Annotated in this window: 44 protein-coding genes (1 of these 44 running past the window's edge); 31 read left to right on the top strand and 13 right to left on the bottom strand. The window is 44.8% G+C overall.

The window, feature by feature from the left end:
• A protein-coding gene (locus L1278_RS18615) for a riboflavin synthase (protein WP_253406533.1) crosses the window boundary here: on the top strand, nucleotides 1-487 show its 3' portion. Its footprint begins 101 nt before the window's first position; the window shows 487 of its 588 coding nt (coding positions 102-588); its start codon lies off the left edge, out of view; the stop codon is at nucleotides 485-487.
• 3 nt (nucleotides 488-490) lie between these two features.
• On the opposite strand, the gene L1278_RS18610 is transcribed toward L1278_RS18615, so the two are convergent.
• The 4 genes from L1278_RS18610 to hemF all read right to left on the bottom strand — a co-directional run bounded on the left by L1278_RS18610 (nucleotide 491) and on the right by hemF (nucleotide 5445).
• Nucleotides 491-1423, bottom strand: coding sequence for a DUF4249 family protein (locus L1278_RS18610; protein ID WP_253406532.1), 933 nt, complete (start codon nucleotides 1421-1423; stop codon nucleotides 491-493).
• Between the two features lie 4 nt (nucleotides 1424-1427).
• A complete protein-coding gene (locus L1278_RS18605) occupies nucleotides 1428-3800 on the bottom strand; it encodes a TonB-dependent receptor (RefSeq protein WP_253406531.1) in 2373 nt (790 codons plus the stop codon).
• A gap of 43 nt (nucleotides 3801-3843) precedes the next feature.
• On the bottom strand, nucleotides 3844-4431 hold the full coding sequence (locus tag L1278_RS18600; protein ID WP_253406530.1) for a phosphatase PAP2 family protein: 588 nt from the start codon (nucleotides 4429-4431) through the stop codon (nucleotides 3844-3846).
• Nucleotides 4432-4545: 114 nt separating this feature from the next.
• A complete protein-coding gene (hemF, locus tag L1278_RS18595; RefSeq protein WP_253406529.1) occupies nucleotides 4546-5445 on the bottom strand; it encodes an oxygen-dependent coproporphyrinogen oxidase in 900 nt (299 codons plus the stop codon).
• A gap of 194 nt (nucleotides 5446-5639) precedes the next feature.
• Between hemF and L1278_RS18590 the strand changes: the two genes are divergently transcribed.
• Nucleotides 5640-7718 carry a thiamine pyrophosphate-dependent enzyme gene (locus L1278_RS18590; RefSeq protein ID WP_253406528.1) on the top strand — a complete coding sequence of 693 codons (2079 nt, stop codon included), beginning with the start codon at nucleotides 5640-5642 and terminating at the stop codon, nucleotides 7716-7718.
• 65 nt (nucleotides 7719-7783) lie between these two features.
• Here the strand turns inward: L1278_RS18590 and L1278_RS18585 are convergent, their stop codons facing one another.
• Nucleotides 7784-10153, bottom strand: coding sequence for a BamA/TamA family outer membrane protein (locus tag L1278_RS18585; protein ID WP_253406527.1), 2370 nt, complete (start codon nucleotides 10151-10153; stop codon nucleotides 7784-7786).
• Nucleotides 10154-10228: 75 nt separating this feature from the next.
• Here L1278_RS18585 and L1278_RS18580 point away from each other — a divergent pair, with 75 nt between their 5' ends.
• Nucleotides 10229-10981, top strand: coding sequence for an RNA methyltransferase (locus L1278_RS18580; protein WP_253406526.1), 753 nt, complete (start codon nucleotides 10229-10231; stop codon nucleotides 10979-10981).
• A 63-nt stretch (nucleotides 10982-11044) separates the two neighbouring features.
• Here the strand turns inward: L1278_RS18580 and L1278_RS18575 are convergent, their stop codons facing one another.
• The 7 genes from L1278_RS18575 to L1278_RS19695 all read right to left on the bottom strand — a co-directional run bounded on the left by L1278_RS18575 (nucleotide 11045) and on the right by L1278_RS19695 (nucleotide 16995).
• Entirely contained in the window at nucleotides 11045-12172 is a 1128-nt protein-coding gene (locus tag L1278_RS18575) for an outer membrane beta-barrel protein (protein ID WP_253406525.1), read from the bottom strand.
• Nucleotides 12173-12184: 12 nt separating this feature from the next.
• Nucleotides 12185-13069 carry a hypothetical protein gene (locus tag L1278_RS18570; protein WP_253406524.1) on the bottom strand — a complete coding sequence of 295 codons (885 nt, stop codon included), beginning with the start codon at nucleotides 13067-13069 and terminating at the stop codon, nucleotides 12185-12187.
• Nucleotides 13070-13087: 18 nt separating this feature from the next.
• The gene (locus L1278_RS18565) at nucleotides 13088-13621 is read right to left on the bottom strand and encodes a sigma-70 family RNA polymerase sigma factor (protein ID WP_253406523.1); all 534 of its coding nucleotides are present in this window, start codon (nucleotides 13619-13621) and stop codon (nucleotides 13088-13090) included.
• Between the two features lie 330 nt (nucleotides 13622-13951).
• Nucleotides 13952-15343 (bottom strand): undecaprenyl-phosphate glucose phosphotransferase, encoded by a 1392-nt coding sequence (locus L1278_RS18560; RefSeq protein WP_256488730.1) that lies wholly within the window; start codon nucleotides 15341-15343, stop codon nucleotides 13952-13954.
• A 387-nt stretch (nucleotides 15344-15730) separates the two neighbouring features.
• On the bottom strand, nucleotides 15731-16204 hold the full coding sequence (locus L1278_RS19700) for an XrtX-associated membrane protein (RefSeq protein WP_371927373.1): 474 nt from the start codon (nucleotides 16202-16204) through the stop codon (nucleotides 15731-15733).
• Entirely contained in the window at nucleotides 16167-16697 is a 531-nt protein-coding gene (gene xrtX / locus L1278_RS18555) for an exosortase X (protein ID WP_253406521.1), read from the bottom strand. The genes L1278_RS19700 and xrtX overlap by 38 nt, the downstream gene beginning before the upstream one ends.
• Nucleotides 16698-16740: 43 nt before the next feature.
• Nucleotides 16741-16995 carry a PID-CTERM protein-sorting domain-containing protein gene (locus L1278_RS19695; protein ID WP_371927372.1) on the bottom strand — a complete coding sequence of 85 codons (255 nt, stop codon included), beginning with the start codon at nucleotides 16993-16995 and terminating at the stop codon, nucleotides 16741-16743.
• A 381-nt stretch (nucleotides 16996-17376) separates the two neighbouring features.
• Here L1278_RS19695 and L1278_RS18550 point away from each other — a divergent pair, with 381 nt between their 5' ends.
• The 27 genes from L1278_RS18550 (at nucleotide 17377) to L1278_RS18415 (ending at nucleotide 50283) form a co-directional block, all read left to right on the top strand.
• A complete protein-coding gene (locus L1278_RS18550; RefSeq protein ID WP_253406520.1) occupies nucleotides 17377-18711 on the top strand; it encodes a hypothetical protein in 1335 nt (444 codons plus the stop codon).
• A gap of 345 nt (nucleotides 18712-19056) precedes the next feature.
• On the top strand, nucleotides 19057-20760 hold the full coding sequence (locus tag L1278_RS18545; protein WP_253406519.1) for a glycosyltransferase family 39 protein: 1704 nt from the start codon (nucleotides 19057-19059) through the stop codon (nucleotides 20758-20760).
• A gap of 89 nt (nucleotides 20761-20849) precedes the next feature.
• The gene (locus L1278_RS18540; RefSeq protein WP_253406518.1) at nucleotides 20850-21902 is read left to right on the top strand and encodes a Gfo/Idh/MocA family protein; all 1053 of its coding nucleotides are present in this window, start codon (nucleotides 20850-20852) and stop codon (nucleotides 21900-21902) included.
• Between the two features lie 6 nt (nucleotides 21903-21908).
• Nucleotides 21909-22412 carry an acyltransferase gene (locus L1278_RS19590; RefSeq protein ID WP_256488729.1) on the top strand — a complete coding sequence of 168 codons (504 nt, stop codon included), beginning with the start codon at nucleotides 21909-21911 and terminating at the stop codon, nucleotides 22410-22412.
• A 1-nt stretch (nucleotide 22413) separates the two neighbouring features.
• Nucleotides 22414-23538, top strand: a complete 1125-nt coding sequence (locus tag L1278_RS18525) for a DegT/DnrJ/EryC1/StrS aminotransferase family protein (RefSeq protein ID WP_253406517.1) — start codon at nucleotides 22414-22416, stop codon at nucleotides 23536-23538.
• The gene (locus L1278_RS18520) at nucleotides 23531-24175 is read left to right on the top strand and encodes a DapH/DapD/GlmU-related protein (RefSeq protein ID WP_253406516.1); all 645 of its coding nucleotides are present in this window, start codon (nucleotides 23531-23533) and stop codon (nucleotides 24173-24175) included. Before L1278_RS18525 ends, L1278_RS18520 begins: the two co-directional genes overlap by 8 nt.
• An 11-nt stretch (nucleotides 24176-24186) precedes the next feature.
• Nucleotides 24187-25161, top strand: coding sequence for a glycosyltransferase (locus L1278_RS18515; protein ID WP_253406515.1), 975 nt, complete (start codon nucleotides 24187-24189; stop codon nucleotides 25159-25161).
• Entirely contained in the window at nucleotides 25162-25530 is a 369-nt protein-coding gene (locus tag L1278_RS18510; RefSeq protein ID WP_253406514.1) for a hypothetical protein, read from the top strand.
• The gene (locus L1278_RS18505) at nucleotides 25523-26506 is read left to right on the top strand and encodes an NAD-dependent epimerase/dehydratase family protein (protein ID WP_253406513.1); all 984 of its coding nucleotides are present in this window, start codon (nucleotides 25523-25525) and stop codon (nucleotides 26504-26506) included. The genes L1278_RS18510 and L1278_RS18505 overlap by 8 nt, the downstream gene beginning before the upstream one ends.
• Entirely contained in the window at nucleotides 26503-27660 is a 1158-nt protein-coding gene (locus L1278_RS18500; protein ID WP_253406512.1) for a DegT/DnrJ/EryC1/StrS aminotransferase family protein, read from the top strand. The genes L1278_RS18505 and L1278_RS18500 overlap by 4 nt, the downstream gene beginning before the upstream one ends.
• Before the next feature lie 379 nt (nucleotides 27661-28039).
• The gene (locus L1278_RS18495) at nucleotides 28040-28738 is read left to right on the top strand and encodes a polysaccharide biosynthesis/export family protein (RefSeq protein WP_253406511.1); all 699 of its coding nucleotides are present in this window, start codon (nucleotides 28040-28042) and stop codon (nucleotides 28736-28738) included.
• Nucleotides 28739-28750: 12 nt separating this feature from the next.
• Nucleotides 28751-31096: a tyrosine-protein kinase gene (locus tag L1278_RS18490; protein ID WP_253406510.1), complete on the top strand. Its 2346-nt coding sequence runs from the start codon at nucleotides 28751-28753 to the stop codon at nucleotides 31094-31096.
• A gap of 46 nt (nucleotides 31097-31142) precedes the next feature.
• Nucleotides 31143-32624 (top strand): oligosaccharide flippase family protein, encoded by a 1482-nt coding sequence (locus tag L1278_RS18485; protein WP_253406509.1) that lies wholly within the window; start codon nucleotides 31143-31145, stop codon nucleotides 32622-32624.
• Between the two features lie 210 nt (nucleotides 32625-32834).
• The gene (locus L1278_RS18480) at nucleotides 32835-35285 is read left to right on the top strand and encodes a glycosyltransferase (protein ID WP_253406508.1); all 2451 of its coding nucleotides are present in this window, start codon (nucleotides 32835-32837) and stop codon (nucleotides 35283-35285) included.
• A gap of 127 nt (nucleotides 35286-35412) precedes the next feature.
• Nucleotides 35413-36264 (top strand): glycosyltransferase family 2 protein, encoded by an 852-nt coding sequence (locus L1278_RS18475; RefSeq protein ID WP_256488728.1) that lies wholly within the window; start codon nucleotides 35413-35415, stop codon nucleotides 36262-36264.
• 88 nt (nucleotides 36265-36352) lie between these two features.
• Complete coding sequence (locus L1278_RS18470) at nucleotides 36353-37501, top strand: hypothetical protein (RefSeq protein WP_253406506.1); 1149 nt, start codon at nucleotides 36353-36355, stop codon at nucleotides 37499-37501.
• 230 nt (nucleotides 37502-37731) lie between these two features.
• Nucleotides 37732-38880, top strand: a complete 1149-nt coding sequence (locus L1278_RS18465; protein WP_253406505.1) for a glycosyltransferase family 4 protein — start codon at nucleotides 37732-37734, stop codon at nucleotides 38878-38880.
• 95 nt (nucleotides 38881-38975) lie between these two features.
• Nucleotides 38976-40223 (top strand): glycosyltransferase family 4 protein, encoded by a 1248-nt coding sequence (locus L1278_RS18460; RefSeq protein WP_253406504.1) that lies wholly within the window; start codon nucleotides 38976-38978, stop codon nucleotides 40221-40223.
• Between the two features lie 32 nt (nucleotides 40224-40255).
• The gene (locus L1278_RS18455) at nucleotides 40256-41608 is read left to right on the top strand and encodes a hypothetical protein (RefSeq protein WP_253406503.1); all 1353 of its coding nucleotides are present in this window, start codon (nucleotides 40256-40258) and stop codon (nucleotides 41606-41608) included.
• Between the two features lie 33 nt (nucleotides 41609-41641).
• Nucleotides 41642-42535: a glycosyltransferase gene (locus L1278_RS18450; RefSeq protein WP_253406502.1), complete on the top strand. Its 894-nt coding sequence runs from the start codon at nucleotides 41642-41644 to the stop codon at nucleotides 42533-42535.
• Between the two features lie 67 nt (nucleotides 42536-42602).
• Nucleotides 42603-43805 carry a glycosyltransferase gene (locus L1278_RS18445; protein ID WP_253406501.1) on the top strand — a complete coding sequence of 401 codons (1203 nt, stop codon included), beginning with the start codon at nucleotides 42603-42605 and terminating at the stop codon, nucleotides 43803-43805.
• A 451-nt stretch (nucleotides 43806-44256) separates the two neighbouring features.
• Nucleotides 44257-45513, top strand: coding sequence for a glycosyltransferase (locus tag L1278_RS18440; RefSeq protein WP_253406500.1), 1257 nt, complete (start codon nucleotides 44257-44259; stop codon nucleotides 45511-45513).
• A gap of 49 nt (nucleotides 45514-45562) precedes the next feature.
• Nucleotides 45563-46135: a WcaF family extracellular polysaccharide biosynthesis acetyltransferase gene (locus L1278_RS18435; RefSeq protein WP_253406499.1), complete on the top strand. Its 573-nt coding sequence runs from the start codon at nucleotides 45563-45565 to the stop codon at nucleotides 46133-46135.
• A 10-nt stretch (nucleotides 46136-46145) separates the two neighbouring features.
• Nucleotides 46146-46991, top strand: coding sequence for a glycosyltransferase family 2 protein (locus L1278_RS18430; RefSeq protein ID WP_253406498.1), 846 nt, complete (start codon nucleotides 46146-46148; stop codon nucleotides 46989-46991).
• A 226-nt stretch (nucleotides 46992-47217) separates the two neighbouring features.
• The gene (locus tag L1278_RS18425; protein ID WP_253406497.1) at nucleotides 47218-48504 is read left to right on the top strand and encodes a WcaI family glycosyltransferase; all 1287 of its coding nucleotides are present in this window, start codon (nucleotides 47218-47220) and stop codon (nucleotides 48502-48504) included.
• A 93-nt stretch (nucleotides 48505-48597) separates the two neighbouring features.
• Entirely contained in the window at nucleotides 48598-49533 is a 936-nt protein-coding gene (locus L1278_RS18420) for a GDP-L-fucose synthase (RefSeq protein ID WP_253406496.1), read from the top strand.
• Nucleotides 49534-49593: 60 nt separating this feature from the next.
• Nucleotides 49594-50283, top strand: a complete 690-nt coding sequence (locus tag L1278_RS18415; RefSeq protein WP_253406495.1) for a porin family protein — start codon at nucleotides 49594-49596, stop codon at nucleotides 50281-50283.
• Nucleotides 50284-50965: 682 nt separating this feature from the next.
• Here the strand turns inward: L1278_RS18415 and L1278_RS18410 are convergent.
• A complete protein-coding gene (locus tag L1278_RS18410) occupies nucleotides 50966-51211 on the bottom strand; it encodes a hypothetical protein (RefSeq protein WP_253406494.1) in 246 nt (81 codons plus the stop codon).
• Nucleotides 51212-51656: 445 nt separating this feature from the next.
• On the opposite strand from L1278_RS18410, the gene L1278_RS18405 reads away from it, so the two are divergent.
• On the top strand, nucleotides 51657-57671 hold a 6015-nt coding region (locus L1278_RS18405), incomplete at its 3' end, for an Ig-like domain-containing protein (protein ID WP_253406493.1).

Here is a 57671-nt window from a genome sequence, read left to right as displayed (position 1 = left end):
GCAGATAGACCAGAGTGTGGCCCACAACGGCATTTGCCTGACGGTCGTGAATATTTCAGAGACTGACTATACGGTAACGGCCATCAACGAAACGTTGCAAAAAACTAACCTGAACAGCCTGAAAGTGGGTGACAAAGTGAACCTGGAGCGTTGCATGAGTGCCAACGGCCGCTTCGACGGACACATCGTACAGGGCCACGTGGACCAGGTGGCAGTTTGTGAGTCCGTGGAAGACCAGAATGGCAGCTGGGTTTTTACGTTTCGCTACGACCCGACATTGGGCAATGTGACTGTGGAGAAGGGTTCTGTTACGGTGAACGGCATCAGTCTGACGGTAGTCAATTCGCAGGAGGACCATTTTTCTGTGGCGATCATCCCTTATACATACGAACATACCAATCTGCACCAGGTAAAGCCGGGCTCCACCGTTAATTTGGAGTTCGATATTATCGGGAAGTATGTGGCGAGGTTGCTGGGGAAAGCTTAAACCTTACTCCACCACAATCTGATGATACGTTACCCCGTAGCCACCCCACACGCCCAGTCCACCATTAATATTTGACCGCGTGGTATTAGGAGAGCCGATGGGGCTGCCATTGTTGTTTCGCTCGTTCTCCAGAGTATACCAGAAGCGGTAATGTTCAATATCAATCGCTGCCCAGCGCACCACAATCGTGTCGCCTTTGCCGAAGTAGCTGAAAGTGTCGAGGTCCACATCTTGACCACGTGGCTCGCCACGGTCTAGTGGGAAACTCAGACTCTGTACGCCGTTTATCAGCTCGTCATTAAAAACAGAAGCGAAATGGCCCGGGTAGAAAGGCTCGCTGTTGCGCTTTGTAAAGTAACGAATGTTGTTTCCGAGTGAGTCGGGATCCTGGTAGCGGTAAAACAACGTGAACAAGCTGTCCTGACTCGGGTCGGGATGGGGTTGCAGAAAAAGCTCCTGCAGCGGGTTCAGGTTGGGGATGGTAGTAGAAGCAGTCAGTACCCGCCCTTCATGACTAATCCGCAACTGGTAGCTTTTGCCTACTTCACCCAGCAACTCCTCCGAGGTATAGACATAGAAAATAAAATTGCTGTTGGCAGTCAGCTGCTCTTCAGGTATAGCAAACTGCTCCGAAACCACGCGCCGCAGCTCAGGCCAGAAGGCAGCGGCTGGCACTTCTTTTAAGGTATAGCTTTTCCCGCCACTCAACACCACCACCTGCGCACCGTGCACGAAACTGTCTTGGATATCGGCAGGAGAGAAGCCCGCAAAAACCGGCCTGCTGCGCGTGAGTACCACCACCGGGGGCGTCCCCTGTTCAATATGTCCCTCCACCACCAATTGCTCCTGCCCGGCAGGTATGTCAATGGTCAGGTTCTCTTCGCAAGCGGTGAGAAAAGTAAGGAACAGCAAAAGCAGAGTATATCTTAATCGCATCGTTTTACCATTTAAAATTCCAGGTGACGGATGGCAACGGGAAAGGGATCAGCGACACCTTTTTGGCCTGCACTTTTGTATCAGTGCCGTAAGGCGCTCCTTCGCTGTCGATGTAGTATAGAAACGGATTGCGGCGGCCATACACGTTATAGATCGCAAACGTCCAGCTCGACTGCAGCCTGCGCTGCGCTTTCCCCTCCAATGTGGCCGATAAATCCAGTCGGTGAAAGGGCTCCATCCGGAAGCTGTTGCGGTCGCCGTACTGGTAATTGACCGTGCCTTCAATCAGGTAGCGACGCTCGGGCATAGTGGTCGCCTGTCCGGTTCCGTAGACGAAGCTGCCGCCAAAGGTCCAGCGCGGATTATAGGTATAGGTGGCTACCAGCGACACATCGTGCCGGCGGTCGAAGCGGGCGGGGAAGGTACGGCCTTGGTTGATGTCGGGGAATGTGCGGTCGGTACGCGACAAGGTATAGCCGATCCAACCCTGGAGGTCGCCATAATTCTTGCGCAGGAAAAACTCAGCCCCATAGGACTCGCCGCTGCCCCGCACAAATTCATACTCCAGATCGCGATTGCTCGGACCGGCTACAAAACCTTCGCGGTACTCGAGCTGGTTTTCCATACTCTTATAATAAAGCTCCACAGAACCTTCGTACATGTTCTGGCTGAAGCTCTGAAAATACCCGACAGCATATTGGGTCGCCTGTTGCGGCTCCACAATGGCTGAGCTTGGCACCCACACATCCAGCGGCAAAGTGGTATATGCATTGGAAACCAAATGCAGGTACTGCGCCGAGCGGGTATAGCTGGCTTTTATGGAAGAGTTTGCACTCAAGGTATAGCGTGCCGATACCCGCGGCTCCAGTGCATGAAAAACCTTCACCCGTTCTCCATCGCCATATGCTACTGAATCGACGGTCCGTTGATTCTGGTCGAATTCATAAAAAGTAAAAGGCCCCATCTGCGCAAAATAACTGCCGCGTATACCCAGGCTCAGCAAAAGACGGTCCGTCACGTTCCAGTCATCAGAAAGGTAGATCGCTGCCTGATGGGCAGTTTTTGAGAGTATCTGATCCGTAGTGAAGACATCACCCTCCGCGGTTTCGGCGCTGCCCGTGCGGGGGCGCAGGGTATGGTGCGTGTACTGTAGCCCATATTCCAAATGATGCTGCGCTGATGGAGTGTAGACAAAATCTGCCTTGGCGGTATAATCCCTGATTCCGGTTTCCACTGAAGTGGTAATGTCGCCGAAATCCCAGGTGAAATCAAAAGCGTAATTGCTCAGTATACCTGAAACATCCACGGAGTGCCTGTCCGAAAACTGGTGATTCCAGCGAGCCGTGGCTGAGGCATTCCCCCACTGGAAGTCAGCCTCAAAGCGTCCCGAAGATAAGGTAAGGGTACCCACATCCTTGCCATAGTAACCGCTCAGGTATAGCTTATCTTTGGGCGACAAGGTATAGGAGACTTTCCCATTGAAATCATAGAAGTAATAAGGCACACCGCCTTGTTCGGTGTGCCGCAGAAAAGGGCCGAAAAGAACATCCACATAGGTCCGGCGGGCCGAGAAGATTAAGGCAGCTTTGTCTTTTACAAGCGGCCCCTGCACCGTCAGGCGGGAGGCGATCAGTCCGATGCCGCCTTCAGCCTGCAGACTGTCCGCGCTGCCTTCGCGTAGTTCCACATCCAAAACTGACGAGAGGCGTCCGCCATACCTGGCCGGCATGTTGCCTTTGATCATCGTGGCATTGCTAATGGCGTCGCTGTTGAAGACCGAGAAGAAATTGAGCAGGTGTCCCGGATTATAAACCACCGCCTGATCGAGCAGAATCAGGTTCTGATCGGACCCTCCGCCGCGTACATAAAAGCCCGTATTGCCTTCCCCACCAGATTGAATTCCCGGCATCAGCTGTACCGTTTTCATGATGTCCGTCTCGCCAAACAGCACCGGCAGCGTCTTCACCGACTGCATCGGAATATCAATTTCGCCCATCGTGGCGGTTTGGGTAATGGGTTTGATTCGTGTGCCGATGATTTCCACCTCCCGCGTGCTGTAGGAGGCCGGGGTTAACTTAAGGTCGAGCGTCTCGTTTCGGAAAAGTTGTAGCGGTGTTTCCTGGTTTTCGTAACCGATGTAGCGGATAACCAGGGTATAGCTTCCGGCCGGCGCACGCAGGCTATACCTGCCGTCGGGCTCCGAGACGGTGCCGATAGAGGGGCGTTCTTTCAAACTGATCGAAGCACCTGCCAGCGGTTCTGCTGTGTTTACGTCTAACACTTGGCCGCGCAGTACAAAGCTGTCCTGTGCCCAGGCGGGTAGCAAAGGCAGGAGTAATAGCGGCAGAATCAGGTATAAGAAGCGTCGTAGTTGCAAGTCCGGAAATCAGCTGTTCTAACAATACGACAGAAACAGCGGATTATGCCAAAGGTTTATGCTGAAAGCGGGTATATTTTCGCAACCACAACCGGTTGCCCACCACAGCCAGCATCGCCGTACCAGTACCGACCAAAGCGCCCCCAATAATATCACCAGGATAATGTACGCCCAGGTAAATACGACTATAAGACACAAGCACCGCCCAGATCACCAGCACAATCTTGAAAATCAGGTAACGGTCGGAGAGGATCAGGTTAAAGAAGACGGCCAGCGCAAAACCCGTGGAGGCGTGGGAGGAAAGGAATCCGAATTTACCACCGCAGCCCTGCACCAGGTTCACCATCGCTGAAAGCTCCGGATCGTGGCAAGGACGCAGACGGGCAAAATACGGCTTAAAGATGCCAGAAGCCACATAATCAGCCAATCCTATACCTGCCACGGCCATCAGCAGCATCGGGATGCTCTGCATTTTATAGCGCCAGATGATATAGCCGATCAGCATTAGGTAAAAAGGAATCCAGAAATACTTATTGGAAACCGTGACCATGACGGTGTCCCAGAACGGACTCTGCTGTTCGTTCAGGTATAGGAACAGTTCCTGGTCCAGCTTCTCCAGTTGATCGAGCATGTGAGCGCTACGCTTAATTAAAAATTAGAAATTCTAAATTAGAAATAATGGTTAGAGATCTGCCTTTCATTTATCAGAAAATAACCATGATCTAACATTTCCTGCAATGCAGCACTAAACTATATTTATCCAGTCAATTTCCTTCTTGAGGTAACCCAACGTTCTCTCTTCTGGACCACCCGCTTCCGGTTTGTGGTTGTATACCCAGGAGGCATGCAGTGGCAGACTCATCAAAATCGACTCGATTCGTCCGTTTGTAGCCAGTCCGAACTTGGTGCCGCGATCGTACACGAGGTTGAACTCCACGTAACGTCCACGGCGGATCAGTTGCCACTGTTTTTCGCGCTCCCCAAAAGGCAAATGGCGGTTTTCGTTGATGATCTTGGTATAGAAAGGCGCAAAAGCATAAGCTACATCACGCACAAAGGCAAATCGTTCTTGCATGCTGATCTCGTCCGTGGCCATCAGTCGGTCAAAGAAGATGCCGCCCACACCGCGTGTTTCCTGGCGATGTTCATTATAGAAATAGTCATCCGCCCACTTCTTGAACTCCGGATAATAGGAGGGATGGTGCTTGTCGCATACGGCTTTCATGGCCTCGTGGAACTCCCGCGCCTGTTTCAAATCAACATAAATAGGTGTCAGGTCGATGCCGCCGCCGAACCAGGCCGTACCGTCGCCTGCCTCAAAGTAGCGTACGTTCATGTGTGTGATCGGCACCATCGGGCTGTGCGGGTGCATCACCACCGAAACACCCGTGGCAAAAAACTTCGGGTCAGGCATCTGCAGCATTTTCAGGAATTGGGGAGAAAGCTCGCCCTGAACGGCAGAGAAGTTGACGCCGCCTTTTTCTAGCACGTTTCCATTCTCAATGATGCGGGAAATGCCGCCACCGCCCTGCCCATGCTGCCACTCGTCTTTCTGGAAAGTAGCACCGGCATCGCAGTTTTCAAGGTCGCGCACCAGATCCAGCTGGAACTGGCGCATAAAAGCTTCAACTTCTTCTCTGAACATTTTATAGATGTTAGTTGTAAGACAATAGTCATCAAATTTTGGACGACAGCTATACCTGAAAACCAGCGTAAAGCACTACATACCCAAAATCCGAACACAAAATTACCAAAATAACGCCGCTCTACCGAACATTCGTAAGGATTTCAGAAAAAGGGCTTTTTTGCTTAACTTCGGGCATAAACTAAGCGCAACCTATGTCAAAAGAACTGATGGAGGCTTTTAAGATTGACACTGCTATCCTTAAAAGGGCCTACCGCCTGATGATAACTGCCAAAACCATGGCAGACACCTACGAAGAAAATAAAACGATTTGCAGCAAGTATGTGCACAGCACATCGCGTGGACACGAAGCCATCCAACTGGCCACTGCCTTTCAGCTGAAGCCCTACGACTACGCTGCGCTTTACTACCGCGACGACTCCATGCTGCTAGGTATAGGCATGCAGCCGTACGAACTGATGCTGCAGCTGATGGCCAAGGCAGACGATCCGTTCTCAGGTGGCCGTACCTACTACGGACACCCGTCACTGCGTCGCGAAGGTTTCCCGACTATTCCGCACCAAAGTTCTGCGACCGGCATGCAGGCTATACCTGCTACAGGTATGGCACATGCTATATCTTATTTCGAATCGCAGGGCCTGGCCAATGGCGAGGAAAAGCCTGTTGTGCTTTGCTCACTCGGCGACGGTTCTGTAACCGAAGGCGAAGTAGCCGAGGCTTTCCAGATGGCGGTTCTCAAGAATCTGCCCATCGTATACCTGGTGCAGGACAACGACTGGGGTATTTCGGCCACCGGCAAGGAAATGCGCGCTATGGACGCCTACGAATATGCGGCTGGCTTTAAGGGGATGGAACGCCTGCGCGTGAACGGCTCTGATTTTACCGAGTCTTACGAGGGTATGCGGGTAGCTTTTGAGTATGTGCGGGAGGTACGCAAACCGATCCTGGTGCATGCCAGAGTACCTTTGCTGGGCCACCATACCTCCGGTGTGCGCCGTGAGTGGTACCGCGGAGACAACCTGCAGGAGCACAGCGTGAATGACCCGATTCCGAAACTGCGTCAGGCGCTTCTAGAGTCTGATGTGACAACAGAAGAAATACAATGGCTGGAACAGGAGGCTCAGAAAACAGTAGCAGCCGACTACCAGCGTGCTTTGGATGCTCCTGTACCTGATCCCGTTACATTCGACCAACACGAGTTTGCCCCGACACCCGTAACTGAGGAAAAAGGCGAGCGTAGCCCATCCGGTGCAGAAAAAACTATCATGGTGGATGCCGCCCTGCATGCTGTAGACGATATCTTGCGCACCTATCCGGAGGCACTATTTTATGGTCAGGACGTAGGAGGGGAACTAGGGGGTGTATTCCGTGAAGCTGCTTTGCTGGCCAAAAAATATGGTGACAACCGCGTCTTCAACACCCCGATCCAGGAGGCTTACATTGTCGGCTCTACAGCAGGTATGTCCGCTGTAGGAGCAAAGGCGATTGTAGAAATCCAGTTTGCCGACTATATCTGGCCGGGTATGAACCAGTTGGTGGAAGAACTTTCAAAAAGCTGCTACTTATCGATGGGCAAGTTTCCGGTGCAATCGCTGATCCGCGTGCCGATTGGGGCCTATGGTGGTGGCGGTCCATACCACTCAGGCAGCATCGAATCTACTTTGCTGACCATACGCGGCATTAAAGTAGTATACCCAAGCAATGCTGCTGATATGAAGGGTCTGATGAAGGCTGCTTTCCTGGACCCAAACCCGGTGATCATGCTCGAGCACAAAGGCCTGTACTGGTCGAAAGTAGCTGGCACAGAAGACGCCAAAACCGTAGAACCGGATGAGGACTACATCCTGCCACTTGGAAAAGCCAATGTAGTGCAGCATGCAAGCGATGAGGAAATGAGTATGGGTAACTCCATGACCGTAATTACCTACGGCATGGGCGTGTACTGGGCCAAAACAGCATCGAAGCAATTTAAAGGCAGTGTAGAGATCCTGGATCTGCGTACCCTTAACCCATTAGATTTCGAAGCGGTCGTAGCATCGGTTCGCCGCCATAGCAAAGCCCTGGTGCTGACCGAGGAGCCACTGATGAATTCATTTGCAGAGTCACTGGCCGGTCGTATTTCGAAAGAGTGTTTCCAGCAACTGGATGCGCCAGTCTATACCTTGGGTGCCGCCAACCTGCCGGCTATACCTTTGAATGTTGAACTCGAGAAAATGATGCTGCCGAACCCCGATAAAGTGGCAGCTGCTATAGAAGAGTTGCTGAATTACTAATCTTAGGTATAGGATAATTGAAAAGCCCCGCCAGAACATGGTGGGGCTTTTTTGTGCATCAGGAATTAGAAAGGATAACCAATGCCGATGTTGAGATTTGTCCGTCGCTCAACAGGGTCCGTTTGACGGAAAAAGTCCGAGAAGCGGAAATCGCGGATCACGAATTTGTTGCCATTTACATCCCCAGCCGGATCGTATACCTGTGTAGCAAAGTCAAATCGCAAAATCACGACTGAGAAGTTGAGACGCAGACCAAAGCCGGTACCAACTGCCAGTTCTTTGTAGAAGCGGTTGAACTTAAAATTGGAGCCAGGCCGGTTATCAGGTTTAAGCATCCACACGTTGCCGGCATCCACAAACAGTGCCCCGTTCAGGAAGCCGACCATATTAAAGCGGTACTCGGCGCTGGCTTCCAGTAGTACCTCTCCCGGTTGCTCTGGCACTACTGTCTTTTCTTCTACATCAGAGCGAAGTGTAGCGTAGGAACCTGGTCCCAAACGACGGGCTGTCCAGGCGCGAACGCTCGAAGCGCCACCGGCAAAGAAATACTTATCATAAGGCAGAGCGGATGAACCAAAGAGCGGAGCACCCACCCCCGCATTGACTCTGTAAACGAAATAGCGCTGCCCGCCCAAAGGGATGTAACGGCGATAGTCCGGGTTGATCCTGGCGTATTGAAATTGGCGCAAATTGCCCGTCTCAGGCATAATACCGAGCTTAGAAGTAAGTCCACCCACCTCGGTCAGCACGCGCATGTACCGTGCATTGCGGGACTGTATGAAATCGTTGGTGTTGTAGATGAGGCTAAAGCTGACAAATGAAATAAAACCACTCCTGAAACTTTCGCTGAAAGACCGGATACTTGGGTTCTGTAAGAAGGTACTGTCAAAATCAGGGTTGATTCGGCCCACCTGAATAACGTTCACATTGACAGGAGAAAATATATATTGCACCGTCGGTGTCAGCAATGGACGAGGGTACTTGAACCAGATGTAGTCAAGTGAGGCTTCGTAAATGGAACGGGAGAATTCGGAACGATTTACATTGGTGTAACCAGTATAAATCCTTGTTCTGGGATTATAGTCCTCCAAAATGTTCCTGCCGCCAAAAGGCAGCACAAAGGTTGGGAAAGTGAGAGCTGCATCACCGCCAAACTCCCGGATCATGACTGTCTCATTGGGATCCGAAATATTTATCTGCCCTTCCAAGCCACCACGTATTCCAAAATCCAGGTTCTCTGCACCGCCAAAAACATTGCGCACCTTTAACCTGACACTTGAAAAAGGGCCGGGGCGTCGCTCTGTAAAGTTCATGCCCAGTTCGGTCGTTTCCTGAAACTTTTTCGAAGGAACGGCATTGATGAAGGCATTGAGCTGATTGCCGGCCAGTGAATCCGTCAGGTCCGTGATTTTGCTGTAGCTGACGTTGTTGAACTGAAACACGTCTATTTCGGAGAGGCGCCTTTGCGTAAGTGAAGTCCTGAACTGGCTGTAGCGCTGGCCAGGGTAAATGGATACCTTTTTGTCCAGTATGTGGGGAGAAAATTTCTGGTCATAGGCCAGGTATTGCACATTGCTATACTCCAGCGTGTCTCGTACCAGGCCAAAGCGGTCTGCGTCTGTTTTAAAGTATACATTCCGGAGGGTATAGGCCTTATGAGCCTCCTGATCTTCAGGGTTCTGGATAATGGTGTTTACCCTGACCGTATTACCCCCAAAGCTGGTGTCCACGTCGAACTCGATATAAGCGCGGACAAAGTCAAAATACCCGTTGTGGCGAACCATCTCATATAAGCGGTCACGCTCGTCACTGATCAGCTGCTCGTCGTACACGTCGCCGACTTTCAGCAAAGACCGGTCTTCATACCGCTTCACAACCTGCAACAGGGAATCGTCTGGAATGGTATAGCTGAACTCACTATAGCGGTAGGGTTCGTTTTCTTCAATGTTGAGCGTGATGTATACCTTCTTGCCCTTGTCCTGCTTCTCATAGCTTAGCTCGTGGTTAAAGAAGCCTTTGGTGTTCATGTAGATCTCCACCTGGTCCATGGTGCGCTCCATCAGCAGGGAGTCATAAATGGCGGGCGGCTCGCCGATCTGCATCAGCAAGTTGCCCTCTTCCTTACGATCACGCTGTCGGGCAATGCGGCGGTCAAACCGATCTTGTATGCGACGGGATTTAGTGGAGTCGCCGGCTTCGGCTATTTTGCTAGCTCGCTTCGTCCGTAGTTCCTCAATCCGCTCGTCAATGCGCGAAGGACTGTAAAACTTTTTCCCGAAATTATAAATGGCCAGATAAGGGGTAGAGCCAAGGAAAGTGCGGTTTGGCTGCTGCTGGTAAACCGCCTCAATATCAGTCTGGCTCACATGGTTGATCCCTTTGGGCTCTATACCTAGCAGGAGTTGCTCGTTCTCGCCCAGATTTTTGGTGGGCACACAGGCAGCTAAACTAATAATTGTAATTACCAGCCCGAATATGTAACATCGTGTTCTCAAACGATTCTCTGCTCTATGTTGTCGAAAGCAATTGTAAAGTATGTTAATGCCCTGCAAGTAAAAAAATACCGCAACCAACACCAAGCCTTTGTGGTGGAGGGAGCCAAAAGTGTACTCGAGCTGCTACACTCAGACTTTGAGCTGCAGCACCTGTTCATAACCGAAGAATTCCTGCAGGAGCATGGCAACAGACTAAGCAAAGGTACACCATACGAACTTGTTACGGAACAGGATTTGACAAAGGCAGGTACTTTTTCAAGTAATAATGCAGGATTGGCCGTAGCCCACATGCGGCAGCTTCCCAATTTAGCGTTCAAATCCGGCAATTTTACAATAGCGCTGGACGATATACGCGATCCGGGCAACCTGGGCACCATCATCCGCATCGCGGACTGGTATGGTATCCAGAACATCATATGCTCCGAGACTTGTGCTGATTTTTATAATCCCAAAACCATTTCAGCCACCATGGGATCGTTTACCCGGGTCAAAGCCTATTATCTCAATCTGGGGGAATGGTTGCGCGAACTTCCGGTGGGCATTCCTATATACGGAGCATCGCTGGAGGGCGAGAACCTGCACCAGATGCAGTTGCAACCCAACGGCGTTGTGGTGATGGGAAATGAAGCCAATGGCATACGCCCGGAAGTCGCCAGTGAAGTGAACCACCTCATAAAGATCCCGGCTTTCGGCAAGGCAGAGTCGCTGAATGTAGCCACGGCCACCGCCATCATCATCGATAATTTTATGCGTCATACAGGCATTTAAAACAGAAAATCCTCCTAATGGAGGCTTTTCTGCAAACAATATACTCACCTAATTTACAGCTTATTAATTGAGCAGCCTTAAACCAAAGCTGATCACATTGGCATCCGGTCCACGATTGTCTTTGAACAGGTCATTCATGTTGTATTTCACGAACAGGTCCAGGTTTCCGTAGCCTACCACACCGGTCAGGCCATACTGGAAGTCGCTCAGGTTATAGCTACTGCGTATCTTTTCCTTCTGTGTCTTGCCGCCGTCTTCAAACTTGAACTTAGAGTGGGCACCCAGGCGGTAGCCTGCAAACGGTCCAACCCCAATCTTAAATCCTTCCTTACCATTCTGACGCTTGAACTTCAGCATCGGCATCAGCGGTACGTTTACAGACGAATGCGTTAGTTTAGACTTGTCGTAGTCGATCTCCATTTCGCGTCTGAAGTAAGTCACGTCGTTCACATCCTCTTCGATTACGAAGTTGCGGTCGAACATGTAGTTGTTGAATGCGAACTCCAGACCGGACATCAGGTAAAACGGGCTCTTGCGACCACCAATCTGAGAGTTCAAGTGCCAGTTAAGGCTCACATAGCGGGATCCAAGCGGTTTCAGGTCAGGAACCTGCTGATTGTCCGTATTCAGAAAAGTGTTCAAGCCCAGGTCCAGGTCAAAATTATAACGGGTGGCTTTGTACTTTTTCTCTTCATTGTGGGTGCGGATGCTGTCACGTTCGGCCCGGTTCGGCACGTTCACGTCGACTTTGGTGTTGCCGTCATTTTCTTCTATCTCTACATCTATCTTGATGTTCTTGTTGATGCGGATCTCGTGCTTTTCTTTCGTCACCTTGCCATTCTGATCCGTTTCCTGCACGGTAATGGTTACTGTTTCAGGGTTCTTGTCATCCTTGCCAAACACCACCGTCGTTTCCTGTGACTTCAGTTCCTTATTGGCGCCGTCCATGCGGTCCACCTGGTCTACATATTTGTTCAGCACACGCATCAAAGAGTCCAAGCTGTAGTTTTCGAACGCTTTGAGTTGCTCCATGTTCTGCAGGTATAGCACCATTTTTGCGCCATTGGCCATTTTCACAACGATCGTGTCCTGCTGGCCGAGTCGCTCGCCTATGGTTTGACCGCCTTTGGCAAACGCACCGGTGGCTGCAGCCATGATGATGGCTGTTACGAGAAGTAGTATCTTTTTCATGGTTTTAAAAGATTAGAGTTGAATGACTTTTGATATTTTCTGTTTTCCTATTTGCGTTTCCAGTGCAATTCTGTCGGCGTTGATGCCGAGCTCCGACAGCTCCACCCGTTCCCCGTTCGAGAGGTTACGTACCTGTCTAAAGATATTTTTGGCCAGTTTCTGCTTCTTTTCAAAGCCGCTTAGCTCTTCATCAGTTTCCACCTCCTGCACCGCAACAGCACGCTTTATTATAATTTCAACGGGTTGCGCGTTCATGTCTACCGTGTTAGCAGCTAAAACAACCGGGGTGATTTCTCCTGTGTTATCGAAGTTTGCTCGCTCAAGTGTTTCAGGTATAGCGGGCTTCTCAACCTGCGCTGCCAACTGTTGAGCAAACGCCGTATTGTTTGTACTGTTTTTCGGGATTGTCTTTCTCACATCCGCCTTTGGTTCTGCTTTCGCGATCACTTGCTTCGTAACCGTTTCTGCTGGCTGGTTTGCCTGGGCAGTGGTTCTGGTCGGTGTTACAGGCTCAACCAATACTTCATCTGATGAAGAGGTAGTGGCCGGCTCCTCAGTTACATGTGCTAGGTGCTCAGTGGTCCTGGCAGGTTCATTGATAATGAGGGGCTGCTCAGGTTTCAGACCGTTCACATCGGCCAGGCTGTCTCTGTCAACTGGTACGGTGCCGTTCTGCACATTGTAGAACACGATGCCCACAAAGAGCAGCAGTGTAATGGCGGCCGCGATAGAGTAGGAGAGCCACATAAACCCGCGCGGTTTTGCTTCGCCTTTGCCAGCGGCAGGCATCTCGGTTTCTATCCGGTCTTGCAGTCTGTTCCAAAGGTCGGCAGGGGGCGTGGGCGACGTGTGGCCCAAACGATCCTTGAATAGTTTGTCTATATCTTCTGGTTTCATGATTGAACCTCCTTATTATTAGCTTGCGACTGCCTCCTGGCCGGTTAGTCTTCGTTGCAGCATAGCGCGTGCTTTGCTCAGTTGCGATTTCGAAGTGCCTTCCGTGATGTTCAGCATGTCGGCTATTTCTTTGTGAGAATATCCCTCAATTGCATACAGGTTAAAAACTGCCCTGTAGCCGGCAGGTAAAGTGCGCAACAACTCCAGCAATTCGCTTTCCGCCAGATCTTGGTCGGCTCCCATGCCGCCCGCCACTTGTACGTGGTCGTCTTCTATCGACAGGTATAGCGACTCTTTTTTTCTCAAAAATCCCAGCGCTTCATTCACCATGATGCGTCTTACCCAGCCTTCGAAGCTACCTTTGCCCTCAAACTTATCTATATTCTGGTATACCTTCATAAATCCGTTCAGCAAAGCATCTTCCGCGTCCATTTGGTTTTTGAGGTAACGCAGGCACACACCGTACATCGGCGAGGCAATGCGCTCGTAAAGGCATTTCTGCGCTTTACTTTCGGCCTTTTGGCAACCTGCTATTAACTCCTGTTCCGTCACGCTGGGTAAAATTTTATCAAATAATGTCGCTTGTCTGGCCTTTTTCTGAGCTATATTGCTACTCTTTACCTCTTAGATGTGGATACTCGCCCGGAGGTTGCCTAAGCAAAAATAAATTTCTCATATTTTTTTTGAATAGCGCTACCGTTGGCTATAAAATACTGGCTGTCAGCTAAAATCTCAAAAAAGAAAGGTTGCTCTTGACCCAAACGTCATATAGACAATTGAGCAAGAACAGCCTCTAACAGTTTTGTTTAAGGAATGGAATCAGTTAACTACAAGTTTATATCAAGGAATATAACTTGTATATCCTATACGCATGCAAAATCCTTAGTAGGCTTTGTCATTATCTCTAAAGCCTTGCCAGATTGTAAGGAAAATGATTTTCAAATCAAGAAGAATTGACCAATGTTCCAAGTACCACAAATCAGCTTTTACACGATTTAGCATGGATACATTTTCTTTGGTTTCACCTCTATAGCCATTTACCTGAGCCCAACCGGTTATACCAGGAGTAAGGAAGTGCCTGACCATATAATTGTTGATAACCCTTGAATAATCTTGGGTATGTTTGAGCATATGTGGGCGAGGGCCTACGACAGACATATCACCCATTAAAACATTAATAAACTGGGGCAACTCATCAATACTAGTCTTTCGAATAAACTTCCCTACTCGGGTAACTCTGCGATCTCCTCTGCAAGCTTGCACACTATCGCAACCAGTATTTATTTTCATACTTCTAAACTTAAGACAGTAAAAGGGTTTATTCTGCTTTCCTGAGCGTAGCTGTTTAAAGAAAACAGGCCCCTCAGAATCAAGTTTGATAATTAGAGCCATAAGTGGAATAAGCCAACTTAGTAAAAACACGATAATAAGTAATGAAAAAGAAATATCAAAGGCTCTCTTAATTATCTCATTTGCTTTATTTTCCAGTGGCTCCGGCCTCGGTTTGAGTACGGGCACAAAGCCAAACATTTCTATCAGGAAGTTATGATGGATGGTACCTTTGATATCAGGCACCACTCTGAAGCGTACCATGTTCTCATCCGCCTCCTGCATCAACGTTTCGACCCGCTCGCTTTCACTGTAGGGTAGAGCACAGAACACCTCACCTATTTTGTTTGAGCTGGCAAATCTAATGCTATCCTGCACCTGACCTAGATAGTTTATATAAGGAGGAACCTTCGAACGGTCATCATCAAACATTCCGGCTATGTGATAGTCAAGTTGAAGATTGGAGACAATGTTGTTGAAGAGGTTGATTCCTGCGGAACCAGCTCCTATGATGGCGATACTATTTGAACCCAACCATGACATCCTTCTGTACTTCCTGAGGAGTAGGAAGGAAAACCTCCAGCTAAGAATAAGAATTGGAGACAGCGCGAAATAATAGATGAAAGGAGTAGGTGGAATGTAAAGGTATGGAAGAATCAGCTTCATCAAAATGGCTATGAATATAAATAAGCACAAGGCACCTATGTTTGCAGCCATGATAGGAACTGCTTCACGTTCCAGGATGCGTCCATAGACATTCAATACATGGGAGCAATAAAACCAACAGAAGTTCAAGAGTAAAATAGTGAGCCTATAGTCATATACATCTCCCCAGACTAAATCATAGTCTGCCATTATGAATGAAAGGTATAGCGTGCCATTCAAAAGGGTATAGTCAATGATGACGTTTATCCACTTGAATATTGTAGAATACTTATGCTCCATGGTGCTGGCAATTTTAGCACTTAATGATAGGACCGTTGCAAAATTATGTTTTACAGGGTGTAAGAATAGTAGTGATGAGCAGCAGAGGTAAGTTGTTTAACTCTCGAATATAATGGTATACTACAATAAATAATTTAATGATTTTAATATTTAATTTTATTTAGCGAAGGTATAAGTTATCTGGGTAAATCATTATTATTCGAATACAAGTAAATATCCCTTAAATTATAATTTAATAATTATAATTCAGATAAACTTATTTGTTACATATCTTATTTGGCTAACTTGTTATTTTTATAAATAAATTAAAGAAGCTGTTTAAACTAAAAAGGCAGCTAAGATGATTAATTTCAAGATATCTTAATACGGTTATTGCAGTATTTGTTCTTAAAGAGATGTTTTGCCCCGTAAGAATGATGCAGAAATAAGAAGTATGACTGGCATGGGAGAAACCAACAGGGTGTCCATTCTGAAAGCTACGATACGAAGAGGTTCAACCTGTAACATCTGAGCGACAGTATATAAAATCGTAATGAGGCATAGGAGGGAACCATATAGGATAACGGCTAGCTTGGTTATGACGCGGTTAGTGCTGTAAATGTGGATTATGAAGAGGCAAATTCCGCAGTACAAAAGTCGATATGCGAAATTGACAATCCTTAAGCTGTGTATGCTTAAGTTACTATGGGTGCCATCATTTGCCAGAGAGCACACAATCAGTTTATCGAGATTGATTGCCAAGCTATCTTTTAAAGAAGTCTCCAAAAGGCCAACTACGACTATAGAAATCGCTAATAAAGTGAGCAAGCCGTATTTAATTAGATCAAACTGGCTGTACCTCTTGCTTCTTTGTAGCTGCATGGTCTTTCAATCCTGAATATCTTTTCACCCATATCATCCATAAAGCGAATATAGCAGCGTATACCAAAACTGTAAAGGTATATTTATGATTGAAGTTGAGGCTTTGGTGGAAATGATGCGCATTAAGCGCCAAGGCAGACACGCGTAGTAAGTTTATCAAGTATATAGCAGCAATACCAGCCGGTATAAAGACGAGCTTCTTTAAAAATGGTCCAGGAAAGGCTAAAACGAATCCTGCGAAGAGGGCCATCAGCACCATACCATTGCAAGCATGATATACGAAGACGGTGTCTTTGCCATCAATCTGTACCATGATTCCTGTAGCTACAGCGTTATAACCTGCTAGATTCAGGAGGTGAACGGTAGAGTTAACAACTTTCAGTGTCAGCAATTCGTCTAGGTGGCTCAGCCAAAAATCATATAGAAGGAACCACCCAAGGCAGAGGCTCAGGGAGTAAAGTAGAAATCGTGATACTTTGCCATACTTTCTCATAGGCAATATCAACTAAAGTCGTGAATATAGAGCCAACAGCTAATCAAGCATCTGGGGAGTTTCTTCTCCTAGTACTCCGATGGTCGTTCAACTTTTTAAGACCATAAGCGGCACCAGCTGCAAGCAAGGCGCCTATTCCACCGTCAATAGGTACACCTGTAGCGCCTCTGTTTCGACCTGGTGCATCCCCACTACGGCCTGGCCTATCATTGCTACTACCTTGGGCCGTTACATCAAAAGTAGTTGTGAATAGAAAAATCAAAAGTGTGAGTACAGAAAATGTCAATAATTTAAACATGTCGATTTACTTTAATGGTAATAGAATCAGTTAATAGCTTCAAATTCAGGTATATCACCCAGTAGAATTTTGCCAGTATTAATCATTCGAATGAAGTACTTTTAAATCTAATAGTAGCAAGTTAATGTTGTAGTGTTCAAATTAATATTCTACGATAAATTTAGATTATAGATATTGATTATTTAAAAGCATATTGATTATATCTAAAACTTAGTGCATTCTTAATGTTTGTTTTTTATTAACTAATAATAAATTGACTTATACCCGCAAAACATATACGCTTAACTATTTTATAGCCTATTTATTTGACTATATTTATTTTTATTTGGATATATCCGTATACGAAAGTGAAGCCTATCTCGTGAGCTTTTGACAGAAGCTATGATATCAACTAATATAGACCATCTACCTTCTTCCAGTACTTTGGGAATTCAGCTGCCCGTGGCTGTCCATGTTCCTTGGCGTATCTGGGGAATATGGTGGCTAGTGTTGGTTTTAGTGTTCACTGTATTCTTTGCATCAATAGATTTTGCTCCAATCTTATTTCAGGATGAGGTAATGAATGTTGACCTTGGAAGGACTATTCTGAATGCTGACACCGACTGGTCAATTGCTTGGATGGCAAACGAAAATAGACCAGTGTTTCTGTTGTCTTATGTAGGACCTGTCTTACAAGAATTTGCCTATCTATCTATAGGAGAGGTTGGGCCTAGAGTTTCTGGATTAGTAGGAGCTTTTGTAGCTGCGACAGCGATTGTCGGCTGGCTTTTAGCAAGAGGTTTATCGTATAAAGTGTCCTTCATATTGGGTATAGTTTTTCTTTTAGATCCACTATTCGTCCAGGCTTACACGACTGCTCGTGTTGACGGTTGGACAATGGCATTGTGTATATCAAGTTGCTGGATACTCAGAACCAATGCTCTTGGATTCCAGCATGAAGGTTACAATCGTTTATTTGTGGTAATCTCTGGTGCACTAACAGCACTTGCTTTCTTTGTATGGCCTTCTGCTGTTTTCCTCTTTCCTCTCATCTTGCTTGAGTTGTTTTATAGGGCAAACAGATTGGCAGGAGAAGGTTGGAACTTGAAACTTTGGCCCTTTTTATATTTCGGAATTGGTGGGTTCATAATGGGGGGAATTATGATTATACCAATTGCACTTCAGGTAATTGAGATGTTTGAAAGTATAGTAAAAGCATTGATAATTAACGTGCAGCCTGGAAACGAAATAAGAACCTCATATCTAGATGAAAAGCTTGCAACCTCTCTAGAGTTGTTACGTGTTCTAAAATTCACCCCGGTTTTATTTTTGACTGCAATTTTTGGGGCATTTCAGTATAGGCAAATAGGATTAGGTATTGCGTGTTTAACTGCAACTGCTTTGCTTATAAGTACAGTCGTTTACATAAGCAGAGTTCAATACCTGCTGCCATATTTCATTTTAGCCGCTTCTGTAGTTTATCAACTGAAAGAACATCCAAAGACAAAGCCTAGAGCAAGATTTCCAAAGATGGCGGTGGCGGTACTTACGCTACTAGTTGCCTGGCCAGTGGCATTCTCCTTTTTTTCCCGTACCATGGTAGCACTTGGGGAGCGGGGGGAGCGCGATAGTACCTTGATGCACAAAGCTGCTATATCTATGATTGGTACTGGGGAGCATACTGTAGCCTTATTTTCATCATTTGAATTCTATTATGCCGGTCGCTCAATTGGATAGAAAATGTATGCACCTTATAACTCTGCTTTTGAAACTCTTTCAATAGAAAAAATACGGAAAGTATTGCCACTTGTAAACTACGCTATTATACCAGTTCAGCAACTGACTGAAAAGCATAAACAACAAATTCAGGAATATGATATGATTGATTGTGGGACCTACTATGTCTATGAAAATCCGATAGTCAAAGTTTATGGCATAGATTACAGCAATACAACCATTTTAGATAGAGTACAAAATGTGTACAGAATTTACCGACAGCCATATGGGCCTTACAAATTATTTAGTAAGAGGTGTTCAGTAACTATTCATGCTCATAATATTAAGTAATGGCAATTTAATTATATGCAAGAAAAGCTAACATACAATCATACGCTGAGCAGTCTTTTGACAATACGGTCATCAGTCGGCACATCTACTAAGTGGGTATGGTGGTTGTGGTGTACAGCTTTAGTTGTTGCTTTCTTCATTCAGCTTTTAACTTTAGATGTTTTACCTCATTTACAACAGGATGAGGCTCAGATTACAGATTATGGCAGGTTAGCTTTGGACCCTCACAGTGATTGGTCTGTTACCTGGAGAGTGGCAGAAGATAAGCCTCTTCTACTGTGGTCCTACATAGGTCCTTTGATTGCAGAAGTAAGTTTTCAACTAGGTGGCCCGTCTGGGCTAGGGCCAAGAATCGCTTCACTATTGGGAGGTTCGATAGCGGCGACCATGGCTTTGGGGTGGTTATTAGCTAGACGTGTACCAGTATATGCAGCTTTTGGATTAAGTCTAGCATTTTTACTAGACCCCCTATTCGTTCTTTCTCAGCGAATGGCAAGGATAGACAGCTGGGTCATAGCGCTTTGCCTAGCAGCTTGCTGGATACTCCATTCGGCCAGCAAAAGGGGAAGCGAATCTATTCCAAAAAGGAGTATAATGGTTGCTGGGGCACTGGCAGCATCGGCAGCACTTGTCTGGCCTTCTGCGATTTTTCTTTATCCCCTTGTTGTTCTAGAGTTAGTTGTTTTATCGATTTCAAAAGAAAAAGGTAATCACAAATGGAAGACCACCGCCTTATTAGGCCTATATTTTTTCTCTGGAGGTTTGACTGCCGTGGTTCTGCTGCTGCTACCTGTTTGGGAGAGTCTTGTCATGCTTTATAATGACATGGCAACGATGGTAACACAGAATATAGATGCATCGAGGTCATTTCAAAGCAGGCTCCTGGGATTATTCAATTACCAACTATGGATTAAAATGTTAAAAGCACTTGTAAAAACATTTAGTCCACTTTTTCCAATATTGGCGTTAGCAGGACTTATTTTTTATCGCCATAAAGGGCTCTTATTAGCAAGTGTCATAACCATAGCAATGATTTTTGCCACTTTGGTATATGAATTCAGAGTTCTGTATCTGTTACCATATTTCTTAGCATTAGGCAGCGGCATATTTTTGAGAGCTGCTGAGAATCCTACTAACATGTCTCTACAAAAGATATGCGCCGTTACATTAATAATTCTGATGACTTGGTCAGTTGGTACATCTCTTTTTCTTAGAACAGGGCTGGGGTTGGAAGGAAAAGAAGCTAGGAGCAGAAGCAGGATACAACATATAGCAGCCTCCTCAATAGGTGCAGGTAATTACAAAGTACTTCTAGGGTTTACCTACGAATTTTACTTCGCCGGTCGGGCACTAGGCTGGAAGGTATATACGCCATACATACAATACGCTTATGATGCCGAGGGTAATTGGATAAGGGAAAAGGATTATCAACCCAACGATAAATTCCTAATACTCCTTTCTGATATGGATTTCGCTGTTTTCGCTCAGGGAGCAATCACCCATGAGCTCAAAGAACAACTGACAGCCTCAGGGTTGCATTATAGTAGTACTCTGGAGACAGGGGACGGGAATACAGGTGAGGTAGTACCAGAGCTTCAGAGCAGGAACAAGAGTGTTTTACTCTGGTTTCTGCAAGGCAAAGAAAGCTATGGTCCTTATGTATTGTACTCACGTGCTAAAAACATAAACAACAGTAAGCTTTCGGTTGCATCAGAATAATTACAAGTTCTATTAATCGGTGTGCCCAAATGGAATTATATATGTGCAAACAATGGGTCGATTTTTTTTACTACTCTAACAGCAAAGCTATGGTAAATGTAGGCATCATCGGTTATGGGTACTGGGGACCTAACCTGGTAAGGAACTTTTTCGCTGCGGCGGATTGCTGCGTGAAAGCTGTGGCGGATGGTCGCTCTGAACGGTTGCAGCAACTGGGGAAAGTATTTCCTACTATAAAGGGCGTGCAAGACGCAGAAGACATAATCTACGACCCTGACATTGACGCTGTGATTATCGCTACCCCGGTATCCACGCACTTTACCTTGGCCAGAAAGGCGCTGGCAGAAGGAAAGCATGTACTGATAGAAAAGCCTATGACGTCTTCCACTGAAGAAGCTGAACTGCTGATAAACCTGGCAAAGCAAAAAGGCGTGCTGCTCATGGTTGACCACACTTTTTTATATACAGGTGCGGTTGAGAAAATGAAGTACCTCGTCGATAATAAAGAGCTGGGAAATATCAAATACTTGGATTCTACCAGAATCAACCTTGGTCTTTTCCAGTCAGACATCAATGTGCTGTGGGACCTTGCACCTCACGACATTTCTATTCTGAACTACATTGTAAGGGAGCGCCCCTATAGTGTGAATGCTACTGGAATCACGCATACCAATAATAATATCGAGAATATTGCCTACCTCACTGTCAATTATGCATCAGGCTTTATAGCTCACTTTAACTGTTCCTGGACAAGTCCGGTGAAGGTAAGAATGATGTTGATTGGTGGTGATCAGAAAATGATTTTGTATAACGATTTGGAGCCAACAGAAAAGGTAAAGATATACGACACAGGGTATAGTTACTTAAATGATGAAGAAAAGAATAAGGTACGGATTGATTACCGAACTGGTGATATACATGTTCCCAAACTTGCAACAACTGAAGCGCTTCTAGGTATGGCGAATGATTTTATTTCCTCAATACAGGAAAAAAAGGAGCCGAAGTCTTCCTGCCAACTTGGGTTAGATGTTGTCCGGATACTGGAGGCATCAAGTGAGTCTATTAAACATAACGGACGCGAGGTAATTCTAGAGTCATCGACTTCACCAGTTACACATACTATTCAAGAAGTTCTAATCTAAACGCACATGGATACTGTTACAATCAATAATGACAAACAGAGCCTGCAGAATGTGAGGCTCGGTAAGGATGTGAAAATCTATAACTTCGTAAATGCCTATGGGTGTAGTATAGGTGATGGTACCAAAGTTGGGACATTTGTAGAGATCCAGAAAGGAGCTACAATAGGCAAAAACTGCAAAATTTCCAGCCATACCTTTATCTGTGAAGGTGTTCATATTGCTGACGATGTTTTCATTGGGCACAACGTCACGTTCATAAATGATAAATATCCTCAGGCTACCAATGACGATGGCTCTCTCCAGACAGAAGATGATTGGCACTGCATCGAGACCAATGTAGAAGAGGGGGCATCTATTGGCTCAAGCGTCACCATTCTTTGCGGAGTAAGAATTGGTAAAAAAGCCATTGTTGGTGCAGGCTCGATTGTTACCCGGGATGTACCCAACAATGCTGTGGTAGCTGGTAATCCTGCCAGGTTGATGAAATATGCAAATCAAATCCTTGTTTAGTATGGATACCTTAGCCATCCAGCAAAAAATATCATGCCTTGACCTGAAAGGTCAGCATCAGCAAATAAAGCAGGAAGTATTCGAAGCTTTTGAGAGGGTGTATGAAAATACCGCCTTTTCAGGAGGTCCCTTTGTGGAAGAGTTCGAGAAAGATTTTTCTACGTTCTGCCAGACCAAATATGCGGTAGGGGTAAACAATGGTACATCAGCCTTGCATCTGGCAATGCTCGCTTTAGGTATTGGGGCTGGTGATGAGGTAATCGTTCCGGCCAACACCTTTATTGCAACTGCATGGGGCGTTTCCTACACAGGAGCTATACCTGTTTTTGTTGACTGCACTCCCGATACCTGGCAGATAGATGCAGCTAAGATAGAAGACAAGGTAACTTCACGCACAAAAGCCGTTGTAGGTGTACACCTGTATGGCCAGCCTTTTAATATCGAGACGTTGCAGGCAATATGCAAGAAATATGGCTTATATCTTCTGGAAGATGGCGCACAGGCCCAAGGAGCACGATACAAAGGCACTCCTGTAGGAGGCTTCGGCGAAATGGCCTGTTTTAGCTTTTACCCAGGTAAAAACCTCGGTGCATGTGGTGAAGCCGGAGGTATAACTACAAACAATGAAAAATATTACTCGCACCTGCATAGCCTGAGAAACCACGGCTCAACTGTTCGTTATTTTCATGATGAAGTAGGATATAATATGCGGATGGGAGGGTTGGAAGGAGCTTCTCTTTCTGTGAAGCTAAAGTATTTGCCAGAATGGAATGAGCGGAGAAGACACATCGCAAAGCGTTACCAAGACGAAATTGATAATATTTATATTCAAATGCAGACTCAACCTGATTGGGCTGAGTCAGTGTACCACCTTTTTGTGATAACTACTGAGCACAGAAATGATCTTATCAGCTACCTAAATGAGAACAATATTTTCCCTGGTCTTCACTACCCGGTGCCGTGTCACCTTCAGAAAGCTTACGAGCATCTAGGTTATAGCGAAGGTGATTGTCCGTATGCGGAATACTTGGCAACCCACTGTCTGTCATTACCCATGTATGCTGAACTGACGGATGTGGAAGTGAGTCATGTAATTGGAGTCCTAAATGCTTATAAAAATGCCTAGGAAAAAGCTCGTCATATTTCCTTTTAACGGCAATGGAACAGAGGCATTGGACTGTATCAATTTTGATGAGTTTGAGTTCATCGGTTTTGTGGATGATGATGCTCACAAAGAGTCAAAGCAATATGATATTTACAACCGAGAAATCCTGCATCAGTACAGGGAGCTTCATGTACTTGCTGTGCCTGGCAGTCCTATTTCATTTCGGCAGCGAAAGGAAATAATCAGCTCACTAGGTATAGAAAGGAGCAGGTATATTAATGCTATTCACCCACGAGCCTGTATCGGGCGGAATGTTCACGTTGGGTCAAACTGCCTGATTATGGCAGGCGTGGTGATTACCAGCAATGCTCAAATCAGGGACCATGTGTGCATTCTTCCTAACACAGTCATACATCACGATGTAGTGGTGGAGGAGTATACGCTCATAGGAAGTAATGTAGTAGTGGCGGGTGGGACTAACATAGGGAAAAGCTGCTACATCGGTAGCGGAACCAACATCATCAACGGCATAAGTATAGGTGATGAATCACTGGTAGGCTTAGGTAGCAATGTATTAAAAGGTGTAGGGAGCGGAGCGAAAATGGCAGGCAACCCTGCCAGAGACTTGAACGCCCACACAAAAATTGAGATGCTGTAAAATTCCATAACATGGCTAAGGTATCCGTAATTATTCCGGTTTTCAACGAAGCAGAAAACATCGACCACCTAGTATTTGAGTTGAACTCGTATTTTCAGCAGGTGACGAAATATGATACCGAAATAATCTTCGTAAACGATGGTTCTTCAGACGAAACCATGGAAAAACTGAAGAGCGCACCTCACCTTTCCTATACCTATAAGATAATCAGCTTTTCCAGAAACTTCGGCTCGCATGCCGCCCTAAGAGCAGGTATAAACAGAGCGAACGGGGATTACATCACGTTTATGTATGCTGACCTGCAGGATCCACTCTCGCTAGTAAGTCAACTGTATGATGAGATGGAAAGCAAAGGTGTTGATATTACCTGGGCATTCAGGAATTCCACCGCAGTAGCCAGAGCAGAACAGTTATTCTCGTCCGCCTATGCCACACTGATGCGAAGATATGCTGTTCCTAACTTCCCAAAAAAGGGTTTTGATGTTGTCATGTTCAGCAGGAAGGTGAAAGGTTGCCTGGATAATAACGTAGAGAATAATTCCTCCATCTTCATTCAGATTTTGAGCCTAGGTTTCAAGCAGACAGGTATAACCTACGACAAAAGAGCCCGGCTGCTGGGAAAGTCCAAGTGGACTATATCCAAAAAGATAAAGCTGCTGATTGATTCATTTGTTGCATTCTCATTCGCCCCCATCCGGTTAGTTTCATTCATAGGAATAGTTTTTTTTCTGTTAGGGATTTTTTGGTCTGGGTACATCATTTTCAGGAAAATCATGTTTGACGATTTGGCAAGTGGTTGGCCTGCGCTGTTGTCTATCCTGATGGTGGGTTTTGGGATTACTAATATCTCTTTAGGAATCATCGCAGAGTATCTGTGGCGTACGCTGGATGCCAGCAGGAAAAGACCAGTGTTTGTGATAGACGAGATTGTGGAGGAAGTGATGGAGGCTTCCTCAGAAACAAGGGTGCTTTTAAACATCAAGTAAATGACCAGAACGATACTTTACATCCTGCTCTATGCCGCCTTCAATGTATCGGGCGCCGCATTGATAAAATGGCAGTTGAAGGGAAAAAGCCTTGAGACTCTGAATGAGTGGCTGAAACTAGTTTTGAACCTGCCTTTCATCGCAGCTTTCCTATTGATTATCTTTTCTGCTCTTGCTTTCTTCAAAGCCTTATCAACTAACAGCTTTTCCTTGATTATACCCATTGCAACGGGTGTAAACTTCATTTTAACAATCGGAGTAGGATATTACTTGTTTCAGGACAGGCTGTCTACGCTCTCCTTCATTGGTTTTATATTCATCATCAGTGGCATTCTTATCCTTAGTCTAAACAATCAAGCCCATGCATAACAAGATTCAAGACAGTGTCATCCTTATAACCGGAGGAGCCGGTTTCATAGGTTCTTACGTAGTGGAAGAACTACTAAGAAGCAATCCAGCGAAAATTATCATTCTGGATAACCTGATACGAGGGAGCTTTGACAATATGGGTTCTTTCATAGAAAACCCAGTCGTTGAGTTTGTTAAAGGGGACATTAGAGACACGGCGCTATTGGAGAAATGCATCGCAAGTGCGGATTATGTCTTTCACATGGCCGCTTTACGCATCAATGCCTGTGCTGCTAACCCCAGGGAGGGCTTTGACGTGATGCTGAAATCGACATTTGAGCTAGCAGAACTGTGCGTAAAGCATAAGGTGAAGAAGGTGATTTATAGTTCCAGCGCCTCAGTATATGGATTGGCCCAGCACTTCCCTACTCCCGAGACAGATAATCCATATGATAACCAGACCTTCTATGGCGGCGCAAAGCAGTGGGGTGAGCAACTGTTCAGAAGCTATAGATTCATGCATGGACTAGATTATGTAGCGCTCCGCTACTTCAATGTGTATGGTGCACGAATGGATACCGATGGCAAATACACAGAAGTGATGATTCGTTGGCTGGACTGCATCCGTGACGGCAATGCACCACTCATTTACGGAGACGGCAGTACCACCATGGACTTTGTGTATGTTAGGGATGTGGCAAAAGCAAATGTCGCCGCCTTATGCTCTGTTGTGACAGACGAGGTCTTCAACGTTGGCAATTGTGAAGAAACCAGCCTGAAGCAATTATTGGAGGTAATACTGAAAGTAAACAACTCGTCACTCATACCTGAGTTCAGAGAGGAGAATACTGTGAATCCTGTCAGTCGGCGGTTAGCAGACAATAGCAAAGCAAAAAGATTGCTGGACTTTCAACCAACTGTAAGTTTAGAGGAAGGATTGATAGAACTGAGCCAGTGGTATTCTGAAAAGAAAAAAACAACAGCATTAAGCCTATGATACCTATTGCAAAACCCTTTATTACAGAGGAGGAAGCCCAAGCCGCTTACGACACTATCCTGACTGGATGGATAACCCAAGGTCCAAGAGTACAGGAATTTGAAGAAAAATTCGCCGCCTATACCGGGGCGAAGTATGCAGTGGCAGTGTCAAACTGTACCACAGCGCTGCACCTATCTATGATTGTGTCAGGTATAGGGCCAGGTGATGAGGTAATCTGCCCATCCATGAGCTACATTGCCACTGCTAACTCAATAAAATATGTTGGGGCTACTCCTGTCTTTGCCGAAGTGCAACCAGATACGTACAACCTTGACCCTGTTGACGTGGGGAAAAGGATAACAAAAAGAACCAAGGCTATTCTGCTGGTACACCAGATAGGTATGCCAGCCGATATCGATGCTTTTCAGGAACTCTGCAATAGGCATAGTCTGAAATTGATAGAGGATGCTGCCTGTGCTGCCGGTTCTGCCTACAAAGGCAAAAAAGTTGGGTCACACTCAGAACTGGTATGCTTTTCATTTCACCCACGGAAAGTGATTTCGACAGGGGATGGAGGGATGATTACGACCAACAGACAGGATTACTATGAAAGGCTGAAGCTTTTGCGGCAGCACGGCATGTCTGTGAATGATAGGGTGCGCCATGAGTCTGATAGGGTTATTTTCGAGGACCACGTAGAAATTGGTTACAACTATCGCATGACAGACATACAGGCAGCAGTGGGTATCAAACAACTGGAAAAACTGGATTGGATTGTGGAGGAGCGTAGGAAAATTGCGGCAGCTTATAACCAAGCTTTCAAAGGTATAGCCTCCATTCGGTTGCCCGAAGAGAAGGAGGGGTACTTCAGTAATTTCCAATCCTACAGCATCTACCTGAAACACACTGCTCCAGTAGACAGGAACACGTTGATGCAGCACCTGCTGGATAAAGGCATAGCCACCAGAAGAGGCATTATGAACACACACCGGGAGACCGCCTATAAAAACTACATGCCAGGAGTTTCTCTTCCAGTGTCTGAAGATTTGCAGGAAAACTCAATCATGCTACCACTGTATGTGCCTATGAAGGCAGAGGACATAGAGTATGTCATTGATTGCTTCACACATGAAATACTTGCAGTAGCTGATACGGATAAAGCTCTGGTATGATTTAGTAGACTAAGATTTCCTGTTCGATAGGAACGGTGGCTAGATGAACTTATGAATCAGCCACAGATAAGAAAATCGGCTTAATCATAACATAGGATGTATGGGTAAGGGAGCGAGTTTAAAATAACATATAATTGAAATATATAAAGTTTTAATTGGCCTGTGAGAGTTGCGGTATAACCTCTTATGAGACGGCTAAATCCAATTTTACAGAATATTTTATGGAATAATTGCAAATATATGTGGTTATAATTTTATTATTGGCGTATACCTTATAGTGACTGCTAATCTACAATATATGATTACCAAAGCCCTTATTATATGTTGTTTGCTGTTTCTGATTTCCTGCTCTCCAAGGAACCTCACCTATCTGAGTGATTTGAAGGAACAGGAGACAAAAGAGGAGCCGATTCTGAATGATGTGGATCCCAGGATTCAGCCAAATGACATTCTGGATATTACCATCACCAGCCTTAGCGCTGAGTCTAATGTCATGTTCAACAGCGGCATAATTCAGGTTGGGGGGGCAGGAAACAGTTCGGGTGCATCGGCAAAGCCAGTGGGCTACCAGGTCGATAGAAATGGCTATGTGCTAATCCCGGTGTTAGGAAAAGTGCATCTGGGAGGTCTTACAAAAGAGGAGGCCAAGGAGCACCTGACATCGGTTTTGGGCAAGTACGCCAGAGACCCGATTGTGGATATGAGGTATATGAATTTCAAGATAACCGTCATCGGCGAGGTGAACAATCCCTCCACCTTCACGGTGCCCCATGAGCGGATAAACGTGTTGGAGGCGTTGGGCCTTGCGGGGGATTTGACACCCTACGGCAAGCGGGAAAATGTCCTGATAGTGCGGGAGCAGGATGGGAAACGCATCACGTCCAGAATCGACTTGAACAGTAAGGATGTGCTGAACTCTCCTTACTTCTACTTACAGCAGAACGATGTCATCTATGTAGAGCCGGATAGGGTGAAGGCCGTTCAGGTAAGCCCAGGACGTTCCAATTTACAATTCGGTATTTCTGTAGGGCTGGCATTATTGTCTGTCGTCACCATACTGGTATCACAGGTTTTTTAGGAGTAGTCAAAAATGAAAGATAGAGAGCTGTTTCCACTCAAGTCAGAGCAACCACAGGCCAAAGACATCAAAGAGATGATTGGCCAGTACCTCAAGTACTGGTATCTCTTCCTGATTGGTGGTGCGCTGGGCTTTGCAGGAGCTTATCTGTACTGTCTTTACTACACCACCCCGCAGTATAGCATCAGTAGTACCATCCTGCTGAAAGGAGACAGTGAAGCTGATGCAGGGGCCTTAGGGGATTTGAGCGTAGGTAAAACTTCCAAGAACATTAACAACGAAATAGAAGTGCTCTACTCTCTAAGCCTGATGGAGCGGGTTGTCAGAGAGCTGGACCTGTCTACGAGTTACCTGGTAGAGGGACGCGTGAAGAGCGAGGAGGTATATGGGAAGGATGTGCCCATCAAAGTTTTGGTAAGCCAGTATGACTCAAGCGCTTTTGGGAAGTCCGTAATCATCCATCTGAAGTCAGACAACACCTATGTGCTGGAAGAGGATTCTGGTAAGGTAGCCACTCACAAATTCGGACAGCAAGTCAACAGGCCTTATGGGGCTTTCACGGTTGTAGCTGCGCGCGGCGTCTTAGCAAGCGAGATACCAGCCGGCAAAAAAATACAAGTAGTCTTCCAGGACCTGAAACGGGTGGCGCAGCATTATAACCAAAGCATCTCCATTCTACCACAGCGTGACGATGCCAGTGTTTTGAGAATAAGCCTAGTCGATCCCGTGCCTGAGAAGGGAATACACATCATCAACAAATTGGTGGAGGTGTATAATAAGGAAGCGATAGAGGATAAAAATCTGCAGGCATCCAGTACCATTGATTTTTTGGATGAGCGCTTAAAGTATATTACGACGGAGCTCTCTGACGTGGAGAAGGATGTGGAGAGGTATAAGCGCGAAAACGAACTCACGGATGTCAGCACGCAGGCTTCGCAGTATCTGGAGCAGGCGAGCGGGTATAACAGCAAATTGTCAGACTGGGCCATTCAGATTGAGATTTTAGAGTCAATAGAAGAGTACTTAGGAAGCGATAATAACCAGTACAAGATGGTGCCGAGTACGTTGTCCATCCAGGATCCTACGCTTGCGGGTTTGATTTCAAAATTCAATGAACTACAACTAGAGCGGGAGCGGCTTCTACGCAATGCTTTCCCCAACAACCCTTTGGTGCATAACATCAATGAACAACTGAAGGACCTGCGTACCAACATTATCGAAAACCTGAGAAACATCAAGAAGGGACTCATCATCACGAGCAATAACCTGAGGGCAAGCTCGGGGCAGTATAAATCCAAAATAAGCAAGGTGCCGTCTATGGAGAGGGAGCTGCTGGAAATAAACCGGGAGCAGGCTATCAAGCAAAACCTGTATCTATACCTCCTGCAGAAGCGTGAAGAGTCTGCTTTATCGCTGGCAGCCAGCATCTCCAACTCCAGGATTATCGACCCGGCCATCGCGACAGATTATCCGATAAGTCCTAACAAACGAAATATATTTTTGATGTCCATCTTGCTCGGCTTGGCTGTGCCGTTTGCAGGCGTGTTTGTGTATGGGTTGTTTAATACCAAAGTGCAGACCCAAAAAGAAGTGGAGCACCTGACAAGTGTGCCCATACTAGGGGAGTTGATGCACAATACTTCAAGTGAAACACTTGTTGTAACGGTTGGCAACCGTTCTCCTATCGTTGAGACATTTCGGCTTATCCGGGCGAAGCTGAATTTTGCTGCCATTGATAAGGAGAACAGGGTCATGCTGGTTACCTCGTGTATGAGTGGCGAGGGAAAGACGTTCTTCACTATCAACCTGGGGGCTACCCTGGCTCTGACAGGTAAAAAGGTGGTGTTGCTTGAGCTGGACCTGCGTAACCCGAAGCTGTTCAAGAACATAGGAATGGAATCCTCTTTTGGTATTTCTGATTACCTGGTATCGGCCAGCATCCTAATTGATGATATTGTAATGCCTGTGGAGAATACCGAGGGGCTGTTTGTTGTGAGTGCAGGCACGATTCCACCTAATCCTGCAGAATTGATGATGTCTGTGAAACTGGCGCAGTTCATTGACAACCTGAAAGCTAGCTTTGATTACATCATCATAGATACTGCCCCTGTGGGACAAGTGGCAGACGCGTTCTGCCTGGGCCCCCTCATTGATTCCACCATTTTCATTATCCGGTATAACTACACCCATAAGGAGCAACTGGCAATACTTGAGAACATCTACAGAAACAAAGAGCTGAGCAGTCCTATGGTTGTTCTGAACGACGCTAAGAAGGGAAGCGGAAGCAGGTATGGCTATGGTTTTTACAAAAGTAAGGATATGAAGAAAAAGAATTTTTGGAAAGTAAAAAGCATATAGAATATCCTATTTAAGCCAGCTTTAGAAATCTCCTCAAAACACTGAAATGACAGTTAAACAAGATTCATATAAACGAATCATAAAAGCTACCTCCATATTCGGAGGGGTACAAGTATTTAATATCCTCATCTCAATCATGCGAACGAAATTCATTGCAGTACTACTTGGACCAGCAGGGATGGGAATAGCGGGATTGCTAGTCTCAACGACAGCATTGATAGGAAGCATGACTAATTTTGGATTGGCAACAAGTGCGGTGAGAAGTGTCTCAGTCGCAGCTGGAGATGATGAGAAAATAGGAGTGACTGTCTCCGTATTGCGACGCCTGGTCTGGCTGTCGGGGATTTTGGGCACACTGGTTACCCTGTCCTTGTCCTCTTTCTTGAGTGAGCTGACCTTTGGCTCCAAAGATTACACAGTTGCCTTTATGGCGATCTCTGTCACGTTACTCCTAGCACAACTGAGTGCTGGTCAGATGGTGATTTTACAAGGCATGCGAAAGCTAAAGCTCCTGGCTAAGGCGGATATCGCAGGAATGGTTTTAGGTTTATTTACTTCAATTCCAATCTATTATTTCTTAGGTATCAAGGGGATTGTTCCAGCCATTCTAGTAAGCTCTTTGATAGCACTTGCCTGCTCTTGGTATTTTTCTTCTAAAATACATATCCCCAAAATTGCTATAAGCAGCTTAGTGCTAAAAACAGAAGGGCTCCCGATGTTAAAAATGGGCTTTATGTTAAGCCTCAGCGGGTTAATCACCGTTGCTGCTTCCTATATCTTGAAAATATTTATTGGCCGGACCGGTGGAGTGGAGCAAGTAGGCTTTTACAGCGCAGGATTTGCCATGATTAATACCTATGTGGGAATGATTTTTACGGCTATGATGACCGATTATTATCCCCGTTTAGCTGAGGTTTCCATGGATAATATTGCTACTAAGAATGCCATCAACGAACAGGCGGAAATAGCTATACTTATCATCGCCCCGATTCTGATAGGGTTCATTGCATTTGTAGATTGGGCGATTATTCTTCTCTACACTGATGCGTTTCTTGTTATAAACGGAATGCTGCACTGGGCGACTTTGGGGATGTTGTTAAAAACAGGCAGTTGGGCGGTTGGTTTCATATTTTTAGCGAAAGGAGCTACGGGTATTTTTTTTTGGAGTGAACTGGTAGCAAATATTTATATGGTGATGTTAAGCGTTTTAGGGTATTATCTATTCGGCCTCAATGGCCTGGGTATGGCATTTTTGGCGGGATATCTCTTGCTCTTTTTCCAAAACCTTCTAGTGGCAAACTTTAAGTATCAATTCAAATTCTACAATGCTTTCTACAAGATTTTTTTCTCTCAATTCATACTGATTATACTTTGTTTCATTTCGATAAAAATCGTTGTAACGCCCTTGTCGTTCTTCATAGGTATGGCCATTCTGGTATTGTCTCTTCTCATTTCCTATAGAGAGTTAAATGCAAGGTTAGATTTGAAGCAGGAACTGTTGAAAATAATCAAGAAAAGAACATCCTGATTTTAGTAATGTCCTTTATTTTGTCATGATAGTGAGTTCTATAGTCGTTAATCAATTTAAATCATCACATATAAAACCAAGTAATCACATCCAAGAATCATAAGCATTTTAGTCAACAATAGGCTTTATCATTCAAAAAAAGAGGGTTTGTCTTATGGTGCTGCTAAAGAAAAGGAGTCAGGGCGCCAATAATCAAGAAATGAAAAGTAAATGGAGCAGTTGAACAAGAAACCTAAACTAATATTCTTTCAGTGGAATCATAGCGCTGCACCTCTCTTTATACAGTTGCATATGCAACTTCATGTAAAATGTTTGGCTGAATTCTTTGATTTGATTATCATCAACGAGGATTGTGATTATCTGCAAGTCTGTGAAACCCATAAACCCGATTTGGCTCTTTTCGAGGGTGGTTACAGGACTTCTTTATCCAAAAAGCTTACGATTAAAAATACAAGCAGTCATCCAGACATACCAAAACTGGGGTTGCATAATGGGGATCCTTGGTGTGATTGTCGTGCTGGATTTATCTCGGATATGGACCACTGGGGTATAGAAACGTTTTTTTCGATAAGCACGACGACTGCAGAACACACCCCTGAAATTGCTGATTATTTATTTGTTTGGCCAAATTTTATAGACAGCGATATCTACCATGACTACAAGCAAGCAAAGATAATACCGGTTCTATTTAATGGATCTATGAGTCCATTGTATCCTTGGCGTCAGAAAATACACAAGCTGATTTCCAAGCAATATCCTGCATTAACGTTTCCCCATCTAGGTTATGAGAGCCGTTCTTCGATGATGATACACGGGGAAATGTACGCGCGCACAATAAACGCTTCTTGGTTTGTCCCGGCTTGTGGAGCCATTGCTAAAGAAATCGTTCGCAAACATTTTGAGATTCCCGGTTCCAAATCCTGTTTGATTACAGAAAGGAGTCCCTCTCTTGAAGCAGCTGGTTTTATTGACATGCAGAACTGCGTATTCGCTGATGAAACCAATGTGTTAGATAAGCTGGATTACTTATTCAAAAATACACGAACGCTTGAGGCGATAATCAATGAAGGGTATAGGCTTGTTCATTCGCGTCATACCCTTAAACAGAGGAATCAAATATTCCAATGGTATTGCCTATATAAAAACCTTGGTATTAACCAGAAAATAATTCAGGTCAACCCCTTCGAGCCACTACGAATTGTAGAAAGAGAATCCGGACTTACTAGCAACCACATTTTAGGTAACGGATTACACTTAGAGTACTTGCGTAAGGGAGATGAAAAACTAAAAAGAGGTCGCTACGATGAAGCAGAGGCTTTCTACTTAAAGAGCTTAAGCTACGTATCGTATATGAGTGAGCCGAAGCTTAGACTAGGTATCTGTAGTTTGTACAAAGGTAAAACGGCCGAAGCGGAATATTGGATTATTGGACCCAACCTGAATAATCTCAGCAATTATAAGCCCTCCGACCCTGATCCAATTGAGTGGGCTTACCTGATTATCAGTTTACTCTGCAAAGGAAAGTTAGGCCAGGCTGCTTTACGCGCTGATCAATTTCCGACGCTTAACCACACTGAGTTGGTACGTACCCGCTGGGCAGTAGGCCTTTTGCACAACAAGGCGAATCTCATATCCTGCCCTAGCCACCCTGAGTCAAAGGAACGTTATACTATACACCAACTTCCCCCTTTAAGCTTCAATGATTGGGTTTTGAACTTATGTAAAATGCTCAGGGCTTGTCAGCAGATTAGGTATGCCGATGAGTTGAGTAGCCATGTTGCTACCACCGATGAGGCCATGAGCAAAAGACCCTATACTATAGTAGGAGCTGTAGATTCGTTACATAAATCTCTAATTAGTCTTCGTATTAAATGGCTTGCTGGGCTATCCTATACTTTTAGAGCGTTGCACATTCCGAATCATCACTCCGCTTTGCCACCTGCTTTAGAAATAGATTATTTCATACGGTTAATGAAGTGGGCAAAATTAGGCCAATTAAAGAAAATATACATCAGCCTAATCAGAAAGTATAAGTATTATTCGATGCCTTCGGAGGAGGAATTCCACCTGAGAGTTCAAGAGTTAGTACAGAATGTAAAAATACACTCCATCCTAAGGATAGGGGCATCAACTCGGAGTACCGGTGAAAGAGCCATTCTCACTAGCATAAATGAGGACCAGGCAAATTCATCAGTTTTTGATATCAAAATAGGTAGGAATAGCTACACAGAACGTGGTTCTATATCCGATAAGGAGTGTGCAATCAAATACGTTAACTTGATATGTACCAAGTCTGACCCCTCTTTATCGCAGATAACGGCTTGCGTCAAGCATATTAAGGAAAACCATGGGATAAAGAGATTTGATATGGTGTTGCTTGACGAGATTAGCCAAACTATTTGTGAGCAGATTACTGGGCTAGTAGAACCAGAGTTTATAATTCTGGTAGGTGCAAACTTCACTACTTTCAAGCTGAGGCATGCGTTGGTTGAGAATTCCAACTATATAGTCATGGATGAGAATCCTGCGGCCTCCACCCTCTATGTGATTCTTAAAAAGGATGACAACAAATCATTTGATGAGGACTATCGAATAGCGAAGCACAAGGCTACTTGCAGCACTGATTTGAGTATAAACACTCCACTGCTGAAAAGTTCCTAATTGAGTCAAGAATGTCACCGAGTGTATCCAATAGCCACTATTGAATGGACTAGGATGGGGTGTTTGGTCAGAGCGGAGTAATACTGTGAACATGAAATAAGATGCGGTTAATGCCCTTAAATTTTTTATGACCGGTCAATCAAATAGCGGAATCAAGTTGTCTGTTGCGTTAGTAACCCGCAATAGAGCGGCAAGCTTGGCAAGAACTCTGGAGAGCCTGGACAAACAGAAGCCGAAGCCTTATGAGGTCGTCATCTCAGACGACTCTGATATTGACTCAGTGATTGCCTTAAATTCTGCATTAGCTCAAAAATATTCTTATAAGTATGTCAGAGGACCTGGGAAAGGGTTATACGCCAATAGGAATTTCGTGGCAACGCAATGTGTTGGTACTCATATTAGGACAATGGATGATGACCATGAGTTTCCTGAAAACCATATCACCGATTGTACGATAGCCATTAATAAAGAGCCAGAAACTATATGGACTATCGGGGAATTTTACCCTTCTGATAAAATCAAGGCTTTACCGGCTCCCATTGCCGGTCAACTTCATCCTAGAGGGTACTCCTATTCCCCGAAAGAAATGAAAGACTATTATGGGATTTCATGTGGAGCTACCATTTACCCAAGATCGGTCGTTGATAGGAAGATCCTGAATTTCGAAATGTACAAATTTGGTATTCTATACCTGGAGTATGGAGTTAGGTTATTTAAAAAAGGATATACTATTAAACCTCTAGATAGCACGTTTATTATCCATCATTATGATGAAAACAACAGATCAGTAAATTCAAGCGATATCACAAATAGTGCACAAGTCTTTTCAATGCTCATGCTCTCCTTTTACCACATGAAAAATTTCAAAAATATTTTTTTTACCTCCGCTGAGATTGGAAAGAATTTAGTACTTAAAAGGTATCCCTTAAAAGTCGTCAAGGATGCTTTGACACACTATCGGAATGCGACTAGAAATTAATGTTGCGTCGCTGAAGTTGTTGACTTATGACTATACGGCGTGGTGTGATATTTATAGTCCTGATTAGTAGGAAGATTAATCTGTTACAGTGGTTGAATTAGATAGAAATAGCGAGAAAATTGCTGTTGTTTTCCTTACAGGCTCATTGCAGCCAAGATGCGATGGAGTAGGGGATTATACTCGTCTCCTCGCATCTGAGTTGATACGTCTGGGACACAAAGCAACTATTATTTCGCTTCGCGATACCTTCATCGATGAGGAGCAAGTATGCAAACAACACGAAGGGGAGGTAGAGATTGCCGTGCTTCGGTTGGCATCCAAGACTAAATTCAAGGATCGGATGGAACGAGCCAGGGGCTGGATAGAAGAGTTTAACCCTGATTTCACAAGTTTTCAGTTCGTGCCTTTTGCTTATGACCCGAAGGGTTTGCCATTTGAGCTTTGCTCTCGTTTATCGTTTATCTGTAAAGGCAAACTGCATATCATGTTTCATGAGCTATGGGTCGGAATGAATGAGGGAGCGCCAATAAAATACCAACTATGGGGATTACTGCAAAAGCTATTGATACAACTTCTGATTTCTAACTTGAAGCCACAGGTTATTCATACGCACACACAGGCCTATCAGGTCTTATTAAACAAACTGGGTTACAAGGCGCAGTTTTTGCCTTTGTTTTCGAATATCCTCTTGGTTAAGCCTGAGGCGGTAAAAATTGCTAAAGGTGGGTACCTACATGAGCTGTCATTCATATTGTTTGGCGCCATCCACCCGAAAGCACCGGTTGAAGAGTTTGCGAATGAAGTGCGCGAGTATGCCACTGCAAGTGGATTGAAAGTAAGGCTTATCATAGCAGGCCGATGCGGTGCGGAACAACAGAATTGGGAAAGAGTATTCGGTTCGGTTGGGGCAGTAGTGGATACTATGGGGGAGCAGCCTCCTGAGGCTATCTCAAAGTTGATGTCGGAAGCATCAGCAGGTATAGCGACCACACCACTGGCACTCGCTGATAAAAGCGGTTCGATCATGGCGATGAAAGTACACGGCTTACCAATAATCTGTGTCTCCGCTCCATGGAAACCGAAAGGTATTGGCACTTTGAAACCTCCAAGCGGGGTGACAGAATATAGGAAGGGGAACTTGACCGAGTGTTTATCTGCCCAGGCAAGTCAATCTGATGCAGCTGGCCATAAAGTAGTTGCACATCAGTTCTTAAGTGCTATTCAAGGTAATGTTTAAGATGACATGTATAGTACGATGGCAAGCTTAGTTTTTCTTTGGTCTAACCGAATGAGCTTTCCTATAATGTCCAGCGGATTCTTTAGGTCATGGGGTAGGCGCCTGCTCTCCCTCCCCGAACTTGTGCTCCAGAATAGGAGGTGTTCGAAGCTCGTAGAGCTTGGGGCAAGCATAATCTCATTAAGGTCTCCAGATTTATCAGAGTAGAAGAATAAATGAAGTAAAGCAATATGAAAGTGCTCTTATATTCACATTTTTTTTATCCCTCTATTGGAGGCCTCGAGAATGTGTCACTGACACTTGCTCAGCTACTCGTTTCGAGTCATGTAAACTGTAAAGTAGTTACCACAACAGCTGCGGACGGGCCTGACAATCTTGGAGTTGAAATAATAAGGAACCCCGGGGAGAAGCATCAGATAAGATTAGTTAGATGGGCTGACATTATACTTTTCAATGGAGCTAGCTTGGCCTTACAACCATGGATATTGCTCTTTAAGAAGCCTTTCATTTGGGTACATACAGGATACCAGGTGTCATGTATTGATGGGTGTGGCTGGGTAGATGGGGAACGAGCTCCTTTGACACCTGCTTCCTCGGTAGTTTACCATGTGAGAAAAAACGGTTGGAAGGCAGGGGGCGTAGGAGGATTCAAGTTACTGTTAAAAAGGATTTTTGCTAAATATTTAGTTTCTAGGAATGTAGCTATCACTAAGTGGATGTATAATGCACAGCCATTGCCTCGGCAGGTACATATCTACAACCCTTTTCCTCTAAATAGCTTTTTGGGTTTAAAGGACACTACTATAGTGTATGATTTTATTTATGTGGGCAGGCTTGTCAGCGAAAAAGGGGTAGCCAGTCTGATACTGGCTTTTTCAAGAGTCTTAAAAGATGTAAACCGCCCCACAAGCCTGTTGATAATAGGAGATGGGAACTGGAGAGCTAAAATGGAGGCATATGCTGGAGAACTCCAAGTTACGCAGCACGTGACATTTGTAGGAAGGAAAGCAGGGAGTGAGCTGGTGCATTATGTTTCCAAAGGCAGAATAGCCATTGTACCTTCTGAGTGGTATGAGCCCATGGGCGGCGTAGCTCTTGAGTTGATGGCTGCGGGCAGAAACCTGATTGTATCTGAGTTAGGGGGATTGAAAGAGTGTGTGGGGGATGCAGGACTAACTTTCCCAAACGGAGATGCTGAGGCACTAGCAAAGTGCATGCTTATCCTATTGACAGATGCTTCAGCCCGAAACAGGCAGTTGAGATTAGGGAGGGATAGGGTCAAGGAGTTTCTGCCTTCTATTTTCGTAGCGCAGTACATAGACCTGCTGCAAAAGGTGATAGCTGAGAAGGCAAGCAAAACAGAGGTAGCACAAGTTTAACCTAAATGGAGGCCATACTTCGGCAAAATCAAATAACACGCTGGGAGGTTTAAGCTCCTCACAGCAAGAACACACTCTAAAAATCAAAAGAAGGTATGGCGTTAATCTTTTCACATCCAACCGGCAATGCCAATGTTCGGGCTGTCGCCTCAGGATTGCTGAAGGAGAGGATGCTGCATGAATTCTATACTTCTATTGCGACTTTTCCCGGTGATTTGATAGATCAGCTGAGCTCGGTTAAGCCCTTCAGTGAAATCAGGCGCCGCAGGTTTGATCAAGATTTGAAGCCATACACCCGCACGGCACCCTGGAGGGAGCTGGGAAGGCTAGCTGCAACCAGAAGTGGACTCTATAGACTTATCGCGCATGAAAAAGGTCCATTTTGTATAGATGCAGTTTACTCCTCTCTGGATAAAGCAGTTGCAGGTAGATTGAGGAAGACCAATGGACAAGGGGTTAAAGCTATCTATGCCTACGAGGATGGGGCAGAGTTTTCATTCATGGAGGCAAAAAAGCACCCTATAAAGTGCTTTTATGATTTACCCACTGGTTACTGGCGCGCTGCAAAAAGACTATTGGAAGCTGAGAGAGAGCTTCGGCCGGAATGGGCTTCCACAATGACAGGCTTTAGTGACTCGCTGAAAAAGCTCGACCGGAAAGACAATGAACTCCGATTAGCAAACTGCATTTTTGTTGCGAGTAATTTTGTGGCAGAAACCCTTAAGGAATATCCTGGCCAATTAGCTCCGATAGAAGTGATACCATACGGTTTTCCTTCCGTTGCTGAAAATAGAACTTATCGTAGGTTTTCGGGCAAACAGCCTCTTAAAGTGTTGTTTGTGGGAAAGTTAACCCAGCAAAAAGGGGTAGCGGTTCTCTTTGATGCAGCCGAAAAACTCAGAAAGTTCATCCAATTAACAGTAGTCGGTCATAAGGCTGTTGACAATTGTCCGGCATTGGATGCTGCTTTATCAAAGCATACCTGGATTCCATCACTGCCACATCATCGGATTCTGGAACTTATGCGGGAGCATGATTTGCTTATATTCCCCTCTCTTTTTGATGGGTTCGGATTGGTCATCACAGAGGCTATGTCCCAAGGCACCCCGGTGATAACGACGCATCGCACAGCTGGACCCGATTTGATTGAACATGGGAAAAATGGCTGGTTGGTGCAGGCTGGTTCTACAGATGCCCTTATACAGGCGATGGTAGGTTGCATAGAGCGTCCTGATTCCATTGCTGAGGTTGGTTACCAAGCTATGGAAACAGCCATAAAAAGGCCTTGGGTCATGTATCAGATTGACTTGGCAGCAGCAATCAGAAGACAGTTGCTTGTGTGAAACTAATCTTTAGAAATTTCTTCCATTAAGAAATGAATCCAGTAGCAAGCCATTTAGAAAGATTAAGACCCGGAGCCGCATCAAACCAAATAGAGTTTGATGGGTGCAACAGAGCTGTTTCTGCCAAACAGCTAAAGGTACTCAAACATGGAATTTGGGCCTACTTCCTGCTATTGATGTTTGAAGGAGCATTAAGGAAATGGCTTTTGCCAGAGTTGTCCACCCCCTTACTGATTATCCGTGACCCATTAGCGCTTTGGCTGGTGCTGACTGCTTGGCACAGAGGCCTGCTACCCTCCAATGTATATCTGAGCAGCATAGTAGTTATTGGCATTATTGGGTTTTACACGGCAGGTTTCTTTGGACACGGGAACATCTTTGTGGCGCTATTCGGAGCCAGAATTTACCTCATCCACATACCATTGATTTTCGTAATCGGGCGCCTTTTTGATAAAGATGATGTAGAAAGGTTGGGAGTGGCAGTACTTTACTTGACTATTCCCATGTCAGTGCTGATAGCACTTCAGTTCTACAGCCCTCAGTCAGCCTGGGTTAATCTTGGAGTCGGTGGTGATGCAGGGGGAGCCGGCTTTGGAGGAGCAATGGGTTACTTTAGGCCACCCGCCACATTCTCTTTTACAAATGGCACGTCCTTATATTTTAGTTTTGCGGCCTGCTTTATCTTCTATTTCTGGATTAACCCCAATAACGTGTCCCGCTTGCTGCTCATAGGTGCCACAGCAGCTTTGCTCGTGTCAATCCCTTTGTCCATCAGCCGGGGCTTGATGTTCCAGGTCGCAGCTACGCTCTTCTTCACTCTAATTGCTATTTCAAAAAAATCAGAGCACCTGTTGCGAATGGTTATGGCTTGTGTTGTAGGGGCCTTTGCTGTGGTGTTATTGTCGAATTTAAGCTTTTTCAATACAGCAACGGAAGCCTTTACAGCCAGGTATGTCGATGCAAATAAAATGGAAGGCGGATTAGAAGGCGTTTTAATTGATCGTTTTTTAGGAGGTATGATAAGTGCCTTAACCACTTCCTCAGAGTTGCCTTTCTGGGGTTATGGAATGGGTATGGGAACCAATGTGGGCAGTATGTTACTGACAGGGAAAACAGAATTTTTGATTGCGGAAGGAGAATGGGGAAGAATCATTGGGGAGCAGGGGCCATTGCTAGGAATTGCAGTGATACTGCTAAGATTAGCATTGATTCTTAAAATTGGTTTAGCCTGTTATGAGAAGTTGAACGAGGGCAACCTCTTACCTTGGCTACTGTTGAGCTTTGGCTTATTTAATATCATGCAGGGCCAGTGGGCCCAGCCTACATCATTGGGTTTTAGTGTCATGGTTGGTGGTCTTATGATAGCATCAATGAGAAAAGGATAGAGAATATGAAATTACGCTAACTATATACTCTTTATGAACATAGCTTTCTGTATTAACCGCTTGGGACTAGTAGGACTTGGTGCAACATTATCTTCGCTAATCAGAAATTGCTCTAATAAGGACGGGTTACGGATATGGTTCCTTTGTGCTAATATGAGTTCTCGTGACAAAAATCAGATTACAAAGCTCCTGAGAACTAAAAAGTTCTGTGGGACATATAACTATATAGATTTCAATCCGGAGCAGCATTTTGGTGTATTTGCGTCACTTCACGGTGACTGGACTACTTACGGTCGCTTACTGCTTGCTGATTTGATTGATGTAGAACAAGTGCTTTACCTTGATTCAGACCTTCTTATAGAGACAGATGTTTGCGAGCTTCAAAATTTCGAGTTCGATGGACATATATTAGCAGCAGTAGGTGGGGGTAAATTCGAATATACCCTAGGAAATAAATTTTATCTGGGAAAAGCAGGTATGAGTCCTGAGACAGAATATTTTAACGCAGGAGTATTACTTTTGAACTTGAAGTTATGGAAACTTAAGCAAGTTAAAAATGAATGCTTTGCTCTTGCGAAGCAATATCAGGGGGAGCTCCCTTCTCATGACCAATCTCTTCTGAATATAGTGTGCGCTGGAAAGTTTGCGAAGCTGCCTACCTCCTTCAACTGCCAATGGGAGGCAACACAGCCTAAACCACAGGTAGCTGATAAGATGATTTTGCATTTCATTGGCTCACCAAAGCCATGGGACCCTTTGGGTTTTATGCTACACAGGGGCTATAATGTATGGTATCAATATTATGACAGTGCATGGGCGTCATATTTTGGCCAACTTACACTTGCAGAACTCAACCGAGTGTGGCATATCCGGCGTTCTTACATCCGTTGTATACTGAACCGGTTAAGAGCTAAAAAGGCTGCATGAAGCATGCTAAATATTTAAGATATTCTATTTCATTCTTTGTTGGAGGCTGACTTACTAATCTTAGTATATGCACATCATATTTTTCTCACATCCCTCTTTCCTAGGTTCTCAAAGTATGCCTCGCTTTGTCCAGATGTTGGCTGTGGGAATGGAACAGCGTGGGCATGACATAGAGGTTTGGTCTCCAAAGCCACTGTTATATCGCTTGCCTATGTCAACTAGATTTCGAAAATGGCTTGGGTATATAGACCAGTATGTAGTTTTTCCTCTTTTAGTTCGTATTCGCCTTTCCAGATGCTCCCCTGAAACATTGTTCGTATTCACAGACCATGCATTAGGGCCTTGGGTTCCTTTGGTTTCGAACCGATTCCACGTAATTCATTGCCACGATTTCCTTGCTCAATTATCAGCAATTGGTGAAATAGCGGATAATCCTACTAGCTGGACAGGTCGTTACTACCAAGCGTATATCCGACGCGGCTACTCCACTGGGAAAAACTTTATTTCTGTTTCTAATAAAACTCGTGATGAATTACACAAATTACATCGAAAACGCCCGGCAATATCCGAGGTAGTTTATAATGGGTTGAATCGGTTTTTCACCTCGAGTGCCCAAACAGAGTCTCGAACTAAGCTAGCTGAAGTAGCTGGAATAGATTTGTCCCGCGGTTATATCCTTCATATTGGAGGTAATGAATGGTATAAGAATCGATTAGGTGTTATTGAAATATATACTGCTTGGCGGCGACAGAACAACCAGAGATTGATGCCACTGTTAATGGTCGGCCATAACCCATCCTCTATTTTGCTTGAGACACATTCAAAATCACCCTACAAAGGGGATATACATTGGATTAGTGATTTAGGAGATGATATAGTTTGTTCAGCTTATTCTGGAGCAGATGTCCTCCTGTTTCCATCTTTAGCTGAAGGTTTTGGTTGGCCTATTGCTGAAGCTATGGCTTGTGGTTGTCCTGTAATCACTACAGGTGAGGCTCCCATGACTGAGGTAGCGGGTGAAGCAGGGTTTTACATTCCGCGCCGTCCTTACAATAGCCAGACCATTGATAACTGGGCTTCAGAGGCCGCTGAAGTAGTGGAGAACGTTCTGACTCTTACGCCTTCAGAACGTAGTAACGTTATTGAACTAGGTTTTGAGAATGTAAGAAGATTCGATACTAAGCTTGCGCTAAACCATATTGAGAAGATTTACTATCATGTTCTAAATATACAAATATGCTCAGACCCTAATACTGCGCAAAATGCTTAAATAACTCCTAATCATTTGTTAAAGAACTCGTAATAGTACACTATTTACAAACATTTAAATATTTTCAACATTTAAATTAATTCATAGTATAATAATAGGGTATAAATTGGCTTTTTTTTTACTAAGAGATAGTCAATATCTTAGTTATACGGACTCGCTTCACATTATAAAGGTTATGGTAAATTATAAGCATAATACACAATGTGCAGGTATAGAAGAATGGTCAGAAAGCTTGGGCCAACAGATGATTTTTGTATCTAGTATTCTTGTATATATATATTTATCAAGATGCTAAAAGTTACTCTATTCAGGATTCATAATATACAATTTGAATCCTAGAGATAATTCTAATGCTAATATGCACTTGAATTTAATAACCTATAGCGACAAACTATTGATTTGATTATCAACGTCCTCTTAACGCTTCGAACGTTCTTGTCATTAACTGCGCATGAAAATACTCCACGTAATAGCAAGTATGAATCCAGTTCAGGGTGGTCCCTGTCAGGGTGTAAGGAATTATATACCTGAGCTACAAAAACATGGAGTATATAATGAAGTAGTATGCTTGGACAAGCCGCAAGATTTTTTTTTAAAAAGCGATGGTTTCAAAATTCAAGCACTCGGGCCTGGTAAGAGTCCCTGGTGCTACAGTGCTAAATTATTACCATGGCTTTTAAACAACCTAACTCGTTTTGATTCAGTTATTGTGCATGGCTTGTGGCTTTATCATGGATATGCGGTTAAGAAGGCTGTGGAGATGTTGAAGAGACGTCATAAGGCCGAAGGATTTCCATGTGAATTGCCTAAAGTATTTGTTATGCCTCATGGCATGTTGGACCCTTACTTTCAATTAGCGAAAGAAAGAAAATTAAAAGCAATTCGGAATTGGTTCTATTGGAAGTTAATTGAACGCAGAATCATAAATGAAGCTAATGGGGCCCTATTTACCTGTGAGGCCGAACTACTGCTAGCCCGTAAACCTTTTCGCCCATACAAGCCCCAACAAGAATCATGTATTGGATTTGGTATTGCAGAGCCGCCTGAGTTCAACCATAAGATGTATGGTGCTTTTCACCAAAAGTGTCCTCAGGTGGTCGGTAATACATATATCCTCTTCCTAAGCCGGATACATGAGAAAAAGGGAGTGGATATGCTGCTTAGGGCTTATGAACGTGTGCTGGAAGCTCGATCTAGTCTGATGCAGGTGGAAAGTCACGATGGAGAAAGTTCCGGCGATTGCCTCGATAATTCATGCTTCCCGAAGCTGGTTATTGCAGGTCCGGGCTTGGAAACACCATATGGTCAGCACATTCAAAGAATGGTTTCTCAGTCTCCGAAGCTACGGCAGTCAGTTTTTTTTCCGGGTATGTTAACCGGAGATGCAAAATGGGGTGCATTCTATGGCTGCGAAGCATTTGTACTGCCTAGTCACCAGGAAAATTTTGGGATTGCAATAGTAGAAGCACTTGCTTGTAGTAAACCAGTGTTGATTTCTAACCAAGTGAATATCTGGCGTGAGATAAAGGCTTCTGGCGGGGGTATGGTGGCTGAGGACACAATGGCACAGACACAGCAAATTCTGGAAAAGTGGGACTCTCTTTCATTTTCTGAAAAAGCAGAAGTTGGCTTAAGGGCTAGGAGGGCTTATGAAGAACATTTTGCAGTAGAACCCGCAGCTATAAAGCTCTTGTGTGCTGTGAGATAATCAGCTATTAAGGCGTAATGTTATCGATTTATTTTTTGACTAGTAGCTCATGCATAATCAGGATACTTTGACAGGCGCTTCGTTTTCTTTAAAAAATAGGTTCGTAAGAGTATTATGGAGTATAGTTGTGATACTCTTCTTTAAGTTCTCTCCCAAACCCTTTCACGCGTGGAGAGCTTTCCTGTTACGACTGTTTGGTGCTAAAGTAGGAAGTGGTGTGCATGTATATCCCAGAGTCAAAATCTGGGCACCCTGGAATCTTGAACTTGCGGATGAGTGCGGTATCGGGAGTGGGGCTAATCTCTATTCTATGGGCAAAATTACTATAGGGCGTCGGGCTGTTATCTCACAAGGCGCACATCTGGTTACCGGTACCCATGACTATACAAAAGCAGGTTTCCCTCTAATTACAATGCCAATTCATGTAGGAAATCATGCTTGGATAGCAGCAGAAGCATTTATTCATCCTGGTATTACTATTGGTGAAGGGTGCGTTGTAGCAGCTCGCTCTGTAGTTACCAAAAACATGCCTCCTTGGATGGTATGTGGCGGGCATCCATGCACAACTATCAAAGAAAGAGTCCTAGAGGGTAGGTTAGAAAGCATAGTAATTGGGACATAATTTAATAAATATGATTTCAATAGTTGTTCTTACAAAGAACGAGGAGCTCGATTTACCTCAATGCCTATCTTCCTTGACCTGGTGCGATGACGTGCACGTGCTGGATTCAGGAAGTACTGATAGAACGTTAGAAATAGCGCAAGAATTTGGTGCGAATACCAGCTTTCATACTTTTGATAGCTTTGGGAAGCAAAGGAATTATGCCTTAGATTGTTTAGACCTTCGCTATGAGTGGGTATTGTTTTTAGATGCTGATGAGGTCGTGACAGAAGGCTTTAGAAGAGCTGTACTCAATGCTGTAGAAAACGCTACCCCTGATGTGGCTGGATTTTACTGTTGTTGGAAAATGATGCTTGAAAATAGGTGGCTTAAGCATTGTGACAATTTCCCAAAATGGCAATTCAGATTATTACGTAGGCACAAGGCAAGGTTTATAGATTTTGGTCACGGGCAAAAAGAAGGAGAAGTTGACGGACGTATAGAATACATCAAAGAACCTTATCTGCATTATAGCTTCTCTAAAGGCTGGTATCAATGGGTTGAAAGGCACAACTATTACTCAAATCAAGAAGCCATTGCGCGCCTTCATTCACCTCCACCCTTAGGCAACATCTTCTCCAGGCATGCTAGTGTTCGTAACCCCGCTCTAAAGTCCTATCTTAGCAGGGTTCCAGGTTGGCCTATATTGCGCTTTATACAGGCCTATGTTTTAAGCTTTGGATTTATAGAAGGTATCCCAGGCTTAATATACTGTATCAATATGAGCTATCATGAATTTTTAATTCAAATCAAGATGAGAGAATTAAAAAAAAGCGGGAACATAGTAGCAAAGGATTTAGTGCATCCCAATGTGTAAAATATTTCAGTTTAAAGTGAGTTGAATTTGTTGAATACTGCTATGATAGCTGCTTGATTCATTAACATTTCCTAATAAGTGTTCCGTAAGGCATTTGCCAATCAATCTAAATCTCTACTGCATTAAAGAAAACCATATACGATAAATGACTTTTTTTATAAATATTTAAACTTTAATACGATAGGGTTTAATTTTATTCCGTAATAATATTATTGTGGAATAGCTTATGAAAAAATCTATTTTATTGATTGGTTACAATTATTCTCCTGAGCCTACAGGTATAGGAAGATACAGTGGAGAGCAAATTCAGTGGCTGGCACAAAATGGCTATAACTGTACTGTGCTTGCGTCGTATCCATATTATCCATACTGGAAAGTACAGGAGCCTTATAGTAAGAATAGTTTTTGGTACAAAAAGGAGGTTGAATGCTTTGCCTCAGGTGGTAAGATAACTGTTCACAGGTGTCCAATGTTTATTCCTCAGAAGCCCTCCGGTGCCACCAGAATACTTCTCGATTTTACCTTTTTTGTTTCAGCACTTCTTAGGCTGTTACTTCTATTGCCCGAAAAGAGGTTTGATTTTGTTATTACAATCTTGCCTTCTGTTAGCCTTGGTCTGCTTGGTATAATCTACAAGAAAATAAGAGGGGCAAAGCTTATCTGTCATGTACATGACCTGCAAATAGAAGCTGCCAGGGACTTAAAGATGATAAAATACGAGAAGGTAATCCAGGCGCTTTTTAAACTGGAAAAATACATTTTCGATGAGTGCGATACAATCACCTGTGTAGGAGAAGGTATGGCTAATAAAGTCAAAATAAAAGCTGCCAAAGATGTATGCCTATTTTTTAATACGACGGATTTGAATGAGTATTATCCATTAACAAATAGGGAACAGTTGAAAAAGCTGTATGGCTATCAAGCTACTGATAAAATCATACTTTACTCAGGTGCTATCGGAGAAAAGCAAGGTATAGAAGCAATTTTATATGCTGCTGAGGCAAATGCAGGAAACAAAGATTTAAAATTTGTTATATGTGGTTCTGGACCTTACAAGGAAAGACTACAAGATATAGCAGATGAAATGAACCTACAAAATCTTGACTTTTTGCCCTTACAGCCCTTAGACAAACTTAATCAGTTTCTAAATATGGCTGATATCCATTTAATTATTCAAAAAGCTAATGCGGGTGATCTGGTAATGCCTTCCAAGCTAAATACAGTACTTGCTATAGGTGGCCTTGCTGTGGTAACAGCTAATAAAGGTTCAGGTATGCACACACTTATTGAAAGGCACAATATGGGCGTATTGGTAGAGGCTGAAAATCAGCAGGCTTTGAATGAAGGTATACAGAGAGCTATAGCTGAAGACGCATCTGAGTTTGCCAGCAATGCAAGACATTATGCTGAAATGCACCTTTCCATAGATAAAATAATGCACAATTTTGAAGAGTCTTGTTTGGCTTTCAAGTATGCTAAGCAGCATGCCATGAGTCAGTCATTAGCCAATTAATCAAACCATAATATCGAATTTCTGTCTCTTAAAGAATGGGTTAAATATTAATTACATATATGATAAAGCAATAGTGTATTTAATTGTTTAAAAATGGAAAAAGCAGATAAAATCTATGTAGCTGGGCATAAAGGTATGGTTGGTTCGGCTATAGTAAGAAAGTTACGACAGGACGGATACAACAATATTGTACTCAAAACTTCTCAAGAGCTTGATTTGAGAAACCAGCAGATGGTGAACAATTTCTTTGAGTCTGAAAGGCCTGATTATGTTTTTTTGGCCGCAGCGAAAGTGGGAGGGATAATAGCAAATAGCACGTTCCGGGCTGAGTTTATTTATGATAACCTGATGATTCAAAACAATGTCATTCATGCTTCCTACCTATACAATGTTAAAAAGTTAATGGTTCTAGGATCTTCCTGTATATACCCTAAGCACTGCCCACAGCCAATGAAAGAGGAATATCTCTTAACAGGAAGTATAGAGCCTACAAATGAACCTTATGCTATTGCAAAAATTGCCGGTATTAAGCTTTGCGATTTTTATAGGGAACAGTACGGTTGCAATTTCATATCTGTTATGCCTACTAATATCTATGGTCCGAATGATAATTATGATTTACTAAATTCTCACGTGCTGCCTGCATTGATGAGAAAGTTTATAACGGCAAACATCAGAGGCGAACGCTCTGTGATGATATGGGGAAGCGGTACACCTAAGCGAGAGTTTCTACATGCCGATGACTTAGCTGATGCTCTTTTATACCTGATGAAAACTTATAATGAAGCAGGTGTCATCAACATAGGTGTTGGCGAAGACATTAGTATTTTGGAATTGGCAAAATTAGTGCAGCAAGTTGTCGGATATGATGGAGAAATATTAACAGACCCTAGTAAACCAGATGGTACGCCTCGTAAGCTAATGGATGTATCCAAGCTCTCGTCTCTGGGCTGGAAAGCTAAAATATCATTAAAAGACGGCATTCGCAATGCTTATGATGAGGTAAAAGACAGGCATTGGGTATCATAAGCCCTGATAATTTGTTGCCGCGCTTGCAAAGTAACTATATCACAATCTAACTTCAGGTACATGTACTATGTGATAGCCTCCCTGTTACTTATCTCTGTTAGTTTTCCAGGTGTTCTCAAAGGATGTGATATAGTCGACAATAAAAACCAAGCCTTTGTAAACCAGCTACCTAATTCTCTCTCAGATGCCACACCTGATTTGGAGGAAGATCGAAAGGTTAGGTTTGGTTTAAAGCTAGGAGCAGGGGTGTCCAATATGAACTTCAATAAGAGTTTTCCCAAACCTACACTTCACGTAGATGCAACACGAGGCGTAGGAGGTGTGGTTGGATTACTTATAGAAGTTCCCGTTTATCAAAAGTTTTTCCTTCAACAGGAGTATCTATACACTCACCTGACTGGTAAAGCAAAGGGAGAAGGGCTCACATACATCCTTGGCTATCTCTCTCTACCCGTAATCATAAAGTATAGAGCAACTCCGAGGCTTTCAGTCGGTATGGGAGGTCAGTTTGATTTACTTTTATACGCAAAGGAGCGCTATGAAAGTACCTCTACAAACATAATTCATGAAACTGAAGAGAGAAATATTGGAATTGCTGTAGGCATGGATTACAGATTAACCGACAGGGTAAGTCTTGATGCCAGATTCATGCATGGCATCAATCATATCGGTATGACACAGAAGAAAACAAATCAAGAGTTTAAGCTGGAGTTATTTCAATTTTCTGTTGTTTTAAAGCCATTCAAATAAAATGACAAATCCAATTGACATCAACAGTTGATTTCGGCATAAATCTCTCCAAATCAGGTCTAAGACCTTTCTTAAGCCTCAAGTATTGATTACATAACATTTTAAACACTCTTCTTACGGTGATTGATGTTGAGATTTAATTAATAAGTTAGACAATACAATTAAAATACCGATAACCACTGTATATCTAATTTCTAACCTATCGCTTACCTTCTGATTGTCACCGTTCACCTGTTAATTTCAAACCTTAACTAAGAAGTTAAAATATAAATTACACAATTTATATTTGTGTCTATCTAATAATAAATATTCACCGTAAAGATATTTATTGATTTTGTTATATAAATTAATATAATCTAAATATTTTATATTGATTTACTACCACTCTTCAAATTGCAAATGAATAGCATTAAGGATTATATCTGTTTGCTATCCCAATAATGCAAATAAATAGTATTTTCTAATTTTCCACAGATAACTAAATGGGGACAAGCAAATCAATTCCCGTCTATAGTTATGTTGAATTTAACTTTTCATACGCAGCCTTAGGTTTCATAAACTGCTTTGAAGCCTTGCTATATTAAAACAGTCTACTTATGAACATGATATTTACAACTACCGCTTTCAAGAAGCATCTCCTATTACTCCTGATTGTTTTCTGTTCCATATATGTTGCCTCTGCTCAACTGAACGATAACAACTCTGGTTCAGCATCGTCTCTGGAGCAAATCTCAGAAATCAAGCTATTTAAATCAGCCTTTCTAAAGAGTGCAGATAAAATAGGGAGTGGGACGGTAATGGCGTCCCATTCTTCTTCAGAAAAAAATTTTCCAGGTTCAGTAAGAGCTAGCGTAGCTTTAGGAAATGACTTATCAATGCTTGAGAGTTCTACTTCCTTAGCTTCTGTTGCCGGCAGCGGTGAGTCCATACTTTTAATTAGTTCTGCTTCCAACAAATTTAGCCATTATACTTCCGAGATATTGACAGCGGAGGGACTAAACGGGTTCAGTAGTGCTGATATAACTGCTGTCAATGCAGCTATGTTGAGCACCTACGATGTAGTAATAGTAGGCAACATACCACTTTCTGATTCACAGGTAACTATGCTTATTGACTGGACAAGTGCAGGCGGGGTGTTGATAGCACTCAGACCTGATGCCAGGTTAGCCCCAATGATGGGTTTGCAACCAGCAGGCGGAACACTCGCTAACAAATACTTACTGGTGCATACATCCACCGGTCCAGGTAAAGGTATAGTCAACCAGACGATACAGTATCAGGGAGCGGCAGATTTGTATCAGATAAACGGGGCCACTAAAATAGCTACTTTATATTCTAACGCTACCACAGCGACAACTTATCCCGCAGTTACAATGCATAAAGTTGGTGACCAGGGTGGTACAGCTGTTGCCTTTACATACGATTTAGCAAAATCAGTCATTTATACGCGGCAGGGTAACCCAGAATGGGCAGGTCAAAAGAGAGATGGCCAAGCCGGACCTATTCGTTCCGACGACCAGTTTTATCCTGACTGGATTGACTTGAGTAAAGTTGCTATTCCGCAGGCTGATGAGCAACAACGTCTGCTAGCCAATATTATCACACTGAACTCCCGCAAACCTATACCTCGCTTTTGGTACTTACCAAGGGGACTCAAGGCCGCGGTTGTCATGACAGGGGATGACCACGGTAACGGTGGTACAAAGGCACGTTTCAATCAGTACCTTCAACTCAGTACTGATAATAGTGCGGAGGCTGTAGCGGACTGGCGCGCAATCCGTGGCACATCCTACATTTACCCTAACACGCCTTTAACTGACGCAGAGGCGAGAGCGTTTGAGCAACAGGGGTTTGAGATTGCGCTACACCTTACGACTAATTGTGAGAACTTTACCCCAACCTCTTTAGAGCGGGACTTAGCAAATCAACTTGCTGAATTCAAAGCACACTATCCTAGCGTGGCAGCACCCTCTACAAACCGAACGCATTGTATTGCTTGGAGTGACTGGCACACGCAGCCTAAATTAGAGGCGCCTAAAGGTATAAGACTGGATGCTAACTACTATTACTGGCCAAGCCCTTGGGTGCAGGATAGACCCGGTATGTTCACGGGCTCCGGTATACCAATGCGTTTCGCTGATTTGGATGGAGGGCTTATTGATGTATACCAACTCACGACTCAGATGACGGATGAGTCTGACCAAAGCTTCCCTTTCACTATGGACCAGCTGCTGAACAAGGCTTTAGGTTCGGAAGGGTATTACGGTGTGTTCTGCGCAAATATGCACACAGACGCAAGCAGGTCAGACGGGTCAGATGCAATCATTGCATCAGCAAAATCGCGGAACGTACCTGTAATTTCTTCCAAGCAGTTATTAGCTTGGCTAGACGGTCGCAACGAGTCTTCCTTTAGCTCCATGACTTGGAATGGTGGGGAACTAAATTTCTCGGTGAATGTAGCCAGTGGTGCAAGAAGCTTGCAGGGAATGTTACCAATGACAGATGCAACTGGCCGTCTGATAAGCTTAACTGTAAATGGAGCAAACAAGCCATTTAGAGTTGAAATTATCAAAGGCATAGAGTACGCTTTCTTTGAAAGCACAACAGGCAATTATGTTGCTGTTTATGACATTGATGCACTTCCGAATCAAGCACCGGTAGTGAATATCACCTCACCGAAAGCTACAGACAGTTTCACAGCTCCTGCCTCCATTACCATCACAGCCAATGCTTTGGATTCTGATGGAACGGTGAGCCTGGTAGAATTCTTTCAGGGACAAAACAAAATAGGGGAAGACAGTAACGGCAGCGATGGCTGGAGTTTTGCCTGGAATGATGTAGAATCAGGCGATTATGAAATTACGACGAAAGCCACAGATAATCTGGGAGGGACTACGGTCTCCGGAACGGTAACTGTGAAGGTGGAAGCTGTTTGCCCCTGCACAGTGTTCAAACCTTCTGCTGCCCCAACGGGAGCATTAGCAAACGATAACCAAGCATTGCAGCTAGGCATGAAGTTCCGCGCCTCCGTGGACGGCTTCGTGACGGGAGTGCGCTTCTACAAGCAGGGCGGCAACACAGGCACCCACACCGGGCAGCTCTACAGCGCCACCGGCTCCTTGCTGGCCTCGGTGGTGTTCAGCAACGAGACCGCCTCGGGCTGGCAGGAGGCATCCTTCGCCTCTCCGGTGTTCGTCACGGCCGGTACTACCTACGTTATATCTTATCACACTAATTCTGGCTATTATTCAGCAACAGATAATTACTTTACCCAAGCTGTTGTGAATGGCCCTCTTACTGCTTTACAAAATGGAGCTGTAGGATCCAATGGGGTTTATAGCTATACCAGCGTACCTGCGTTTCCAACTAGCAGCTATCAGGCTAGTAATTATTGGGTAGACGCTGTCTTCAACACAGCAGCGACTCCGGGTAATCAAGCGCCCAGGGTCAGCCTTACATCCCCTGAAGACGAGGCTACATTTGTAGGACCAACTACAGTAAACCTTACAGCTGTTGCCTCAGATCCGGACGGTAATATTGTGAAGGTGGAGTTCTACAGTGGTGCAGCCAAACTAGGGGAGGACACAGATGATAGCAACGGATGGAGCTACAGTTGGGAGAATGTACTGGCTGGGGCATATACCTTAACGGCCAAGGCCATAGATAACAGTGGTGCTACCACTACTTCCGCTGTCGTGAACATCACGGTCTCCGGGCCTGTTAACACTGCTCCGACAGTGGCAATCAGTTCCCCTACAGACAACGCATCCTTCACGGTGCCTGCCTCTGTCATCATCACAGCCTCTGCCTCTGATTCCGATGGCAGCGTAGCAAAGGTGGAGTTCTTCCAGGGAGAGACGAAACTAGGAGAGGACACCGACGGCAGCGACGGCTGGAGCCTGGTCTGGAATGAGGTAACGGCAGGGGCCTATACCCTGACGGCCAAAGCTACAGACGATGCTGGGGGCACTGCTATATCCGAAATAGTCAATGTTCGTGTTACAGCAGCATGTCCTTGCTCGGTGTTTCAGACAAGCGATGTTCCAGGTAATAATTTATATGACGATGGTCAGGGGCTTCAGATGGGCATGAAGTTCCGCGCCTCCGTGGACGGCTTCGTGACGGGCGTGCGCTTCTACAAGCAGGGCGGCAACACAGGGACCCACACCGGGCAGCTCTACAGCGCCACCGGCTCCTTGCTGGCCTCGGTGGTGTTCAGCAACGAGACCGCCTCGGGCTGGCAGGAGGCATCCTTCGCCTCTCCGGTGTCCGTCACGGCCGGTACTACCTACGTTATATCTTACCATAGCAGCGAAGGAAAGTATTCCGCCACAAATCAGTTTTTCAATCTGGCCATAAATAGAAGTCCTCTCACTGCTCTGGCAAATGGTGAGGATGGCCCTAATGGATTATACCTTTACTCAGGCTCGCCGACGTTCCCTACAGAAAACAACAGCCAGTCAGCAAACTATTGGGTTGATGTGGTATTCCATGATGTGCCGCCTTTGGGTAACAAACCGCCAGTTGTATCCATATCCACTCCAGAGGACAACGCCATCTTCACGGCGCCTGCCTCTGTCATCATCACAGCCTCTGCCTCTGATTCCGATGGCAACGTAGCCAAAGTAGAGATTTTCCAGGGGGAGACGAAGATAGGAGAAGACAATGACGGCAGCGATGGCTGGAGCCTGGCCTGGAATGAGATAACGGCAGGGGCCTATACCCTGACGGCCAAAGCTACGGACAATGCCGGTGCCATAGCTGTATCCTCAGGTATAAACATTACAGTGAATGATCCGGTGAACCAATTGCCGGTGGTGGCAATAACATCTCCAGAAGAGGGAGCAGCATTTGTGGCCCCGGCCTCTGTCACCATCACAGCCTCTGCCTCCGACGCAGACGGAACGGTCTCTAAAGTAGAGTTCTACAATGGCGAAGTAAAATTAGGTGAGGTAACGGAGAGCCCATATTCCTACACATGGAATAATGTAGGTGTTGGAACGTATCAACTTAAGGCAGTAGCCACTGATAATTCTGGCGCTTCAGCAATTTCCTCAACAGTTAGTGTAAATGTCTCTGAGCCTGCCAACCAATTGCCTGTAGTCGCAAACGCAATAGCAGACCAAAGTGCCGCAGTTGGTACTGCATTCAGCTTTACGTTTGGATCAGATGTATTCTCAGACCCGGATGGCGACCCATTAACTTATACAGCTGGTCTGTCAGGAGGGGAACCGCTTCCTGCCTGGCTGACATTTGACGGAGCTACGCGTACCTTCAGTGGCACACCTCTCAGTGATACCCAGGCTTCTATCAACCTTGAAGTCTCGGCGCATGATGGAAGAGGGGGTATGGTCAGTGATGTCTTTGTACTGACAATCAACCTTCCGGAAAACCAGCTGCCTATAATATCGATAACAAGTCCTGAAGCGGGAGAGGCCTTCACTGCACCCGCCTCAGTTAAAATAGTTGCTTCGGCTACAGACCACGATGGCACAGTAGCCAAGGTAGAGTTCTACAATGGGGAGATTAAATTAGGGGAGAAGTCAGCGAGCCCCTATGAGTTCACCTGGACGAATGTGCCTGCAGCGTCATACCAGATAACCACCGTAGTTACTGACGATAGAGGTGCTGCAGTGACCTCTTCTGCCGTAAATATCACGGTGACTGAGACGGTCAACACTGCACCTACAGTTACGATAAGTTCCCCAGCTGATAACACCACCTTCACGGCGCCGGCCTCTATTGCAATCAGTGCAACTGCAGCTGACGCAGACGGTACAATAGCTCGTGTGGAGTTTCTTAATGGAGAAACGAAAATTGGAGAAGCACTGACTAGTCCATATACCTTTACCTGGGAAAATGTGGCGGAGAATTCTTACCAACTCAGAGCTAGAGCAATTGATGATAAAGGTTTAGTTACTACTTCAGAGCCCGTTAATATCACTGTTTCCGCACCCGTCAACCAGTTGCCAGTGGTGAGACTGACTGCACCTGCGAATAACGCTTCCTATACGGCTCCGGCTACAATTGCTATCGCCGCTACGGCTACCGATTCTGATGGCACTATCTCCAAAGTAGAATTCTACAGTGGTGAGGATAAGTTAGGAGAGGCATTGGCTAGTCCGTATTCCTTTACTTGGAGTGGAGTGGCCATTGGTACCTATCAAATCACTGCCGTGGCTACTGACAATGCTGGCGCGGTTGTTATTTCATCTCCTGTGTCAGTTGTGGTAAATCCGCCTGCTAACATGGTGCCAGTAGTAGGAATAATTTCTCCAAAAAATGGTGCTGTCTTCACCTCCTCATCAGATATTCCCATTACTGCTGAAGCATCTGACACAGACGGAACAGTAGCGAAAGTGGAGTTCTACCAAGGTGAAGTCTCTCTAGGAGAAGACAATGATGGCAGCGATGGCTGGAGCTTGGTTTGGAGAGGTGCGACGACGGGAGACTATACCCTGACGGCCAAAGCTACGGACAATGCCGGTGCCATAGCTGTATCCTCAGGTATAAACATTACAGTGAATGATCCGGTGAACCAATTGCCGGTGGTGGCAATAACATCTCCAGAAGAGGGAGCAGCATTTGTGGCCCCGGCCTCTGTCGCCATTACAGCTTCTGCCTCCGACACAGACGGAACGGTCTCCAAAGTAGAGTTCTACAACGGAGAGGTTAAGTTGGGAGAAGACTTGGACAGTCCGTACGAGTTTAGTTGGAACGGTATATCAGTGGGAACATACTCTTTGACTGCTAGAGCAATTGACGATAAAGGAGCTAGCACAGTTTCAGGCGCAGTTCAGGTAACAGTTACTGCACCATTGAACAATCCACCTGTGATTGCAAATGCAATACCTGATCAAAGCGCAATAGTTGGAACAGCATTTAACTTTACTATTGCCTTAAACACCTTCTCAGATCCGGATGGAGATCCCCTCTCTTATACAGCAAATCTGTCAAATGGAGGCATGTTGCCTTCCTGGTTGAGCTTCAATAGAGGAACCCGCACATTTAGTGGTACTCCTCCTGTAAGTGCCCTAGCATTGTATTCAGTAAAGGTATCTGCGGCAGATGGAAAAGGTGGGGAAATAAGTGACATCTTTGATCTGAGTATAAATCAACCGCCAGTCGGTAGCCAACAAGTGATTAGCTTTACGTTGGTGAACGCCAACAACGAGCGGGACGTGCTGACGATTGAGGACGGGGCGGTGATTAGCCTGGCATCGCTGCCGAGCAGCAAGGTCAACATCCGGGCCAACACCTCACCGGGCACGGTGGGCAGCGTGCGGCTAGAGTTGAGCGGCACCCAGAGCAGGACCTACACCGACAACAAAGTGCCCTACGCCCTGTTCGGCGACAATGGTAACGGCAACTACTACTACGGCAACTGG

The organism is Pontibacter sp. HSC-36F09 (genome assembly GCF_024171605.1).
GTDB lineage: Bacteria > Bacteroidota > Bacteroidia > Cytophagales > Hymenobacteraceae > Pontibacter.
The sequence above is the reverse complement of the archived record's forward strand: the minus strand, read 5'-3'. Positions and strand labels throughout refer to the sequence as shown.

Coding starts and splice junctions, on each gene's coding strand:
- L1278_RS18610 (WP_253406532.1), bottom strand. CDS start 1,423: ATGCGATTAAGATATACTCTGCTTTTGCTGTTCCTTACTTTTCTCACC.
- L1278_RS18600 (WP_253406530.1), bottom strand. CDS start 4,431: ATGCTCGATCAACTGGAGAAGCTGGACCAGGAACTGTTCCTATACCTG.
- hemF (WP_253406529.1), bottom strand. CDS start 5,445: ATGTTCAGAGAAGAAGTTGAAGCTTTTATGCGCCAGTTCCAGCTGGAT.
- L1278_RS18590 (WP_253406528.1), top strand. CDS start 5,640: ATGTCAAAAGAACTGATGGAGGCTTTTAAGATTGACACTGCTATCCTT.
- L1278_RS18580 (WP_253406526.1), top strand. CDS start 10,229: ATGTTGTCGAAAGCAATTGTAAAGTATGTTAATGCCCTGCAAGTAAAA.
- L1278_RS18575 (WP_253406525.1), bottom strand. CDS start 12,172: ATGAAAAAGATACTACTTCTCGTAACAGCCATCATCATGGCTGCAGCC.
- L1278_RS18570 (WP_253406524.1), bottom strand. CDS start 13,069: ATGAAACCAGAAGATATAGACAAACTATTCAAGGATCGTTTGGGCCAC.
- L1278_RS18560 (WP_256488730.1), bottom strand. CDS start 15,343: ATGGAGCATAAGTATTCTACAATATTCAAGTGGATAAACGTCATCATT.
- L1278_RS19700 (WP_371927373.1), bottom strand. CDS start 16,204: ATGCAGCTACAAAGAAGCAAGAGGTACAGCCAGTTTGATCTAATTAAA.
- xrtX (WP_253406521.1), bottom strand. CDS start 16,697: ATGAGAAAGTATGGCAAAGTATCACGATTTCTACTTTACTCCCTGAGC.
- L1278_RS19695 (WP_371927372.1), bottom strand. CDS start 16,995: ATGTTTAAATTATTGACATTTTCTGTACTCACACTTTTGATTTTTCTA.
- L1278_RS18550 (WP_253406520.1), top strand. CDS start 17,377: ATGATATCAACTAATATAGACCATCTACCTTCTTCCAGTACTTTGGGA.
- L1278_RS18545 (WP_253406519.1), top strand. CDS start 19,057: ATGCAAGAAAAGCTAACATACAATCATACGCTGAGCAGTCTTTTGACA.
- L1278_RS18540 (WP_253406518.1), top strand. CDS start 20,850: ATGGTAAATGTAGGCATCATCGGTTATGGGTACTGGGGACCTAACCTG.
- L1278_RS19590 (WP_256488729.1), top strand. CDS start 21,909: ATGGATACTGTTACAATCAATAATGACAAACAGAGCCTGCAGAATGTG.
- L1278_RS18525 (WP_253406517.1), top strand. CDS start 22,414: ATGGATACCTTAGCCATCCAGCAAAAAATATCATGCCTTGACCTGAAA.
- L1278_RS18520 (WP_253406516.1), top strand. CDS start 23,531: ATGCCTAGGAAAAAGCTCGTCATATTTCCTTTTAACGGCAATGGAACA.
- L1278_RS18515 (WP_253406515.1), top strand. CDS start 24,187: ATGGCTAAGGTATCCGTAATTATTCCGGTTTTCAACGAAGCAGAAAAC.
- L1278_RS18510 (WP_253406514.1), top strand. CDS start 25,162: ATGACCAGAACGATACTTTACATCCTGCTCTATGCCGCCTTCAATGTA.
- L1278_RS18505 (WP_253406513.1), top strand. CDS start 25,523: ATGCATAACAAGATTCAAGACAGTGTCATCCTTATAACCGGAGGAGCC.
- L1278_RS18500 (WP_253406512.1), top strand. CDS start 26,503: ATGATACCTATTGCAAAACCCTTTATTACAGAGGAGGAAGCCCAAGCC.
- L1278_RS18490 (WP_253406510.1), top strand. CDS start 28,751: ATGAAAGATAGAGAGCTGTTTCCACTCAAGTCAGAGCAACCACAGGCC.
- L1278_RS18485 (WP_253406509.1), top strand. CDS start 31,143: ATGACAGTTAAACAAGATTCATATAAACGAATCATAAAAGCTACCTCC.
- L1278_RS18480 (WP_253406508.1), top strand. CDS start 32,835: ATGGAGCAGTTGAACAAGAAACCTAAACTAATATTCTTTCAGTGGAAT.
- L1278_RS18475 (WP_256488728.1), top strand. CDS start 35,413: ATGACCGGTCAATCAAATAGCGGAATCAAGTTGTCTGTTGCGTTAGTA.
- L1278_RS18465 (WP_253406505.1), top strand. CDS start 37,732: ATGAAAGTGCTCTTATATTCACATTTTTTTTATCCCTCTATTGGAGGC.
- L1278_RS18460 (WP_253406504.1), top strand. CDS start 38,976: ATGGCGTTAATCTTTTCACATCCAACCGGCAATGCCAATGTTCGGGCT.
- L1278_RS18455 (WP_253406503.1), top strand. CDS start 40,256: ATGAATCCAGTAGCAAGCCATTTAGAAAGATTAAGACCCGGAGCCGCA.
- L1278_RS18450 (WP_253406502.1), top strand. CDS start 41,642: ATGAACATAGCTTTCTGTATTAACCGCTTGGGACTAGTAGGACTTGGT.
- L1278_RS18445 (WP_253406501.1), top strand. CDS start 42,603: ATGCACATCATATTTTTCTCACATCCCTCTTTCCTAGGTTCTCAAAGT.
- L1278_RS18440 (WP_253406500.1), top strand. CDS start 44,257: ATGAAAATACTCCACGTAATAGCAAGTATGAATCCAGTTCAGGGTGGT.
- L1278_RS18435 (WP_253406499.1), top strand. CDS start 45,563: ATGCATAATCAGGATACTTTGACAGGCGCTTCGTTTTCTTTAAAAAAT.
- L1278_RS18430 (WP_253406498.1), top strand. CDS start 46,146: ATGATTTCAATAGTTGTTCTTACAAAGAACGAGGAGCTCGATTTACCT.
- L1278_RS18425 (WP_253406497.1), top strand. CDS start 47,218: ATGAAAAAATCTATTTTATTGATTGGTTACAATTATTCTCCTGAGCCT.
- L1278_RS18420 (WP_253406496.1), top strand. CDS start 48,598: ATGGAAAAAGCAGATAAAATCTATGTAGCTGGGCATAAAGGTATGGTT.
- L1278_RS18415 (WP_253406495.1), top strand. CDS start 49,594: ATGTACTATGTGATAGCCTCCCTGTTACTTATCTCTGTTAGTTTTCCA.
- L1278_RS18410 (WP_253406494.1), bottom strand. CDS start 51,211: ATGGACTCACCGCTGCCGGCAACAGAAGCTAAGGAAGTAGAACTCTCA.